At 56.0% G+C, this 57,671-nt stretch carries 50 protein-coding genes, 1 tRNA gene and 1 riboswitch (2 of these 52 running past the window's edge); of the genes, 27 read left to right on the forward strand and 24 right to left on the reverse strand.

Annotated elements, in window-relative coordinates:
* From bcsQ to LK04_RS18375, 11 genes are all read right to left on the reverse strand, one after another.
* Positions 1–341, reverse strand: partial view of a cellulose biosynthesis protein BcsQ gene (bcsQ, locus tag LK04_RS18320; RefSeq protein ID WP_039329151.1) — the beginning only. It extends 460 nt beyond the left edge of the window; 341 of the gene's 801 nt are visible here — the first part of the coding sequence; it begins with the start codon at positions 339–341; the stop codon falls past the left edge of the window.
* Complete coding sequence (gene bcsO, locus LK04_RS18325; protein ID WP_039329149.1) at positions 332–1,069, reverse strand: cellulose biosynthesis protein BcsO; 738 nt, start codon at positions 1,067–1,069, stop codon at positions 332–334. The genes bcsQ and bcsO overlap by 10 nt, the downstream gene beginning before the upstream one ends.
* A 474-nt stretch (positions 1,070–1,543) precedes the next feature.
* Positions 1,544–2,554 carry a dipeptide ABC transporter ATP-binding subunit DppF gene (gene dppF, locus LK04_RS18330; RefSeq protein WP_039329147.1) on the reverse strand — a complete coding sequence of 337 codons (1,011 nt, stop codon included), beginning with the start codon at positions 2,552–2,554 and terminating at the stop codon, positions 1,544–1,546.
* Positions 2,544–3,530 (reverse strand): dipeptide ABC transporter ATP-binding protein, encoded by a 987-nt coding sequence (gene dppD / locus LK04_RS18335; RefSeq protein WP_058972842.1) that lies wholly within the window; start codon positions 3,528–3,530, stop codon positions 2,544–2,546. The genes dppF and dppD overlap by 11 nt, the downstream gene beginning before the upstream one ends.
* A gap of 12 nt (positions 3,531–3,542) precedes the next feature.
* Positions 3,543–4,445: a dipeptide ABC transporter permease DppC gene (gene dppC / locus LK04_RS18340; RefSeq protein WP_058972841.1), complete on the reverse strand. Its 903-nt coding sequence runs from the start codon at positions 4,443–4,445 to the stop codon at positions 3,543–3,545.
* A 9-nt stretch (positions 4,446–4,454) separates the two neighbouring features.
* The gene (gene dppB, locus LK04_RS18345; RefSeq protein ID WP_039334996.1) at positions 4,455–5,474 is read right to left on the reverse strand and encodes a dipeptide ABC transporter permease DppB; all 1,020 of its coding nucleotides are present in this window, start codon (positions 5,472–5,474) and stop codon (positions 4,455–4,457) included.
* A gap of 322 nt (positions 5,475–5,796) precedes the next feature.
* The gene (gene dppA / locus LK04_RS18350) at positions 5,797–7,407 is read right to left on the reverse strand and encodes a dipeptide ABC transporter periplasmic-binding protein DppA (RefSeq protein WP_039335000.1); all 1,611 of its coding nucleotides are present in this window, start codon (positions 7,405–7,407) and stop codon (positions 5,797–5,799) included.
* 1,203 nt (positions 7,408–8,610) lie between these two features.
* Positions 8,611–8,687: transfer RNA gene (locus LK04_RS18360), tRNA-Pro, on the reverse strand.
* A 125-nt stretch (positions 8,688–8,812) separates the two neighbouring features.
* Positions 8,813–10,504 (reverse strand): kdo(2)-lipid A phosphoethanolamine 7''-transferase, encoded by a 1,692-nt coding sequence (gene eptB, locus LK04_RS18365; protein WP_039335003.1) that lies wholly within the window; start codon positions 10,502–10,504, stop codon positions 8,813–8,815.
* Positions 10,505–10,751: 247 nt separating this feature from the next.
* Positions 10,752–11,180 carry an organic hydroperoxide resistance protein gene (locus tag LK04_RS18370; protein WP_039335004.1) on the reverse strand — a complete coding sequence of 143 codons (429 nt, stop codon included), beginning with the start codon at positions 11,178–11,180 and terminating at the stop codon, positions 10,752–10,754.
* A gap of 97 nt (positions 11,181–11,277) precedes the next feature.
* Positions 11,278–11,742 (reverse strand): MarR family winged helix-turn-helix transcriptional regulator, encoded by a 465-nt coding sequence (locus LK04_RS18375; protein ID WP_039335005.1) that lies wholly within the window; start codon positions 11,740–11,742, stop codon positions 11,278–11,280.
* Between the two features lie 61 nt (positions 11,743–11,803).
* On the opposite strand from LK04_RS18375, the gene LK04_RS18380 reads away from it, so the two are divergent.
* Positions 11,804–12,397 (forward strand): HD domain-containing protein, encoded by a 594-nt coding sequence (locus LK04_RS18380; RefSeq protein WP_039335007.1) that lies wholly within the window; start codon positions 11,804–11,806, stop codon positions 12,395–12,397.
* 45 nt (positions 12,398–12,442) lie between these two features.
* Here the strand turns inward: LK04_RS18380 and LK04_RS18385 are convergent, their stop codons facing one another.
* The 7 genes from LK04_RS18385 to LK04_RS18415 form a co-directional block, all read right to left on the reverse strand.
* A complete protein-coding gene (locus tag LK04_RS18385; protein WP_039335009.1) occupies positions 12,443–12,739 on the reverse strand; it encodes an HTH-type transcriptional regulator in 297 nt (98 codons plus the stop codon).
* 184 nt (positions 12,740–12,923) lie between these two features.
* Positions 12,924–16,523: an urea carboxylase gene (gene uca / locus LK04_RS18390; RefSeq protein ID WP_039335011.1), complete on the reverse strand. Its 3,600-nt coding sequence runs from the start codon at positions 16,521–16,523 to the stop codon at positions 12,924–12,926.
* Positions 16,524–16,603: 80 nt separating this feature from the next.
* Entirely contained in the window at positions 16,604–17,239 is a 636-nt protein-coding gene (locus tag LK04_RS18395; RefSeq protein WP_039335013.1) for an urea amidolyase associated protein UAAP2, read from the reverse strand.
* A complete protein-coding gene (locus LK04_RS18400; RefSeq protein ID WP_039335014.1) occupies positions 17,239–17,946 on the reverse strand; it encodes an urea amidolyase associated protein UAAP1 in 708 nt (235 codons plus the stop codon). Before LK04_RS18400 ends, LK04_RS18395 begins: the two co-directional genes overlap by 1 nt.
* Positions 17,947–17,957: 11 nt before the next feature.
* Positions 17,958–18,719 carry an ABC transporter ATP-binding protein gene (locus tag LK04_RS18405; protein WP_039335015.1) on the reverse strand — a complete coding sequence of 254 codons (762 nt, stop codon included), beginning with the start codon at positions 18,717–18,719 and terminating at the stop codon, positions 17,958–17,960.
* 14 nt (positions 18,720–18,733) lie between these two features.
* Positions 18,734–19,546, reverse strand: coding sequence for an ABC transporter permease (locus tag LK04_RS18410; protein ID WP_039335016.1), 813 nt, complete (start codon positions 19,544–19,546; stop codon positions 18,734–18,736).
* Between the two features lie 14 nt (positions 19,547–19,560).
* Positions 19,561–20,619 (reverse strand): putative urea ABC transporter substrate-binding protein, encoded by a 1,059-nt coding sequence (locus tag LK04_RS18415; protein WP_039335017.1) that lies wholly within the window; start codon positions 20,617–20,619, stop codon positions 19,561–19,563.
* Between the two features lie 63 nt (positions 20,620–20,682).
* Positions 20,683–20,777, reverse strand: a riboswitch (guanidine-I (ykkC/yxkD leader).
* Positions 20,778–21,183: 406 nt separating this feature from the next.
* Between LK04_RS18415 and LK04_RS18420 the strand changes: the two genes are divergently transcribed.
* The 12 genes from LK04_RS18420 to LK04_RS18475 all read left to right on the forward strand — a co-directional run bounded on the left by LK04_RS18420 (position 21,184) and on the right by LK04_RS18475 (position 34,514).
* Positions 21,184–21,906: a FadR/GntR family transcriptional regulator gene (locus tag LK04_RS18420; protein ID WP_039335018.1), complete on the forward strand. Its 723-nt coding sequence runs from the start codon at positions 21,184–21,186 to the stop codon at positions 21,904–21,906.
* Positions 21,903–22,898 carry an ABC transporter ATP-binding protein gene (locus LK04_RS18425; protein WP_039335019.1) on the forward strand — a complete coding sequence of 332 codons (996 nt, stop codon included), beginning with the start codon at positions 21,903–21,905 and terminating at the stop codon, positions 22,896–22,898. The genes LK04_RS18420 and LK04_RS18425 overlap by 4 nt, the downstream gene beginning before the upstream one ends.
* Positions 22,895–23,956, forward strand: a complete 1,062-nt coding sequence (locus LK04_RS18430) for an ABC transporter ATP-binding protein (protein ID WP_039335020.1) — start codon at positions 22,895–22,897, stop codon at positions 23,954–23,956. The genes LK04_RS18425 and LK04_RS18430 overlap by 4 nt, the downstream gene beginning before the upstream one ends.
* Before the next feature lie 18 nt (positions 23,957–23,974).
* Positions 23,975–25,492: an ABC transporter substrate-binding protein gene (locus LK04_RS18435; RefSeq protein WP_052206195.1), complete on the forward strand. Its 1,518-nt coding sequence runs from the start codon at positions 23,975–23,977 to the stop codon at positions 25,490–25,492.
* Positions 25,493–25,509: 17 nt separating this feature from the next.
* Positions 25,510–26,451 carry an ABC transporter permease gene (locus LK04_RS18440; RefSeq protein WP_039335021.1) on the forward strand — a complete coding sequence of 314 codons (942 nt, stop codon included), beginning with the start codon at positions 25,510–25,512 and terminating at the stop codon, positions 26,449–26,451.
* Between the two features lie 2 nt (positions 26,452–26,453).
* The gene (locus LK04_RS18445) at positions 26,454–27,335 is read left to right on the forward strand and encodes an ABC transporter permease (protein WP_039335022.1); all 882 of its coding nucleotides are present in this window, start codon (positions 26,454–26,456) and stop codon (positions 27,333–27,335) included.
* 9 nt (positions 27,336–27,344) lie between these two features.
* Entirely contained in the window at positions 27,345–28,943 is a 1,599-nt protein-coding gene (locus tag LK04_RS18450; RefSeq protein WP_039335024.1) for a gamma-glutamyltransferase family protein, read from the forward strand.
* 159 nt (positions 28,944–29,102) lie between these two features.
* Entirely contained in the window at positions 29,103–29,816 is a 714-nt protein-coding gene (locus tag LK04_RS18455; protein WP_039335026.1) for a DUF3053 domain-containing protein, read from the forward strand.
* Positions 29,817–30,296: 480 nt separating this feature from the next.
* The gene (locus LK04_RS18460) at positions 30,297–32,222 is read left to right on the forward strand and encodes a PTS mannitol transporter subunit IICBA (RefSeq protein WP_039335028.1); all 1,926 of its coding nucleotides are present in this window, start codon (positions 30,297–30,299) and stop codon (positions 32,220–32,222) included.
* A 92-nt stretch (positions 32,223–32,314) separates the two neighbouring features.
* Positions 32,315–33,463 (forward strand): mannitol-1-phosphate 5-dehydrogenase, encoded by a 1,149-nt coding sequence (mtlD, locus tag LK04_RS18465; protein WP_039335031.1) that lies wholly within the window; start codon positions 32,315–32,317, stop codon positions 33,461–33,463.
* Between the two features lie 65 nt (positions 33,464–33,528).
* On the forward strand, positions 33,529–34,074 hold the full coding sequence (gene mtlR, locus LK04_RS18470; RefSeq protein WP_197063363.1) for a mannitol operon repressor MtlR: 546 nt from the start codon (positions 33,529–33,531) through the stop codon (positions 34,072–34,074).
* Between the two features lie 77 nt (positions 34,075–34,151).
* Positions 34,152–34,514 (forward strand): YibL family ribosome-associated protein, encoded by a 363-nt coding sequence (locus LK04_RS18475; protein ID WP_039335039.1) that lies wholly within the window; start codon positions 34,152–34,154, stop codon positions 34,512–34,514.
* Positions 34,515–34,521: 7 nt separating this feature from the next.
* Here LK04_RS18475 and LK04_RS18480 read toward each other — a convergent pair whose 3' ends face one another.
* The 3 genes from LK04_RS18480 to LK04_RS18490 form a co-directional block, all read right to left on the reverse strand.
* Positions 34,522–35,487 (reverse strand): VirK/YbjX family protein, encoded by a 966-nt coding sequence (locus LK04_RS18480; RefSeq protein ID WP_039335042.1) that lies wholly within the window; start codon positions 35,485–35,487, stop codon positions 34,522–34,524.
* Between the two features lie 182 nt (positions 35,488–35,669).
* Entirely contained in the window at positions 35,670–36,287 is a 618-nt protein-coding gene (gene sodA / locus LK04_RS18485; RefSeq protein ID WP_039335045.1) for a superoxide dismutase [Mn], read from the reverse strand.
* Positions 36,288–36,470: 183 nt separating this feature from the next.
* Entirely contained in the window at positions 36,471–37,811 is a 1,341-nt protein-coding gene (locus LK04_RS18490; protein WP_039335048.1) for an aspartate aminotransferase family protein, read from the reverse strand.
* A gap of 172 nt (positions 37,812–37,983) precedes the next feature.
* Here LK04_RS18490 and LK04_RS18495 point away from each other — a divergent pair, with 172 nt between their 5' ends.
* Entirely contained in the window at positions 37,984–38,760 is a 777-nt protein-coding gene (locus tag LK04_RS18495) for a DeoR/GlpR family DNA-binding transcription regulator (RefSeq protein WP_039335051.1), read from the forward strand.
* Positions 38,761–39,256: 496 nt separating this feature from the next.
* A protein-coding gene (locus LK04_RS20595; RefSeq protein WP_102136021.1) for an IS3 family transposase occupies positions 39,257–40,629 on the forward strand; the annotation gives its coding sequence in 2 pieces (ribosomal slippage) (positions 39,257–39,758 and positions 39,758–40,629; 1,374 coding nt in all).
* A 155-nt stretch (positions 40,630–40,784) separates the two neighbouring features.
* Here the strand turns inward: LK04_RS20595 and fdhD are convergent.
* A complete protein-coding gene (fdhD, locus tag LK04_RS18510) occupies positions 40,785–41,570 on the reverse strand; it encodes a formate dehydrogenase accessory sulfurtransferase FdhD (protein ID WP_418903654.1) in 786 nt (261 codons plus the stop codon).
* 183 nt (positions 41,571–41,753) lie between these two features.
* On the opposite strand from fdhD, the gene fdnG reads away from it, so the two are divergent.
* From fdnG to LK04_RS18560, 9 genes are all read left to right on the forward strand, one after another.
* Positions 41,754–44,801, forward strand: a complete 3,048-nt coding sequence (gene fdnG, locus LK04_RS18520; RefSeq protein WP_081998051.1) for a formate dehydrogenase-N subunit alpha — start codon at positions 41,754–41,756, stop codon at positions 44,799–44,801.
* Between the two features lie 10 nt (positions 44,802–44,811).
* Positions 44,812–45,711, forward strand: coding sequence for a formate dehydrogenase subunit beta (gene fdxH / locus LK04_RS18525; RefSeq protein ID WP_039328480.1), 900 nt, complete (start codon positions 44,812–44,814; stop codon positions 45,709–45,711).
* The gene (fdoI, locus tag LK04_RS18530; protein ID WP_039328479.1) at positions 45,711–46,352 is read left to right on the forward strand and encodes a formate dehydrogenase cytochrome b556 subunit; all 642 of its coding nucleotides are present in this window, start codon (positions 45,711–45,713) and stop codon (positions 46,350–46,352) included. Before fdxH ends, fdoI begins: the two co-directional genes overlap by 1 nt.
* On the forward strand, positions 46,352–47,278 hold the full coding sequence (fdhE, locus tag LK04_RS18535) for a formate dehydrogenase accessory protein FdhE (protein WP_039328478.1): 927 nt from the start codon (positions 46,352–46,354) through the stop codon (positions 47,276–47,278). The genes fdoI and fdhE overlap by 1 nt, the downstream gene beginning before the upstream one ends.
* Before the next feature lie 182 nt (positions 47,279–47,460).
* Positions 47,461–48,072: a glutathione S-transferase gene (locus LK04_RS18540; RefSeq protein WP_039328477.1), complete on the forward strand. Its 612-nt coding sequence runs from the start codon at positions 47,461–47,463 to the stop codon at positions 48,070–48,072.
* A gap of 8 nt (positions 48,073–48,080) precedes the next feature.
* Positions 48,081–49,460, forward strand: coding sequence for an L-seryl-tRNA(Sec) selenium transferase (gene selA, locus LK04_RS18545; protein WP_039328476.1), 1,380 nt, complete (start codon positions 48,081–48,083; stop codon positions 49,458–49,460).
* Positions 49,457–51,307, forward strand: coding sequence for a selenocysteine-specific translation elongation factor (selB, locus tag LK04_RS18550; protein ID WP_039328475.1), 1,851 nt, complete (start codon positions 49,457–49,459; stop codon positions 51,305–51,307). The genes selA and selB overlap by 4 nt, the downstream gene beginning before the upstream one ends.
* A gap of 108 nt (positions 51,308–51,415) precedes the next feature.
* Positions 51,416–51,703, forward strand: coding sequence for a type II toxin-antitoxin system ParD family antitoxin (locus tag LK04_RS18555; RefSeq protein ID WP_039328474.1), 288 nt, complete (start codon positions 51,416–51,418; stop codon positions 51,701–51,703).
* The gene (locus LK04_RS18560; RefSeq protein ID WP_039328473.1) at positions 51,666–51,974 is read left to right on the forward strand and encodes a type II toxin-antitoxin system RelE/ParE family toxin; all 309 of its coding nucleotides are present in this window, start codon (positions 51,666–51,668) and stop codon (positions 51,972–51,974) included. The genes LK04_RS18555 and LK04_RS18560 overlap by 38 nt, the downstream gene beginning before the upstream one ends.
* Positions 51,975–52,024: 50 nt before the next feature.
* Here LK04_RS18560 and glyS read toward each other — a convergent pair whose 3' ends face one another.
* Positions 52,025–54,094, reverse strand: a complete 2,070-nt coding sequence (gene glyS / locus LK04_RS18565) for a glycine--tRNA ligase subunit beta (RefSeq protein ID WP_039328472.1) — start codon at positions 54,092–54,094, stop codon at positions 52,025–52,027.
* Between the two features lie 9 nt (positions 54,095–54,103).
* Entirely contained in the window at positions 54,104–55,015 is a 912-nt protein-coding gene (gene glyQ / locus LK04_RS18570) for a glycine--tRNA ligase subunit alpha (RefSeq protein WP_007893431.1), read from the reverse strand.
* A gap of 347 nt (positions 55,016–55,362) precedes the next feature.
* On the opposite strand from glyQ, the gene LK04_RS18575 reads away from it, so the two are divergent.
* The 3 genes from LK04_RS18575 to LK04_RS18585 form a co-directional block, all read left to right on the forward strand.
* Entirely contained in the window at positions 55,363–55,755 is a 393-nt protein-coding gene (locus tag LK04_RS18575; protein WP_039328470.1) for a RidA family protein, read from the forward strand.
* Positions 55,755–56,726, forward strand: coding sequence for a D-2-hydroxyacid dehydrogenase (locus tag LK04_RS18580; protein ID WP_039328468.1), 972 nt, complete (start codon positions 55,755–55,757; stop codon positions 56,724–56,726). Before LK04_RS18575 ends, LK04_RS18580 begins: the two co-directional genes overlap by 1 nt.
* An 87-nt stretch (positions 56,727–56,813) precedes the next feature.
* Positions 56,814–57,671, forward strand: the 5' portion of a protein-coding gene (locus tag LK04_RS18585; RefSeq protein ID WP_039328467.1) for a transporter substrate-binding domain-containing protein. Its footprint extends 39 nt past the window's final position; the window shows 858 of its 897 coding nt (coding positions 1–858); its start codon is at positions 56,814–56,816; the stop codon falls past the right edge of the window.

Genomic DNA, 57,671 nt, shown 5'->3' on the forward strand with positions numbered 1-57,671 from the left:
AGCACGGTATCCAGACCGCGTTTAAGGAAATGTGGATCTTTAACCAGATTCTCTTCGAAACGCTCACGCTGATCTTCAGTGACGTCACCGTACGGCATAACAAAAATATTACCGCCGGTGGTGAGAATGGACTGGCTCCAGTCGGCCTGCTCTTCAGAGCGAGCAACAAAACCACGGCCGTCGTGCAGCGGTACACCAAAATGCAGACGCAATGCGTTCTGGACATCGAAATCGATTGCCAACACCTTGCTGCCGGCACGCGCCAGACTCCATGCAAGATTGGCCGCCATGGTGGTTTTCCCTACTCCCCCTTTAGGCGAGCACACACAAACTAACGGCATAGCGCGATTTTCTCCAGTAACGGTTTTAGTAGTGTTTCTTTAGAAATATTAGCAGGTTCCGCGGGGCGTGAACGGAACAGCGCACCAAAGCGAGACGGTGCAGCAGCAGCCGGCTGTGCCGGTGCGGCAAAAGTCGGTGATGGTGCAGGTGTCGCAACCGGGCCAGCGCTAACCACAGTGTGTGGGGCGGGCGCAGGTTTGGCCGCAATCGGTGCGGGTGCTGCCACGAGGGGCGCAGGTGCTGCGACAGGTTCAGCAACCGGTTTCGGCGGCGGCGGCGGAAACAGCGAAGTGGTCGCCTGGCGCTCAACCACGGTCGCTTTCGGCGCTTGCGCGATTGCTGAAGGTGCGGGTTTCACCGCTGGAGCCGGTGGGAATAAGGAAGAAACACCACTCAGCGGCGCAGCGGGCACGGATTCTAGCGGCGCCGTCGCGGCCAGGCTGTCGAGAATCGATCCGCGCGTAGTGCTGCCAGCGGCAGCGATTGGCGCCTGCAGAGGTGCAGGTTGCGCAGGTGCGGCAAACTCATCACCACGGATCGGTTGGGGTTGCGGCAGGTCAATGCGCTGACCGCTGCCTAATTCCGGCTCATTATCCGTCGCCAGCTGGCGAATAATGGCCCATTGGCTGTGATCCGCGTCCTGCGATTGCCCAGACATATCCTTAAAAGCGATATCAAGCGTGTGCGTTTTTTCTTTGAAACGCTGCAGATCGTCGTAATTCTTCATGATCAGAGCCTGTAAAAACGGGAGGGAATTTGCCTGGAATATAACACACACATTAAAAGACGGTGAGAGAAATCTGATTATTAAAACAACATATTCAATAAAAGAGTTTTATCTTGCTGATTGAAATTCTACATATGCAAATAGCATGCTGTTATTTATGGTCGGAGATTAATTAATATCGATTAACTGAAATAATAACGGGGTTAACATTAACCTAACTTACTGAAAAACCTTCAAAGTGGTTCAAGTTACGGATTTTACACCTGTGTGATAACACTCACACAATCCTGACATTATTCAGAATTTGCCTTAACGATTTATATCGTAATCAGGACCAATTTATTACTGATTCACTGGCGTAATACATTTCAGACCTCTTTTTTTTCTACGCACTCAGCCGTTAATTTTACTGAAGTATGAACCCGCAAAAAAGAAAGGCTCCCGAGGGAGCCTTTAGCTATTTTTGGCGGTAATTTACGGAACGCCCACTGGCTGATTCTCATCCTGATCAACCGCAAAGCAGGCGATTTGCTGTTCGCCATACTGTTTTAGCTTGGGCTGCAATTGTACACAGCTGCCAAAACGACGGCGGCAGCGCGCGTTAAAGGCACAGCCCGGCGGTGGATTAAGCGGGCTGGGCAACTCACCGGTAAGTTTGATGCGCTCACGGCGCTCATCTGGATTGAGTCGCGGCGTGGCAGACAGCAATGCCTGAGTATAAGGATGGCGAGGATTGCTGAAGATCGCCTCTTTGCTGCCTTTTTCAACGCAGCGGCCCAGATACATCACCATCACTTCGTCGGCTATGTGTTCAACCACGGACAGGTCGTGAGAAATGAACACATACGACAAACCCAAATCCTGCTGCAAATCCATCATCAGGTTGAGTACCTGCGCACGCACCGAAACATCCAGCGCCGAGACAGGTTCATCGGCAATCAAGACGTCTGGGTCGAGCATTAAACCACGCGCAATGGCGATACGCTGACGCTGCCCACCGGAGAACATATGCGGGTAGCGGTCGTAGTGTTCGGTTTTCAGACCGACCTTCGCCATCATCTCCAGGGTTTTTTCACGGCGTTCCGCTTTGCTCAGCGAGGTGTTGATCACCAGCGGCTCTTCAAGAATCTGGCTGATTTTTTTGCGCGGATTCAGCGAGCCATACGGGTTCTGGAAGATAATCTGAATTTTCTGGCGACGCAGCTTCTGCGCCTGCGGATCGTGCTTTAGCAAATCCTGACCATGCCAATAGAGCTGCCCTTCGGTTGGCGTTTCAATCATGGTTAACAGGCGACCCAGCGTGGATTTACCACAGCCAGACTCCCCCACCACCGCCAGCGTTTTGCCACGCTCAAGGTTAAACGAGACGCCATCCAGCGCTTTGACCAGGCGCTCCTGGCCAAACAGCCCTTTCTTCACCGGGTAGTGTTTTTTCAGGTCAATCGCCTGCAGCAGGTAATCCTGCTCAGTGTTATTAAGACTCATAAGTCGGTCTCCCGGCATCATCCAGTGGGAAATGGCATTTAGACTGGCGGCCCGGAATGTCGCGCAGTTCAGGTTCTTCACGGCGGCAGCGGTCGGTCACGTACGGACAGCGTGGGTTGAGCAGACAGCCGGTTGGGCGGTCATATTTGCCCGGCACCACACCTGGCAGCGAAGCCAGACGCGCTTTATCAGCGGCAAACTCCGGCAGCGCACGCAGCAGCGCCTGGGTGTACGGATGACGCGGCGCTTTGAAGATATCCACCGCTTTTCCGCTTTCCACCACCTGGCCTGCATACATCACGATGATGTGCTGCGCGGCTTCCGCCACCAGCGCCAGATCGTGGGTAATCAGGATCAACGCCATGTTTTCTTGCTTCTGCAAATCCAACAGCAGTTCGATAATCTGTGCCTGAATGGTGACGTCCAGCGCGGTGGTCGGCTCATCTGCAATCAACAGCTTCGGTTTGCAGGCAATCGCCATGGCGATCATCACACGCTGGCTCATACCGCCCGACAGCTGGTGCGGATAGACATCCAGTCGCGAAGCCGGGTCGGGAATGCCCACCTGCTCCAGCAGATCGATAGCACGCTGACGACGGGTGCTTTTGCTGCCACCCTGATGCACTTTCAGCGCTTCCATAATCTGGAAACCGACGCTGTAGCACGGGTTAAGGCTGGTCATCGGGTCCTGGAAGATCATCGCCACTTCAGCGCCTACCAGCTGGCGGCGCTCTTTTTCGGAGATGCGTTGCAGGTCACGCTGGTTGAACTCCAGTTTTTCGGCCATCACACGGCCGGGGTAATCAATCAGCCCCATGATCGCCAGTGAACTGACAGATTTACCCGAGCCGGATTCACCGACAATCCCCACCACCTGGCCTTGTTCAACCTGGTAGCTGATGCGGTCTACGGCGCGGAACGGTGTTTTTTCGTCGCCGAAATGCACCGATAATTTTTCTACATTTAATAATGCCATCTCGGTGCCTCTTTACTGCTTGAGTTTCGGGTCGAGTGCGTCACGCAGACCATCGCCCATGAGGTTGAATGCCAGTACAGTGAGCAGGATGACGACACCAGGGAACGTCACCACCCACCAGGCACTTTGCGCATACTGCAACACGTCTGAGAGCATGGTGCCCCACTCTGGTGTTGGCGGCTGCGCCCCCATTCCGAGAAAGCCCAACGCCGCCATATCGAGGATGGCATTGGAGAAACCTAATGACGCCTGCACAATCAGCGGTGCCAGGCAGTTAGGCAGAATATTGACGAACATCTGGCGCAGGGTACCGGCCCCCGCCACGCTAGAGGCGGTGACGTAGTCGCGGTTGACTTCCACCAGCACCGCAGCACGGGTCAGACGGATATAGTGCGGCAAGGCGACGAAAGTGATCGCCAGCGAGGCGTTGACAATCGACGGGCCGAAGATCGCCACCAGCACCAGTGCCAACAGCAAGCTTGGCAGCGCCAGCATGATGTCGACCAGACGCATGATCACGGCATCCACCACTCCGCCGAGGTAACCGGCCATCAGGCCAAATATCACCCCGAGCACCAGTGACAGCACCACCACCAGGCAACCCACCAGCAGAGACAAGCGCGCACCGAACATCAGACGCGAAAGGACATCGCGGCCAACGTCATCGGTGCCGAGAATAAATTTCCAGCTACCGCCTTCCTGCCACACCGGCGGGTGCAGCAGCGCATCGCGGAACTGTTCAGCAGGCGCGTGTGGCGCCAGCACATTGGCGAACAGCGCGATTAGCAGCATCAGAATGATGTAAACCAGGCCAATCACCGCGCCTTTGTTACGTTTGAAGTAGTGCCAGAATTCCTGAATGGGGGTCATCGGCTTGGGTGCAGCGGTCACGCTTGCGGGATCAACAGTAGACATGATTCCCCCTTATTTCTTATGTCGAATGCGCGGATTAACCACGCCGTACAGCAGATCAACCAGCAGGTTGACCACAATAATCAGAATCGCCACCAGCAGCACGCCACCTTGCACCACCGGATAGTCACGGCGCTGCAGCGCTTCAATGAGCCAGCGACCGAGTCCCGGCCATGAGAAGATGGTTTCGGTCAGAATCGCACCGGCCAATAAGGTGCCAACCTGTAAACCGATAACGGTGACCACCGGCAGCATGGCGTTACGCAGTGCATGCACCACAATCACGCGCATGCGCGTTAAGCCTTTAGCGCGCGCGGTGCGGATGTAGTCTTCACCCAGCACTTCCAGCATCGAGGATCGCGTCATACGCACAATCACCGCCAGAGGAATGGTGCCGAGTACGATGGCCGGCAGAATCATGTGCATCACGGCATCTTTGAAGTCACCCGGTTCGCCCCAGATCAGCGTATCAATCAGCATGAATCCGGTCAGAGGATGGCTATCATCAAGGAAGATGGTGTCACTGACACGCCCAGAGACCGGCGTGAGGTTCCATTGGACCGACACCAGCATGATCAGCATGATGCCCCACCAGAAAATCGGCATCGAGTAACCGGTCAGTGAGATACCCACCGCAGTGTGATCGAATACGGAACCGCGCTTCACCGCCGCCAGAACCCCCACAGGAATCCCCACGGCCACGGCAAAGATCATGGCGCAGATACCGAGTTCCAGCGTGGCTTTGAAACGGGGAACGAATTCATCCCAGACTGGAATGCGGCTTTTCAGCGAGATACCGAGATCGCCATGCAGCACACCATTGATGTAGGTGATGTACTGTTTCCACATCGGCTGGTCGAGACCAAACTGGGCCATCAGTTGGGCATGACGTTCAGGAGAGATACCGCGCTCGCCCGCCATGATCAGCACCGGGTCACCGGGGATCAAATGGACAAACGCAAAGGTCAGTAAGGTAATACCGATAAACGTTGGGATGACAAGGCCCAGACGTCGGAGTATGAATTGCAGCATAAGCCGGGTTCTCAGTCTTTTCCCGTGGCGTTGCCGCCAGGGTCTACATTGCTCACAACACGCAGCCGGCATGGCCGGACGCGACGCAAGAAGCGCTTCAAATACCCGTCAACCTTCACGCTGCAACTGCGTTGGCTTCATTCGCTCACCCCAGTCACTTACTTGAGTAAGCTCCTGAGGATTCACCAATTCGCCGCCTTGCTGCAGAGTGAATTATTTAGGGTATGCATTAATTTAGCCGGAAAAAAAGTGCGGAGTTCGGGCGACGAAGGGGCCGCCCGAGGGCCAGCAGCGCTGGCCCTACCCGCGATAATCCGAAAGGTTATTCCTGGATATCGACGTTTTCGAAGTGATGTTTGCCTAATGGATCAACCACATAACCGGTCACTTTCTTACTCACTGGCTCATAGACGGTTGAGTGAGCGATGATCAGCGCTGGCGCCTGGTCATGCATCACTACCTGAGCCTGCTTGTACAGTTCAATACGTTTGTTGTGATCGGCTTCAGCACGTGCAGGCTGAATCAGGTCTTCAAACGGCTTGTAGCACCAGCGAGAGTAGTTAGAACCGTCTTTCGCCGCTGCACAGCTGAACAGCGTGGCGAAGAAGTTATCTGGGTCCCCATTATCACCGGTCCAGCCCATCATGACGGTCTGGTGTTCACCGGCTTTAGCACGCTTGAGGTATTCGCCCCATTCGAAGGTGACGATTTTGGCTTTGACGCCAATTTTCGCCCAGTCAGCCTGAACCATTTCGGCCATACGGCGCGCGTTCGGGTTGTAAGGACGCTGTACCGGCATTGCCCACAGGTCGATGGAGAAGCCATCTGGCATGCCTGCTTCTTTCAGCAGTTCTTTCGCTTTAGCAGGGTCGTAAGCGTAGTCTTTGACAGCATCGTTGTAGCCCCACATGGTCGGTGGGATCAGGTTTTTCGCGGCCTGACCAGCGCCCTGATAAACCGCATCAATGATGGCTTGTTTGTTGACCGCCATGGTCAGTGCCTGACGCACTTTGACGTTATCCAGCGGTTTTTTCTCGGTGTTGAATGACAGGTAACCGACGTTCAGACCAGGCTGTTCCATCAGGTTGATTTTGTCATCTTTTTTCATGCTGGCGATGTCAGCCGGGTTGGGATACGGCATGACCTGGCACTCACCTTTCTGCAGTTTGGCGTAACGCACAGACGCATCCGGGGTGATGGAGAAGACCAGGCGATCAATCTTCGGCTTGGTGCCCCAGAAGTCTGGGTTCGCTTTATACAGAATGCGCGAGTCTTTCTGGTATTGCTGCAGCACGAACGGACCGGTGCCCACTGGGTTGAGGTCCAGTTTTTCTGGCGTGCCGGCTTTGAGCATGTTGTCCGCATACTCTTTAGACAGGATTGAGGCGAAGTCCATGCCAAGGTCAGCAATGAACGGCGCTTCAGGACGGGTCAGGGTGAAGCGTACGGTGTAGTCGTCAACTTTGTCGATTTTGGCGATCAGCTTAGGCATGTCCATGCCTTCGAAGTATTCGTAGCTGCCGCCAGAAACACCGTGATATTTGTTGTTTTTGTCGAGCTGGCGCTCGAAGGAGAACACGACGTCATCGGCGTTGAATTCACGGGTTGGCTTGAAGTCTTTGGTGGTTTGCCACTTCACGCCTTTACGCAGGTGGAAGGTATAAGTTTTACCGTCCGCGCTGACGTCCCATTTTTCTGCCAGGCCCGGCTGCAGCTCAGTGGTACCGGTTTTGAACTCAACCAGGCGGTTGTAGATCGGTACGGAGCTGGCATCGTAAGTGGTACCCGATGTGAAGAGCTGTGGGTTGAAGCCTTCCGGCGAACCTTCTGAACAGTAAACGAGGGTTTTCGCCTGGACACCCGCGGCAACAGTCATAGCAATCAGGCTAAGACCGACCTTCAGCATCCTGGATTTAGCCAGGGAGTTGATCATGTTTTGCTCCATTGTGATGTGATGTTGTGTGCGTCGCCCGACCTCTGAATTTTTTTATGCGGTTCGGGCAGCATGCGAGTGGTTTATTTTCTCCGACAGAAGAACGCTGTCAGGATCGCCCTACTCTGCATGTTATTGACGCATCAATTTGTCAACAGTTGCAAAGAAGGTCAATACAAGGTGGGGTTATTTACACAGAGTGTGAGTAAGTGCAAGCAACGATAAAAAACAGCCTTCTCGCGCTGAGCCAAAATTAAAAAAGGTGATAAAGCGCGCAATGCCGCGTGATTATCTGGCTATGTAGCCAGATGACAGTGATTATCACCGCTAAAAAACGCACAAAACTTGTTGGTAAATGTCGATTATCTGAACGATTCCCCGTGCGTTATGACGTTCAGGCAGCGAAATATGCTGGGTTAATGGCATAAGAAATCAGCAAAAAGCAAAAAGCGGTCATAAGAAGAATGTGTCGCGAATTAAGGGAGCAGGGTCGATTGGATAAGGGCTTGAGTATCGAGATAGGGATAAATAGCATGAAATTGGAAGTTTTGATGTGAAAAGGGAGATTATCAACCTTTGTTAAACCTAAGTGCTTTGAGTTTTGCGTATGGCTCAGAGAAGGGGGCTCGATCGCAAAGACGGCGTAAATACATCCCTGTAGCCTCTACCGCCGGAGTATTCGCCCCATCCATGGGGCTCACCCGCAAGCGGGCAACGCTTCGCGTTGTGCAAAATTGCTCCCGGCAATTTTGTCCATGCGGCGGACGCTTTGCTAACCGAGCCCCCTTCCCATCGCTAATTGGCAGCAGTTTCGCTTTTCTAAAAGCACGCAGGGAGTTGGGCAAAGGAGGGAATGCGGGGTCCGGAGTAAAGCGTCACACGCCAGGGATGGCGTGTGCCGAGCGATCAGGGACGAGACAGCGTCTTTACGGAGTGGCCCCGTATTTCATCCTGACAGGTACGTTTTTGAATGGCTTCTATATCGCTGCCCAACACAACGCAGCGGAGTTGAGCAAAGGAGGGAATGCGGGGTCCGGAGTAAAGCGTCACACGCCAGGGATGGCGTGTGCCGAGCGATCAGGGATGAGACAGCGTCTTTACGGAGTGGCCCCGTATTTCATCCTGACAGGTACGTTTTTGAATGTAAGCAGCCTGATCTACAGACGAAAAAAAACCCGCTTTTACAAGCAGGTTTCTTAAATATGGTCGGCGAGAGAGGATTCGAACCTCCGACCCACTGGTCCCAAACCAGTTGCGCTACCAAGCTGCGCTACTCGCCGATGGGGGCGAATATTACTGCTCCCACTTTAGAGCGTCAATCCCTTTTCCATTTTTTCCAGCCGATCGCCTGAAAAGCAAGCAGTGGGGCAAAAAACCCCACCGCTCAATGGTTTCACAGCAAAGCTTACAGCGTTTTAGCTGGGGTCGCGGCAGGCGCCTGACACCAGTTATTCGCTGGGTTAATTCCGCCATCCGGCGAACTGTAGCCCAGACAGCCTAAAATCGTATCAAACAACTCCACATGACGATGGGTCTTACCCACGCGCTGCTGGGCCTGTAAACGATCGAAGTTACTGCGATTGGTCGGGTCAGCCAAATACTTATCGGAAGCCCACACCATCATCGGCACACGGAACTGCTCTGGCGGGGCCATCTCACGCGGTGTGCCGTGCAAATGCATATTCTCGCTGATCGACTCACCGTGATCGGCGGCATAAAACACGATGGCTTTCTTATCACGCAACTGATCGAGCACGCTATCCAACATAGTATCGACATACAGAATCGAATTGTCATAAGCGTTAATCAACTGCGCTTTACTGCAGGTCTCATCCACGCCCATACACTCGGGCTGATAACGGGCGAAACTGCGCGGATAACGCTGTGAATAAAGGTAATGTGAACCCTTAGTATGCAACACCACCAAATGCTTACCTTTCGGGAAACGCTCCAGTGAAGCCTGCAACTCCGGCACCAACAACATGTCATCGACGGCTTTACCCTGGTTACGCTTCTCTGAACCGATTTGCTCGCGGAATGAGAAATTATTCACATCGGCATTATCGTAAAACCACACTTCGCTCTGCATCGCGAACAGCTCGGATGTGAAGCCCAACTCCTTCATCACCGCAAACACATTCTGCTCTTTCAGCGTGCGCCCTGGGTTATCCATGGTGCCGCCTTCGCGCACAAACATACAGCGCAATGACAGCTTGGTTGCGGTATCGCAAGACTCACCACGGAACGCCACCAAATTCTTTTCTTTCGACAGCTTCGGCGTGGTATCTCGGTCATAACCCAACAGGCCCATATGATCCCAGCGCGTGGTCTCGCCAATCACAAACACCACATAGGTATCATCAAGCCCTGCTGGCGCAACGTAAGTAAACTTCTTCGCCGGGTCCAGCAACTCCGCGCCATCCATCTCCTCATCGACCTTGGTCCAGGCAAACAAACCTAACGCCGCAATCCAGTTAGAAGGCAAATAAGAGTGCGCCACCACACCGCCGTAGCTCGGCAAATCAATATTGGTGATCTCTTCATTCACCTTTTGCAGCTTGTCGAAATAACGAATCGGCAGCCACACCAGTGCCACGCTCAGCAGCAACACCAGGGTCGGCTTCAAACGCTGCCCTGGCGTCTTTAACTGCTCAAACAGTGTCTGGCTCAGATTATTACGCCAAATCAACAGCAGCGGCAGGGCGCTCACCAGCACCATCCACACCACAAAATGCAGGCCAATCACTTCTTTTGAAAGATCGACATCGGTGGTCATCACCGACGCGACAATGCCGTAGCCAATCACCACGTTGAAGAAGGTCATGTAATAGGCAGCAGCGACCGAAATCACTACGCACAGGGTGGCGAGAATGCGATAGGCCCACTTTCCACCGAGCGACAACAACCGCATCAGGAAGAAGGTCAGCAACACCGCGGCCAGCACTTCTGCCCCAGCAGACAGCCAATCAGTAAGGGTGGATTTCGTTAAGAAGCCGTCAAAACGGCGATAAAAAATCGGCAAATTCAACAAGATGCCGAGATACAACGCAAGCAGCAGCGACAGCTTTTGCTGCGTTAAACTCTTAATATAATTCATCTATTTTTCAATTCCTGACCCGGTGTCAATAAACCAACCTTAAATGTGACTATTTAAAGTCAATAGAGTTCGTCCGTGAGAGAGAAAAGCGCAAGCAACGAGCAGGAACGGGACGAATCTGAACCGGAACGGCATTGAGGGCGCATGCAGCGCAGCAGTAGAACATTTAACCAATGGTTAGACCAGCGAATTGTATTTCGATCCCATTAAAGGTGAAAAAGGCCCCTCTCGGAGCCTTCACACAGCATCAGTTAATAATATTCAGCGTCACATCAATATTGCCGCGTGTCGCATTGGAATACGGGCAAACGATGTGTGCCGCATCTACCAGCTTCTGCGCTTCTGCTGCATCCATCGCTGGCAGGTGAATGTTCAGTTTGGCTTCGATACCAAAGCCGGTTGGGATTGGGCCAATACCCACTTCACCTTCAATCCACGCGTCTTTTGGCATGGCGATCTTGTCACGGCCAGCGACAAACTTCATTGCACCAAGGAAACAGGCTGAATAACCCGCCGCAAACAGCTGCTCTGGGTTGGTCACTTCGCCGCCTGCACCGCCCATCTCTTTTGGCACACCCAGCTTCACATCCAGCACGTTATCAGAGGATGTCGCACGTCCATCACGACCACCAGTGGCTTTGGCTTTTGCGGTATAAACAACTTTATCTAAAGACATGATAACCTCACTATTCACTATATAATCGCGCACGACTTATCAATGCGCAGTTTTTACCTTGATATAAAGAATGCCGCCGCAGCGGCATCCACCCTTTTTATCTGGCGCGATTCAGATTATCGCGCAAATCATCCAGCTGGTTTTTCAGCGCCGTCATGGCTTCATTATCACAGGCTGTGGCGCACTGTACCGCTTCGGGAATGGTTTGCGCTTTCTCACGCAGCGCACGACCTTCATCGGTTAACGTCACCACCACCTGACGCTCATCCTGGCGCGAACGCTGACGGCGCAATAATCCGGCGGCCTCCAGACGTTTCAGCAACGGCGTCAGCGTGGCGGAATCGAGGAACAGCTGCTCGCCAATCTCCGATACTGTCACGTCATCTTGATTCCACAACACCAACATCACCAAATATTGCGGATAGGTAATCTCCAGCCCGGCCAACAGTTGACGGTAGACTTTATGCATCGCGAGATTCGCCGAATACAGGGCGAAACAGAGGTGTTGATCAACCTGGAGTGGCATCTGCTTCACTTTTTTGTCATCTTGTTTACTGTTCATGCGATTCAATATAGATAGCGCGCTAGACAATTGCAAGCAACTTTATTCCGGAGCGTGAAAGATGCGTGATTCACTGGAAGAGCAAGCGCGCCGTTATGCCACGCAAGCACATGCTGCTGCGGGACAGCGTCGCAAATACACCGATGAACCCTATATTGTGCATCCAGCCGCAGTAGTCGAACTGGTGCGTAGCGTCACCGATGATGAACAGATGATTGCCGCCGCCTGGCTGCATGACACGGTAGAAGACACCCCCAGCACCTTACAGGACATCGAAAGTCACTTTGGCCCGCGCGTGGCAAAGCTGGTCGATATGCTGACAGACAGCGCCCAACCCAGTGCGAAAAATCGTGCCGCTCGTAAACTGGCGCACTTTCGTCATACCGCGGAAGCCTCACCCGACGCGCAAACCATCAAGCTGGCGGACATCATTGATAACACCCGCGCCATCGTGCAGTTTGATCCCCACTTTGCCCGCATCTATCTGGTGGAAAAACAGATTCAAATTCAGCTATTAAATGAAGGCGATAAACAACTGTGGAAGCAGGCCGAGCAGATTATTCAGCACGGAATCGGCCAACTGGCGCAACCGCCACACAGCGTGCCGGAGAGTTGGTTTGTGAAACAGGCGGCGAAATACGGTGGATTGAGCTGAAAAAAAACCCGCCGTGCAGGCGGGTCAGAGAACCGATAATCGATCTTAATCCAGCAGTTGTCGCCCCAGATACGGGTTTGCTTGCAACAACTTCATCAATTTACGTGCCGTAGCGGATGGGCGCGTACGTTGCGCCTCCCAGCTTTTTACTGACGAAACGCTCACCCCCATCACGCGGGCGAACTCATCCACCTGCATGCCGGTCATTTCGCGTAAACGCTGTGGCTCGGGAACTGATAATTCATTGAGGGAGATTTCTGATACGGCGTGCTGCGCGTCACGTGTCAAAACAATCTGCTCAAGGCTACTAAGCAACTCGACCATTGGATCTTTTATTTCCATAGAGAACTCCTTAAAACTCACTATGAAGCACGTGAAAGTAGAGAGGTAAGCGCCAGTTGGCGCTGAAACCGACGTGTTGCACACTGCGAAAGATGTCAAAACGATGCAACAAATAGCCGGGACTCTTAGTATGGGTCAGATCCCCGGCTTTGCTGCCTGATTGCTGATTATTTTTTATTCTTACTTATGTCACAGCGGGATCGATCACCATAAGTAACTGACCCGCCTGCACTTGCTGCCCGGCCTGGCGATACAGCGTATGGATTTTTCCACTCACCGGCGCCACGATCGGGATTTCCATCTTCATCGATTCGAGAATGCCTACCGTGGCTCCCGCTTTAATGTCACTGCCTTCGTCAACCAACCATTGCCACACGCTACCCGCCACCTGGCTCTCTACCGGGCGACAACCCGCAGGCACCGCGATCTCTTCTGAACTCTGTTCCTGCAACTGACTGTCAAACGTAAACTGACCTTCCGCACGCCAGCGCGCCAGTTCGCTGTCGAATGCCTGCTGGCGCTGCTGCTGGAAGTGTTCAATCTCTGCGGCCTGTTCCGTCAGCATCGACTGATAATCTGCGAGGCGGAATTCGCCCTCCTCCACGCGCAGCGGGTAATCCCCCCACGGGAAGCGTTCGCGGATCGTCAGTAACTCCTCGGCGCTGACCGGATAAAATCGGATTTGATCAAAGAATCGCAGCAACCACGGCTGGGTAAAGGCTGCGGTCTGTCGATCGCGGTTCCACATCTGCATAGTGCGGCCAACAAACTGGTAGCCCCCCGGCCCTTCCATGCCGTACACGCACAGATATGCACCGCCAATGCCCACCGAGTTTTCCGCTGTCCAGGTGCGAGCAGGATTGTACTTGGTGGTGACCAACCGATGGCGCGGATCGAGCGGCGTCGCCACCGGCGCACCGAGATAGACATCGCCCAGCCCCATCACTAAATAAGCGGCGCTGAACACAATCTCTTTCACCGCATCAACACTCTCAAGGCCATTGATGCGACGGATAAATTCGATATTACTGGGGCACCAGGGCGCATTGGGGCGCACCGACTGGTCATAACGGGTGATGGCTTCACGGCAAGCGGCATCGTCCCAGCTGAGTGGCAACCACACCGTGCGTGACGGCACGGCCGCATCAGACAAGTCGCCCAGTCGCTGATCAGCGTGCAATATTTGCGCCAACAGCTCACTTCTTGCGCAGGCCTGCGCATCGTAATGCACCTGCAGTGAACGGATGCCGGGGGTTAACTCTTGCTGACCCGCCAGTGGATGCGCTTCCAGCCACTGCATCAACGCGTGCACGCGAAAACGCAGTGCGATATCCAGCATCAGATCGCCATATTCCACCAGCAGGAAACGGTCGCCCGCTGCACGCACGCTGAGCGAAGGACGCCCATTCGATGCCGCATGATGGTGCAACACGGGATCAATCAGGGGCAGTGCAGCATTCACTGTAAGCGGTGCTGATTGCAGTTTGATGATCTCTTCACCTTGCGCCTGCGCCAGACGATCGGCGGTAGTCAGATCGATCGGCAGAAAGCGCACACGATCCCCGGCTTTCATCTGACCCAGCTTCCACAGGTCGGCTTCGACAACCGTGGCCGGGCAAACAAAGCCACCCAGCGAGGGGCCATCGGGGCCGAGGATCACCGGCATGTCACCGGTGAAATCCACGGTGCCGAACGCATAGGCGTTGTCGTGGATGTTGGAGGGATGCATACCCGCTTCGCCACCATCGCTGCGCGCCCAGGTGGGTTTGGGGCCGATCAGACGAATACCGGTGCGGCTGGAGTTGTAGTGCACCTGCCACTCCGCAGCAAAAAACTCCACCATATCCTCATCGGTGAAAAAGGTCGGCGCACCGTGCGGGCCATACACCACCCGCAGCTGCCACTCCCCGTTGAGCGCGGGCACTAAAGACGCAGGAAGTGTCGCCTCTGGCAACAGCTTAGGCGAGGCCAGATGCAGTACGTCACCGGCACGCAGTGCGCGTCCCGCGTGTCCACCAAATTTACCCAGCGTAAACGTACTGCGGCTACCGAGGTAATGCGGCGTATCCAGCCCGCCCGCCAGCAACAAATAACTGCGGCTGCCCGCACTGACCTCACCGAGCGTCAGGGTTTGCCCCGCTTGCGCACGGATAATCTGGTGCATCGCCAGCGATTGCTGATCCAAATCGGCGGCAATCGGCGCGCCGGTAAGCACAAAGCTGCACGCCTGATTAAAACGCAGGGTCGGGCCATGCAGCGTGATCTCCAGCCCGGCGGCTTGGGCATCATTCCCCAACAGGCGGTTGCCCAGTTGGAATGATCGGCTGTCGAACGGACCGGAAGGTGGCACGCCAACGTGCCAGTAGCCCACGCGCCCCGGCACATCTTGCACCGTGGTTAAGGTGCCACCGCTGAGAATGTCCAGCGTTGGGGGCTGCCACTGGACGCCGCCCAACGTGGCGGTAATGACACGCCCTTGCTGCACTTCCGGCAGTGCGCAGAGATGGCGCAGCCAGAGCAAATTGGTTTCGATACCGTAAAGCGCAGTTGCATTCAGCGCCTGCGCCAGGCTATTGAGCGCCAGATCGCGATTGGCGGCGTGCACAATCACTTTTGCCAGCATCGGATCGTAGAAGGGCGACACCTCCATACCGCTCTCGACACTGCTGTCGATACGCAGCGTGGCCTGATCGATTTCGGCCGGGAACTGCACATGGCTGAGTAAACCGGCGCTCGGCTGAAACTGCTTAGCAGGATCTTCGGCGTAAAGCCGCACCTGAATGGCGTGGCCGTGCGCCACGGGTTGAAGAGAGGCAAGAGGCGGCAAGGTTTGTTGCGCCAGCTCCACCATCCAGTGCACCAAATCGACGCCGTAGACCATTTCCGTCACGCCATGCTCAACCTGCAAACGGGTATTCACTTCAAGGAACCAGAACTGCTGGCTGGCATCGTCATAGACATACTCTACCGTTCCCGCGCTGCGATAGTTCACAGCACACGCCAGCCGCACCGCCGTGGCCTGTAACTCGGCGCGCACTGCTTCGCTCAATCCCGGTGCCGGCGTTTCCTCCATCACTTTCTGATTACGGCGCTGCGCCGAGCAGTCACGCTCGCCCAAGGCAATCACGTTGCCCGCGCCATCGCCAAAGATCTGCACTTCAATGTGGCGAGCGCGCGCGATAAATTTCTCTAAAAACACGCCATCATCGGCGAAATTATTGCCTGCCAGGCGTTTCACACGGGTAAAAGCCGCTTCCAGCTGTGATGCATCATCACAGCGCTGCATGCCAATACCGCCCCCGCCCGCAGTGCTTTTAAGCATCACCGGGAAACCAATCTCATTGGCCATCACCTGCGCTTCTGCCAGCGAGGTGAGCAGGCCACTGCCCGGCAGCAACGGCACCTGGTTTTCCTGCGCTAATGCACGCGCGCGATGCTTGAGGCCAAATGCCGCCATCTGCTCAGCGCTCGGGCCGAGAAACTGCACGCCAGCCGCGACACAGCGGGTGACAAACTCCGGGTTTTCACTGAGAAATCCGTAACCTGGATGCACCGCCTGCGCGCCGCTTTGTGCGGCAATCTCCAGTAATTTGTCTTGGTTAAGGTAAGTGTCTCGTACCTGCCCATCGCCCAACGACCAGGCTTCGTCCGCCAGACGCACATGGCGGGCATGGCGATCGGCTTCGGCGTACACCGCAATCGCCCGGATATTCATTGCTTGCAGGGTACGGATAATACGCACGGCAATCGCGCCACGGTTGGCAATCAATACGCGATCAATCATGAGTGAACTCTCTTATTACGGCAGGTCGTCCTGCGCGGACCGTGACGGCTAAAAACGGGTCGTCCCGTTGCGTCAAAGGATCACCACACGCTGACTAAAATGGGCGTTGGGTTGTAACCGTTGCAAGGGTTGTTGAGCTGCGGGCAGTTGGAGATCAGCACCAGGATGTTCATCTCCGCCACCATCTCGACATATTTGCCCGGTGCCGAGATGCCGTCGGCAAAGGTCAATCCGCCTTCATTCGTCACCGGCACATTCATAAAGAAGTTGATGTTGTGGGTGATGTCGCGGCGCGTCAGGCCGAATGCTGGATTCTCTGCCACCGCCAGCATCCAGCTATCGCGACAGGAGTGCATATGCCGTTTTTCCAGATCGTAACGCACGGTATTGCTCTCGCAGGAGCAGGCTCCGCCCAGCGTATCATGGCGACCACAGGTATCGGCGGTGATAGTCAGCATCGGGCGATCGGCATTGGACCGCAGCACGCTACCGGCGCTGAGGAACACATTCTTCTGCCCACGCAGCGTATCGCTCATGCTGTAGCGCTCGGCGGTGTCGTCAGCATTAAAGAACAGGGTATCGGCCGCCTGATTGCCTTCCAGATCGGTAATCCGCAACGTCTGGCCCGCTTCAATGCGCTGTAACCAGTAATCCCCGGCATTGACCTGCTGCTGGAATTGCGCATCGACGAGGTTGAGCACACTTTCATTGATCATCACTCTTCTCCTTGCAGCTGATACAGCGTGTTATTGCGCAGGCCGCGCTGGTTTTCACTGCGTTGCAGGCAGATGTCTGGCAGCGGCGCGCGTTGGGCATCGAGTTCGATCTGCACCGGCTGGCGCGGATAGTCGCTGGCCGTACTCAATGGATGGGGGCAGGTGTGCAGAATGACTAAAGTGTCCATGGCAAAGCGCAGACGCACGGAGGCACCCGGCGCGCCCTGTTTCTCCAGTTTCAACGTGCCGTTATCATCGGCGCGCACCTGGGCAAACAGGTTGAGGCAAGCTGCCATATCACGCTGGCCCAACCCATACTTCGCCAGTTCGGTGAGGAAACTGTCGTAACCGTTTTGATGGCGCAGATTGCGCGCTTCCTGATAATCACTGACGCCGAAGCGCGCGGCGGTTTGCTGCGCGTTCAGCGTGCCGCACACCGTTTCGTGCCAGCCAAAACTGTCTTGTTCGATGCCGCAAAAAATGCGCCCCATATCGGAGTAGAGGCAGTGCCCCGCCGTCAGGCGGAAGGTGTGTTGGCACTTCAGCGTGTCGGGCGCGTTGTAGCGCTCCAGCAGATTTTCCGGGTTATAAAACAGCAGGCCCACATTGGCACCGCCTTCGATATCGGTCAGCGTCAGCGCAGTGCCGCTGCGCATCACCAGTGACCAGTGTGAACCCGCCGGTAACAGCGTTTGATAAGCATTCATGCTTCTCTCCTTTAAGCCACCTGCGGCTCAGACGGCAAGCCAGCCGTAGGCTGATCGCGGTCGAGTGGCAGGTCATAAGTGATAGTGGCGCCCCAGGCTTCTGGCGCATGCGGGTCGTGACGCAGTTTGTCGAACACCAGCAGGCGCGAAGCCAGGCTGAAGCCCTCCTTCAGGTCATGGGTGATCATAAAAATGGTCAGGTTGTGCTGTTGCCACAGGCGGGTAATCAGCTGGTGCATCTCGCTGCGAATGCCGGGGTCGAGGGCGCCAAACGGCTCGTCGAGCAACAGAATGCGCGGTTGCTTCATCAGTGCCTGTGCCAGTGCCAGGCGCTGCTGCATGCCGCCAGAGAGTTGGTGCGGATATTTGCTCTGCGCATGTTCCAGCCCCACCTGCGCCAGCATCGCCTGCGCTCGCTGGCGAATCTCCAGCCGTTTCTTCCCCCACACGCGCCCCAGCCAGCGTGCGGTGCTGAACTCTTCCGCCAGCATCACGTTGCCCAGCACCGTCAGATGGGGAAAGACCGAGTAACGCTGAAACACCACGCCACGCTGGGCATCCGGTTCGTCCGGAATCGGTTCGCCATCGAGCAGCAGTTGCCCTTTGGTCGGCGATTCGGTGCCGAGCAACATGTTGAGAAAGGTGGTTTTGCCGCAGCCGGATGCACCGACAATGGCCACAAACTCGCCCTCTTCCACGTCGATATTGAGTCGCTCCAGCACCACTTGATCGCCGTAATGCTTTTGCAGATTTTTCAGTTGCAGTAATGGCATCGCTCGCCCCTTGGTTATTTCGCGTGATACCACGGCCAGCAACGACGGCTAATTAGCCGCAGCAGCAGGTCGAGCATAAAGGCCAGTAGGGCAATCCATGCTACGTAAGGCAGGATCACATCCATCGCCAGATAGCGACGCATCAGGAAGATGCGATAGCCCAGCCCTTCGGTGGCCGCAATGGCTTCTGCGGCGATCAGGAACAGCCAGGCGGATGCCAGCGACAGGCGCACCGCATCAAACAGGCGCGGCATCAGTTGCGGCAGGATCACGCGCCACAACACCTGGGCACTGTGGCCGCCCAGCGTCTGCGCTTTCACCAGCTGTTCACGCGGAATTTTCTGCACCTGTAGCTGCAAATCACGCGCAATCAGCGGGGTGATGCCAATGACAATCAGCACCACCTTTGACACTTCACCTAAGCCGAAACAGATAAACAGAATCGGCAGAATCGCCAGCGGTGGCACCAGCGCCACTACCGTCACCAGCGGTGCCAGCACCGCACGCACCACCGGTAATGCCCCGGTGAACAGGCCCAGCGCCAGCGCCAGCAGGGCGCTGATCACTACGCCACTGAGCAGGCGCATCAGACTGGCGGCAGTATCGGTCCACAGCAGGTATTCACCGGTGCGCGGGCTGGGTTCAAACGCCATACGGCTGATGGCCTCGCCCATGGCATTAAATCCCGGCAACAGTTTGTCTGCGGCGTTCAGGCTAAGACGCGCATCCGACGCGAACAGATAGACCAGTAGCAGCGCCAGCAGTGGCAAGATGCCAAGCAGCAGGCGGCCGAGCGGCAGCGGTTGGTAGTTGATCAATTTACGCATCGGCTTCGCCTCGCTTACAGCTGCCCAGCGGCCGCCAGTTTGGTGTATTCATCGGTGAAGCGCAGTTTCAGGTTATTGGCATCCCCCCAGTTACCGGCTGGCGTTTCTACCCCCACCACATCGGCACTCGGTGCGCCTTCACCTAGCAAGCCGTGTTTGAAGGAGAACTCGGCGACCAGTTGCATGGTGGCTTTAAGCTGCGGGCTATCGACAAAATCGAGGGTGGTTTTGGCATCGCTGAACAGGTGTGTTGCCGCCAGTTGCTGATCAAATCCCGCCAGATCGGTGCCTGATGCCTGCGCCATTTGCGTGCGTGCTGCTTTCGCGCTTTCGCTCTGGCCCGACATGGTTTTCAACGTTTCATACCAGGCACCGGTCAGCGCTTTGCCAAGCTGCGGGTACTTTTTCAGGGTTGCGGTGTTCACCACCAGCAAATCGAGGATTTCGCCCGGGATCTGAGCAGAGGAGAAGACTAAGTGACTGTCCGGCTGCTTTTCCGCTTCGGCCAGCAGCGGGTTCCAGGTCACGATGGAGTGCACATCCTGAGTGCCAAACGCGGCCACCAGATCGGCATCAGCGGTATTAACCACTTTGACATCCTTCTCGCTCATGCCGGATTTCTCCAGCGCACGCGCCAGCAGATAGTGGGACACCGAGAGTTCCACCAGATTGATCGGCTTGCCTTTAAGCGAGGCGATATTGCCTTTGCCTTTCAACAGGATGCCGTCATTGCCGTTGGAGTAGTCGCCGACTATCAGCGCGGTGCTGTCCACGCCACCGGTGGCCGGAATGGTCAGCGCATCCATGTTGGTCATGGTGCAGCCGTCAAAACCACCGGCGGTGTACTGGTTCACCGATTCGATGTAGTCGTTAACCTGAACAAACTGGATATCAATGCCGTATTTATCGGCCCATTTTTTAACGATGCCGCTTTGTTGGGCAAAGTCCCATGGCATCCATCCTGCGTAAATGGACCAGCAAATCTTGAAGGAGGGTTTATCGGCGGCCAGCGTGTTGACGCTGAACAGCACGGCAGTGCAAAGCAACAGCAGGCGAAGGCAGGCTTTGATCATGAGGATTCCTCTGACGTTAACGGGCTGAAATAAAGCAGGAGGCGGCGAGCAACGATCTCGCTTTCCTCCCGGGCTTTTATCCCGCCGTGTAACCGTCAGAGGACGGTCGGTCACTCTCGGACCAGCATCTTTCGATCGGAACCCTAGTGACCCATTGCAAATTGTCTGGCGACGTCGGTTGCCCGCTATCGCTCCTGCATCTGATTAATGACATTCAAAAAAAGTGCCAATATTTATCTCATTGAAAAAAAGAAGAATTATTAAATTCACCGCCGGATGATGACCGATCACTGCACAGCCATGCAGCAGCTGCGCACCAACATGTCGCAAGCTGCGTAAACCTGAATTTGATACAGCTCGCAATTTTTGACTGGCACTGAAAAAACTTTTACTGACTGTTCAAAGGGTTATTCCTTTCATCGCACCGCCACAGCCGAACCAATTCAACATTGGTTCACTTCTTGCCTAAGCTGAGAAAGCCCATTGCTCAGCGTTTCATCAATAAAACTGCTGGATAAGCCGGAATACCGATCTTTTTCTGATGTTTAAACAGGCGAACCAATCATGAATCATTCGTCAGAGAGCGCCCGAAACTCCAGTTCTGCCCTGGAGCAATTGCGTCAACTGATCCAGCAACACGAGCAGCAACCGGATCGCGCCCTGCCGACGGAACGTGAATTGGCGGAACGCTTTAATGTCGGTCGTCGCGAAATCCGCCGCGCGCTGGATGTGCTGGAAGAAGAAGGACGCATCTGGCGTAAACAGGGCAAAGGCACCTTTGTGGGCCCAGCGGCCCCGGTTCAACCTCTGGCGCTGCACGATCTGCCACAGCAATCCAATCTGCTGGAAGTGATGGAAGCGCGTTTACAGCTGGAGCCAGGGCTGGCAAGACTTGCCGCCCTGCGCGCCAGCAAAGAGCAAATTGCCCTGATGCAGCGCCTGCTGGAGCGTATGCACGGTATCACTGCGCCTGAAGATGGCGATCAGCATGAACTGTGGGACAGCGCCTTTCATCGCGCCATTGCGGAAGCGGCCGGTAACCGCCTGATGCTGGGTCTGTTTGATGCGTTGGATGCCGTGCGCCGCGACCCCGGCTGGCAACATTTGCGCGTGCAGGCACGCACTCCGGCCCGTCTCGATACCTACGACAGCCATCATCAGCGCCTGGTCAATCACATTGCGCAGCGCCAGCCGCACGAAGCCGCCGCCGCGATGCGTGAGCATTTGCTGGCACTACAACAGGCGCTGCTGGAAGCGCTCTACTCTCACCAAGAGGAGTCGCCATGAGCGGTCACCCGGTTTTAGCGGTACGCAATCTGCGCGTCAAATTTCGCGGTTCTCCCGTCACGGTGCTGGATGATATTTCCCTGACGCTGCATGCCGGGGAAACCCTGGCGCTGGTCGGTGAATCCGGCTGCGGCAAGAGCATCACCTCATTAACCTTAATGGGACTACAGCCCAACAGCGCCGAGATTATGCAAGGCGAGATGACCTTTGATGGGCGCGACCTGCGGAATCTCAGCGCCAGCGACTATGCCGATTTGCGAGGCAATCAGCTGGCGATGATTTTCCAGGAGCCGATGACCTCGCTCAATCCCGCCTTTACCCTCGGCGACCAGCTCAGTGAAGCGGTAATGCGCCACCGTAACGTCAACCGCCGCACCGCATGGGAAGCCGCTCTCAGCATCCTGCAAAAAGTGCAGATACCCGCACCGGAGATGCGCCTCAAAGCCTATCCGCACCAGCTCTCTGGCGGCATGCGTCAACGCGTGATGATCGCCATGGCGCTGATTAACCAGCCGAAACTGCTGATTGCCGACGAACCGACCACCGCGCTGGACGTCACCATTCAGGCGCAGATTCTGGCGCTGCTGAATACCCTGAAGCAGGAAACCGGCACCGCCGTGCTGATGATCACCCATGACCTGGGCGTGGTCGCCGAAGTCGCCCAGCGTGTGGCGGTGATGTACGCCGGACAGGTGGTGGAAAGCGGCAGCGTAGAGGAAATTTTCAACGACCCCCAGCACCCTTACACCATTGGCCTGATGGGATCGATTCCCAGCCTGAGCGGCCGCAGCGGCGCGCTGGCGACCATTCCCGGTCAGGTGCCGCTGCCGGAAAACATGCCGGCAGGTTGCCGATTCGCCAACCGCTGCCCGTTTGCCGAAACGCGCTGCCAGCACAATCGCCCGGCGCTGCGGGCGCTGGCCCCCGATCATCAGGTGGCGTGTTTCCGCGCACCGCTGGAACAGTACGTTGCGCTGGGAGAGATCGCATGAACCCGATTTTAGAGTGCCGTGATTTAAGCAAAACCTTCGCTGGGCCCACCCGCCTGTTTCAACGCAACCGTGGCGTCACGGCGGTGGACCGCGTGTCGTTACAGGTGATGCCGGGCGAAACGTTGGCGATTGTCGGTGAATCCGGCTCCGGTAAATCGACGCTGGGCCGCTTGCTGTTGCGCCTGCTGGCAGCCAGTGCGGGCGAAGTGTTGTACCAGGGCGAAAGCATTACCGATGCCAGCGGTGCGCGCCTGAACCAACTGCGCCGCGAGCTACAAATCATCTTTCAGGACCCTTTCGCCTCACTGAATCCGCGTATGACGGTGCAACAGATTGTCGGCGAACCGCTGTGGCTGCATGAAAAGCTGAGCCGCGAAGATCGTCACGCGCGCGTGGCCGAGTTGCTGCGCACCGTGGGTTTACCCGCCGCCTGGGCTGAGCGCTATCCGCACGAGTTCTCCGGCGGTCAGCGTCAGCGTATCGGCATTGCCCGTGCGCTTGCCTCTCAGCCCAAACTGCTGCTGGGCGATGAGCCGGTTTCGGCGCTGGACGTTTCTGTGCAGGCACAGGTAGTAAACCTGTTGGAGAGCCTGAAACAGCAGTTCGGCCTGACCATGATCATCGTCGCCCACGGTCTGGCGGTGATCCGCCATATGAGCGATCGCGTGGCGGTGATGTACCTCGGGCAGATCGTGGAAGTCGCCAGCGTGGACGAGATTTTTGATGCCCCGCTGCACCCTTACACCCAGGCACTGATCGCCTCTGCCCCGCAGATGCAGCCGGGGGCCAGCCGTCAGATTCCGATGCTGCAGGGCGATCTGCCTAATCCGGCCAATCCACCGTCCGGCTGCCGCTTTCACACCCGCTGCCCTTGGGCCACCTCGGATTGCCGTCAGTTTGAACCGATCAATCAGGTATTGAGCGGTGGACGCCAGATTGCCTGTCATCGCTGGCAGGAGATTAACCGCGATCGCAGCGTCATCACCATCGCACCGCCTTCCGCTGCCTTTTTACGACGCCGCGCGCTGTTTGAGCAGGCCGTCAAACAACAAGCTTAACCCTCTGGAGATTCGCCTGTGAACAAAGCTCGTCATACGTTATTCACCGCCTTAAGCGGCTTGTTACTGCTCGGTGCCAGTGCCCACAGCCAGGCTGAAAGCGTTATTCGCATTGGTCTGGGGGCCGATCCGGACATGCTCGATCCCCATCTGGCGCGCACCTATTACGGTCGCTTTGTCTTTGCCGCGATGTGTGACCGTCTGGCGGATGTGGATGAAAATCTGAAGGTGGTGCCAGGACTGGCAACCGACTGGGCATGGAGCGATGAGGGCAAAACGCTGACCATGAACCTGCGCAGTGGCGTGACCTTCCAGGATGGCGAAAAATTCGATGCCAACGCGGTGAAGTTCAATATTGAGCGCGCGTTAACGCTACCGGGATCGCTGCGTAAAAGCGAAATCTCCTCGATTGACAGCGTCGAAGTGAGCGGCCCAATGCAGGTGAAATTCCACCTGAAAAAACCCGATGCGGCGCTACTCAGCCAGTTAACCGACCGCGCGGGTGCCATGCTGGCCCCGGAAGCGGCGAAAAAACCGGATTTCGCCACGCATCCGGTCTGCTCCGGCCCGTATCAGTTTGTCAGCCGCGTGCAGCAGGACCGCATTGTGCTGCAGCGTTATAACAACTACTGGAATAAAGACGCCTACCACTTCGATAAAGTGATCTTCCTGCCGATTCCAGATGCCTCAGTGCGTCTCGCTAACCTGCGCGCAGGCGATCTCGACCTCACTGAAGGCGTGGCCGCCAGCGATGTGAAAACCGTTGAAGCTGACAGCAAGCTGGCGTTAGCCAAGGTCACGGGCCTCGGTTATCAGGGCATTACCTTCAACATCAATAACGGCAAAGTCGATGCCAATAGCCCATTGAAAGATGCGCGCGTGCGTGAAGCCTTCTCGCTGGCGATCGATCGCGATGCCCTGAATCAGGTGGCATTTGAAGGGCTGTATACACCAGCTAATCAGGCGTTTTCTCCGGTAAGCCCTTATCACGTCAACAAGCCTATCGCCGCACGCGACGTGGAGAAAGCCAAGGCGCTGTTGAAAGCCGCTGGCGTCACCACACCACTGAATCTGACACTGATGGTGACCAACAACCCCACAGCACAGCAGGTCGGTCAGGTGATTCAGGCGATGGTGGGCGAGGCAGGCTTTAACCTCAATTTACAGATGAGCGAGTTCGCCACCTTACTGGATCGCCAGCAGCGCGGCGATTACCAGCTCAGTTTGTCAGGCTGGTCAGGTCGTCCCGATCCGGATGGCAGCATCTACTCCTTTATCAACAGTAAAGGCACGCTGAATGACGGGCGCTACAGCAGTACGCAAGTCGATGAGTGGCTGAACGCTGCCCGCCTCACCAATGACCAGGCACAACGCCAGGCGCTCTACGGCAAGGTGGTGAACCAACTGCAAACCGATATGCCTATCGCCTATCTCTACTTTGAGCCGCGTATTTTTGGCATGACGAAAAAGTTGCAGGGCTTTAAAGCCTGGCCGGATGGTTTAGTCCGTCTGGCCGGTGTGAGCCTGGCGCAGTAAACCGCTGAGGAGCGATGATGCTGGAACTGATTGTTAAACGCCTGCTGCTGGCCATTCCGACGCTGCTGCTGGTGAGCATTATGGTGTTCGCCTTGCAAAAACTGCTGCCGGGCGATCCGGTGCTGGCGATGGCCGGAGAAGAGCGCGATCCGGCGGTGATTGCGCAGCTGCGTGCCGAGTATCACCTTGATGATCCGATTTCTACCCAGTATTTCTCGTGGGTGGGGAGTGCGCTGCAAGGCGATCTTGGCATGTCACTGCGCACCAAAGAGCCCGTCACCGCACTGATCGCCAGCAAACTGCCGGTGACGCTGGAGCTGTCGCTGTTGGCGATGATCATTGCGCTTTCGATTGGCATCAGCATGGGCATCATCGCGGCGGTGCGTAAAGACAGTTGGGTCGATCACACCACCAACTTTGTCGCGCTATCCGGCATTTCGGTGCCGCATTTTTGGTTGGGTATCCTGCTGATCCTGCTGTTTTCCGTGCATCTGCAATGGTTGCCCGCCTCCGGGTTTGTGCCGATCAGCGAAGATGTGGTGCAGAACCTGAAAACCTTGTTGCTGCCTGCGCTGGTATTAGGCACCGGCCTGGCGGCGACGCTGATGCGGCATACCCGCGCCTCAATGATCGGCGTGCTGAAAGCCGATTACATCCGCACCGCACGCGCCAAAGGGTTGCTGGCACCAAAAGTGGTGTTGAAGCATGCCTTCCGCAACGCGTTAATGCCGATCGTCACACTCACCACGCTGCTGTTTGGTGAACTGCTGGGCGGTGCGGTGCTGACTGAGCAGGTTTTCACCCTGCCTGGTTTCGGCAAGATGATTGTTGATGCGGTCTTCAACCGTGATTACGCCGTGGTGCAAGGCGTGGTGCTGGTGGTAGCGATCGGCTTTCTGCTGCTGAATCTGCTGGCGGATGTGCTCTATCTGTTAATCAACCCGAAAATGCGAGGCTAGCCATGAGCGAGGTTTTAACAGCGGGCGCAGTGCCCGTAGTCACACGCCCTAAGCGCCGGGTACTGAATAAATTTCTGCGCAACAAAAGCGCCATGATAGGTGCAGTAATCGTTGTGCTGTTTGTCGCCGTGGCGCTGCTGGCGCCCTGGCTGGCCCCCGCCGATCCGATCAAGGCTAACTTCCTGGCGGTGCGCAAAGCCCCTTCGGCACTCTTCTGGTTTGGTACTGACGAACTGGGCCGCGATATTCTGTCACGCCTGATTTGGGGTGCCCGCACCTCACTGCTGGCGGGCTGTATCTCGGTGATGATCGCCATTTTGATTGGCGTGCCGCTAGGCTTGATTGCCGGCTACTGGCAAGGATGGTGCGACGGCATTATTTCGCGCTTTATCGAAGCCCTGCTGGCCTGCCCGTTTTTGATTCTGGCCATCGCCTTGGGTGCCTTCCTGGGACCGAGCCTCTCGAATGCGATGATCGCGATTGGCCTGTCGGCGATGCCGATTTTTGCCCGCCTGACGCGAGGCCAGGTGATCGCCATCCGCCATGAAGAGTATATCGACGGCGCACGTGCCATTGGCTTGCCGGATCGCTGGATCATCCTGCGCTATGTGCTGCCCAACGTGATGTCTCCGATTCTGGTGCAGGCCACCCTGGCAATTGCCTCCGCCATTATCACCGAAGCCAGCTTGTCCTTCCTCGGCCTGGGTCAGCAGCCACCTTCTCCTTCCTGGGGAGCGATGCTGAATACCGCCAAAGGCTATCTGGAGCAGGCACCCTGGATGTCGATTTTCCCAGGTCTGGCTATTTTTCTTACCGTGCAGGGCTTCAATCTATTGGGTGACGGACTGCGCGATGCGCTTGATCCGCGCAATGACTCACACTAAGGAACCGTTATGAGTGATTTGGATTTCAACGTTAGCTACGCCTCACACCGTGCCCCGATGATGGGACGCAATGCAGTGGCAACCTCACAGCCGTTGGCGGCACAAGCAGGCATGCGCATGTTGCAGCAAGGCGGCAATGCGGTGGATGCCGCGATTGCCACCGCCATGGCGCTCACCGTGCTGGAACCCACTGGCAACGGCATTGGCAGCGATGCGTTTGCGATTATCTGGGATGGCAAACAGCTGCACGGCTTGAATGCTTCCGGTCGCTCCCCCGCCACCTGGAGTGCGGATCGCTTTGCCGGGCACAGCACCATGCCGGAAATCGGCTGGGAAGCAGTGACCGTACCCGGTGCGGTTTCCGCCTGGGTTGCGCTGGCCGAGCGCTTCGCCACCCTGCCGCTTACCACACTGGCGCAACCGGCCATCGAATATGCCCGTGATGGTTTCCCGGTTTCGCCGTTGATTGCCCACTTGTGGCAGCGCGGTTACAACAAACTGAAAGCCCAACCGGGCTTTACCGCGTGCTTTGCACCGGATGGCCAGCCCCCGCGCGCGGGTGAACTGTTCCGTAACCCGGCGCAGGCTGCGACGTTGCAGAAAATCGCCGAAACGCGCGGCGAAGCGTTTTATCGCGGGGAACTGGCGGAGAAAATCGTGGCCTTTGCCGAGCAGCATGGCGCAGCGCTCAGTATGGCCGACCTCAACAACCACCGTGCTGACTGGGTCGATTTGCTGTCACGCCCCTTTGCCGGTGGATCGGTGCAGGAACTGCCGCCGAATGGTCAGGGCATCGCCACGCTGATTGCATTGGGTATTCTGGAGCAGTGGGATATTGGCCGTTATCAGCCTGATTCGGTGCCGTGGCTGCACCTGTCGATTGAGGCAATGAAGCTGGCACTGGTGGATCTGGATCGCTACGTCACGGATTACGATCATCTGGAATTCCCGGCAGAGCTGTTACTGAGCGACCATTATTTGCAGCAGCGTGCGCAACTGATCAATCCTGACCAGGCCGGTGATTTTACCTTCGGTTCACCGCAGCAAAGCGGCACCGTCTACCTCTCAACCGCCGATGCCAGCGGTATGATGGTGTCGTTCATCCAGTCCAACTATATGGGCTTTGGCTCTGGTGTTGTGGTACCGGATACCGGCATCAGCCTGCAAAACCGTGGCTGCGGCTTCTCACTCGATCCACAGCATCCCAACGTGGTGGCAGGCGGGAAACGCCCTTTCCACACCATTATCCCGGCATTTGCTCTGGATGCCGCAGGCCAGCCATTGATGTCATTCGGCGTGATGGGCGGACCGATGCAGGCGCAGGGGCATTTGCAGCTGGCGTTGCGCATCATGCAGCATAAACAGAACCCGCAGGCGGCGATTGATGCCCCACGCTGGCGTGTCGAGCAAGGCCGCGCAGTGGTGGTGGAACCAGGGATTGATCGTAACGTGCTGGCGAAGCTGCGTGAGATGGGGCACCAGATTACGGTGGAAGATCCGCTGCAAAGCTACAATTTCGGCGGTGCGCAGGCGATTGTGCGCGATTCGCAAGGCTTCTACATTGCCGCCACCGAAAGCCGCAAAGATGGGCAGGCACTGGTGTTTTAATATCGGTGGGCATTAATGCGCACCCTACGAAAAATTGCATCCAACTTTGTGAGGTCGCCATTTATGGCGACCGCCAGCCGTTGTGCACGCCAGGCCATTGCACTATTCTTTAGGACCATTCCCACTGAATCGTATATATAGCCATAACAGGAGTTCAACATGGCGTCAGGATTATCCCGCATCTGGATGCGTACCGGCATGCTTATGGTCAGCGCACTGGTAGTGCTGCAACTTACCGCCTGTGGCGATAAAGAAGGCGATCAACGTAAAGCCTTCACCGATTTCCTGCAGAACACCGCCATGCGTAGCGGTGAACATCTGCCCAGCCTGAGCGAAAACCAGAAGCAAACCTTCGGTAACTACGCCAGCGACTACGCCATCCTGTATGGCTTCTCTCAGCAGGCCAACCAGGCGGTTGAACAAGGCATGCGTCCCGTGGTGGATGAGCTGGCGGCAATCCGTGTACCGCAAGATTATCTGACCCGCCGTGATTCTCTGCGCCAGGCGAGCGGCAACCTGAGTGTGCTGTCGCAACAGATTCAAAGCGCCAAAATGCAGGCCGACAGCAGCAAAGCCACGCTAAAGCAGCCCGACGATCTGAAAAAAGTGTATGACAACGTGTATGCCAAAGTGGTGACGCAGCCTGCCAGTACCCTGATTCCCCTGCTGCCTCAGCTGCAGGCATTGAGCCAGGCGGCGGTGCAAACCGGTGACTATCTGCAATCACAGGGCACTCGCGTGAGCTTTAACGACGGCGGCGTGCAGTTCCCAACTCAGGATCAAGCCACGCAGTACAACACGCTAATGAGCAACCTCTCCAGCAATGCACAAGCACTGACCCAAGCGCAAAATGCCGTGCAGGGTGGTTTGTAACCGCGCGATGTAACCTGATGCCGGGCGGCCAGACGGTCGCCCCTACAGTCGTTATCCCTCCGTCCTTCTTTTCAGATTTTTCGTCACTTCCTTACAACTGACTTTTCTGCGTAGACAGAGTGTGATCTGGCGCATTTTCGACCAAAAAATGTTTGTGATCCAAATCACATTTACGAGACAAACCTCATCCTTGCAAAGGTGACTTAAGTCACATTTATCACCTTGTTTTGCTTAATATTTCGCCACCGTACTTTTCTTACACCTCAATAGTGTGATCTACGTCACCTTATAGCACCCCAACCACCCCAATATTGCGTGATCTGCATCACACTTATCCCGAATGCTACGCAGCGTAATAAACTAGTGCTAGAGTCCGCGTGCATACAGTGATGCCACGGCCCGCGCCGGAATGGCTCAATAAAAGTCTTAACAAAAACAACCGCGCTCTTATTGCAGCGCGTCTCAATAAGGGGTGGGTTTATGTCCTCATCAGCGAAGGTCAAGGTCCAGAGCTTTGGTCGCTTTCTGAGTAACATGGTGATGCCAAACATCGGTGCGTTTATCGCCTGGGGTATCATCACAGCACTGTTCATCCCAACCGGATGGATTCCTAACGCAACGCTGGCGAAACTCGTCGGCCCAATGATCACTTACCTGCTGCCACTGTTGATCGGTTTCACCGGTGGACGTCTGGTGGGCGGCGATCGCGGCGGCGTGGTCGGTGCTATCACCACCATGGGCGTGATTGTCGGTGCAGATATGCCGATGTTCCTCGGCGCGATGATTGCCGGTCCACTGGGCGGCTGGGCGATCAAAACCTTTGACCGTATGGTTGATGGTAAGATCAAAAGCGGCTTCGAGATGCTGGTTAACAACTTCTCAGCCGGTATCATCGGTATGCTGTTGGCGCTGCTGGCGTTCATCGGCATCGGTCCGTTGGTAGAAGGTTTGTCGCACATCCTTGCGGCGGGCGTAAACCTGATGGTGCAGAACAACCTGCTGCCATTGACCTCGATCTTTGTTGAGCCAGCGAAAATCCTGTTCCTCAACAACGCCATCAACCACGGCATCTTCTCTCCTCTGGGCATCCAGCAGGCGAGCGAAGCCGGTAAATCTATCTTCTTCCTGATTGAAGCTAACCCAGGCCCGGGTATGGGCGTGCTGGTTGCTTACATGATTTTTGGTCGCGGTAGCGCCAAACAGTCTGCAGGCGGTGCGGCGATCATCCACTTCCTCGGTGGTATCCACGAAATTTACTTCCCGTATGTGCTGATGGCACCGCGTCTGCTGCTTGCAGTTATCCTCGGTGGTATGACCGGTGTGTTCACCCTGACCGTGCTGAACGGCGGCCTGGTGTCTCCTGCTTCTCCAGGTTCAATCCTGGCTGTGCTGGCGATGACACCAAAAGGGGCTTACTTCGCTAACATCGCTGCCATCATCGCCGCGTTTGCTGTCTCCTTCGTGGTCTCTTCTATCCTGCTGAAAACCAGCAAAGTGAAAGAAGATGACGATATCGAAGCCGCGACCCAGCGCATGCGTGATATGAAAGCGCAGTCAAAAGGCCAGACCGTTGCGGGTTCGCCAGTGATTGCCGATGCCAACAGCGTTGACGTCAGCCACGTGCGTAAAATCATCGTCGCTTGTGATGCCGGTATGGGTTCCAGCGCCATGGGTGCAGGTGTGCTGCGTAAGAAAGTGCAGGATGCCGGTCTGAGCAATATTTCGGTGACCAACAGCGCGATCAACTCGCTGCCGGGGGATGTTGACCTGGTGATCACCCACCGCGATCTGACCGAACGTGCGATGCGCCAGGCGCCGCAAGCGCAGCATATTTCGCTGAACAACTTCCTCGACAGCGCGCTGTACAGCAACCTGACCGAGCGTCTGGTGGCCGCCAACCGCAGCGAAGCACATCGTGAGACGGTGCAGACCACGCTGGCAGACAGCTATGACGACGGCAGTGCCAATCTGTTCAAACTCGGTGCAAACAACGTGTTCCTCGGCCTGACCGCCAGCAACAAAGAGCAGGCGATTCGCTTTGCCGGTGAGCAGTTGGTGAAAGGCGGTTACGTCCAGCCGGAATACGTCGAAGCGATGCTGGAGCGTGAGAAGCTGACCCCGACTTACCTGGGTGAGTCTATCGCCGTACCGCACGGTACCGTGGAAGCCAAAGATCGCGTGCTGAAAACCGGTATCGTGTTCTGCCAGTATCCCGCCGGTGTGCTGTTTGGTGAAGAAGCGGATGACGTTGCGCGCCTGGTGATCGGTATCGCGGCACGCAACAACGAACACATCCAGGTGATTACCAGCCTGACCAACGCGCTGGATGATGACAGCGTGATTGAGAAGCTGGCGAACACCACCAGCGTTGAAGAAGTGCTGGCGTTGTTGTCGCCTAAAGCGTAAACCACGTTTTAACTCCCTGGGGCGGGCAAGCCCGTCCCACATTTCCGGGGCGGATTTGCCCGCCCTTTCGTCATTTGATATGGGTCAAATTTATGAAAGCGTTACATTTTGGAGCAGGTAACATCGGCCGCGGTTTCATCGGTAAGTTACTGGCTGATGCCGGTATTGAACTGGTGTTCGCGGATGTCAATCAGGTGGTTCTTGATGCCCTTAACGCCCGTCATGAGTATCCGGTTCATGTGGTTGGCGAGCAGGCAAAAGTTGAAATGGTGACCGGCGTCAGCGCCGTTAATAGCACTAGCGACGATATCGTGACGCTGATTGCTGAGGTTGATATCGTTACCACGGCGGTTGGTCCGCAGATTCTGGAGCGCATCGCAGGTGGTGTCGCGAAGGGGCTGGCCAAACGCAGCGATAACGGTAATGTCCGTCCGCTGAACATCATCGCGTGTGAAAACATGGTGCGCGGCACCAGCCAGCTGAAACAGCACGTGTTGAAAGCATTGCCAGAGCAGTATCACGCGTGGGTAGAAGCTAACGTCGGCTTCGTCGACTCCGCTGTGGACCGCATCGTGCCGCCATCTGAAGCCGGCAGCAACGATCCGCTGGAAGTCACCGTGGAAACCTTTAGCGAGTGGATCGTTGACAAAACCCAGTTCAAAGGTGCACTGCCGAACATTCCGGGCATGGAACTCACCGATAACCTGATGGCGTTTGTGGAACGCAAGCTGTTCACCCTGAACACCGGCCATGCCATTACCGCTTATCTTGGTCAGTTGGCCGGCCACGCCACCATTCGTGATGCGATTCTCGATGAGAAAGTGCGTGCCGTGGTTCAGGGTGCGATGCAGGAAAGCGGCGCGGTGCTGATCAAGCGTTACGGTTTTGACGCCGATAAGCACGCGGCCTATATCCAGAAAATCCTCACCCGCTTTGAAAACCCGTACCTGAAAGACGATGTTGAGCGTGTTGGCCGCCAGCCGCTGCGTAAGCTGAGCGCCGGTGACCGTCTGATCAAGCCAACGCTGGGCACGCTGGAGTACAGCTTGCCGCACGCCAGTCTGGTGCAGGGCATTGCCGCCGCCATGCATTATCGCAGCGAAGCCGATCCCCAGGCGCAGGAACTCGCTGCGCTGCTGGCAGAGAAAGGCCCACAGGCCACGCTGGCGGAGATCTCTGGACTGGACGCCAATAGCGAAGTGGTCACCTCTGTGGTGAGTGCTTACAACGCTATGGCATAATGCGCGCCCTTTAATAGCTCATTCGGGCACGGTGGCCAACCGTGCCCGTCGGCGGTATCTGAACGATGCAGGCAATAATGGAAGAGAAGCAAGCTTTTGAAAACCGGGTGCTAGAGCGCCTGAACGCCGGTCGATCGGTGAGAAGCTTCCTGATCGCCGCCGTTGAGTTACTCGCCGAAGCGGTGAACCTGCTGGTCTTGCAGGTGTTTCGCAAAGACGATTATGCCGTTAAGTATGCGGTGGAACCCTTGCTGCTGGGTGATGGCCCGCTGGGGGAACTCTCCGTGCGCCTGAAGCTAATCTACGGCCTGGGCGTGATCAATCGCCACGAATATGAAGATTGTGAACTGTTGCTGGCGCTGCGTGAGGAGTTGAATCACGACACCAGCGATTACCGCTTCACCGACGATGAAATTCTGGGTCCGTTTGGCGAACTGCATTGCGTCGTGGCCTGGCCACCGCAGCCCGACTTCACCCGTGAAGACGATGCACTGCGCAGTATGCAGCAGCAACGCTATTTGCAGATGGTGCGTTCCACCATGGTGCTGTCGTTGACGGAGCTGATTTCCCGCATATCGCATAAGCAGGCGTTTAAGAAACCTGCGGTTTAGGCAAATCCCCGCTTTGCTGCAAATTCACCCCAATTTGATGTATCCTTTGCCTGTTTTCCTTAACGAGTTTCCCCCTGATGAAAGAACAAGAAAAAGCCGAGATCAAACGCCTCAGTGACCAGTTAGACGCGTTGAATCGCAAAGAACCGCAGCTGCTGGAAGCGGGCGATGCCGAAAAGCTCGGCGAGCTGTTGAAAGAGAAAGAGACGCTGGTGCAGGAAATTGAGCGTCTGCGTAATGTGCGTGATGAAAAACTGAGCAAAGAAGCGCAGCAGTTGCAGAAGCTGGGCTTCAGCCGTGAAATCACCAAGAAAGAACAGGCTAACATGGGCGCATTAAAGAAAAGCGTGCGCGGCCTGGTGGTGGTGCACCCGATGACCGCGCTGGGGCGTGAGATGGGGCTGAAAGTGATGACCGGCTACGCGAAGCAGCCGTTCTGATAGGTGATTACGCGGCGTGTGACACGTCGCGTTCTACGCCGCCCGCGGCCAGCAGCACTTGCTCATTGAGCGTATCCAGCATGGCGTAACGGCGGCGATACTCGGCGCGTTTCTTGCTGGCAATCTCTTCAAGATCCTTCCGCTCCATACGCAGTGGCAGCGTAAACATTTCATCCTGACGCATTTCCCCGCCCAGTGAGCGCCAAAACTCGCTGTAGCTGGCAAAGAATTTGTCGCCCTTGCTGTGACGATAGCGCAAACTGCGGAACACATGAGTGGTATCCCCCACCGCCGTGATAGCTTGTACGCCGCACTGCTGCGCTAAAATAAACACCGCTTCCATCAGTAAACGTTTCGGGAAGACACCCTGCGCGGCTTTTGTCGCATCACGGATGACATCGTTAGAAATGTGTTTCCGCGGCCCCTGTAATCCACCAATCAATAATGTTCGCGTGTTTTTTTCCTGAATGATGGAAAACGAGAGTGAAGCAATATTCATGTTTTGATAATGCAGCGTCAGGGTTATTTCACCTTCACGATCAAAATGTCCCGGACAGCAGTGAATAACAAACGCCTCATCATTTTTTCCTGTAAAGGCAGCAATCACGTTTTTTGCCGGGCTTAACATCAGTTGACGCAGGCTGGCATTATCCAGCTTATTCATCAACTGGTAATGGTCCAGCAATGCTTGTGCGCGCTGTGCCACACTGAAACCGGCACACAGATAAGGGCGATGCGGTTTGGCAGGCAGTAAACCCTGCATACACAATAGCTGTGGCAGAAACGGCAGCTGCGCCAGTTCGTTGAGATAATTAAAGGTGGTAATTGGGAATACCAGAGAGCGTAACGCATATTTAAAGCGGAACATTTTACTGTTCCATAATTTATCCGGTGTGACTTTGCCACTGATTAACGGCAAAAACAGCGCGGTCGACGAATGATTATCCGTCACAGAGGTTGTGATAGTAGACATAGTTATTTTAGCTTCGCGAGATCGACTGCGGCTACTGTATGCCCCAAATTATCAACGACGCGTTAATAACGACCACAAGGGAATTATCAGTGAGGGAAATATCGGAGTGGTTGAAGAAGTGTTTAGATTTCGTAAGGAAGAAACCGGTGAAACAGGTTCACCGGTTGAGCACGATGGCAGAATTACTTAGCAGCAGCGAAACGTGCAGCCGCTTCGTCCCAGTTCACTACGTTCCAGAACGCTTTGATGTAGTCAGGACGTTTGTTCTGATACTTCAGGTAGTAAGCGTGTTCCCACACATCCAGACCGATGATTGGAGTACCTGATGCGCCAGAGATGGCTTCACCCATCAGTGGGCTGTCCTGGTTAGCGGTTGAAACCACAGCCAGTTTGTCGCCCTTTTTCACCAGCCACGCCCAGCCTGAACCGAAACGGGTGGTAGCGGCTTTCTCAAACTCAGCCTGGAAAGCTTCAACGCTGCCGAAATCTTTTTCGATAGCCGCTTTCAGTTCGCCCTGCAGCGAGGTGCCCAGCTTCAGGCCTTTCCAGAAGAAGCTGTGGTTAGCGTGGCCGCCCGCGTTGTTGCGCAGTGGGCCTTTTTTATCTACTGGCAGCTGATCCAGTTTAGCGATCAGTTCTTCAACCGGCAGGTTAGCGAATTCGGTCCCTTCCAGCGCTGCATTGGCGTTGTTAACGTAAGCCTGGTGGTGTTTAGAGTGATGGATTTCCATCGTCTGCTTGTCGAAGTGCGGTTCCAGTGCATCGTATGCGTAAGGCAGGGATGGCAGTGAATAACTCATGTTCTTCCTCTCCATTTAATGTTTTGCAGCATCACCTTCGCAGTGTGCCGCGTAAGCAGTCGGATCATTATAGTTAAAATCATGATCTGGAAAAGGGTTATCAATGCCTTAGAAATGATAAGGATTTGATGATTCTGGAAAAAGGTGCGCACAGACCGCTACACACCTTCTTATGGGGAGTGATTAACGGCCTAATTCGGTCAGAGATTTGTCCAACGCACCGACCAGCCAGTCGATATCCGCTTCCTGGAACGCCAACGGTGGACGCAGCTTCAGCACGTTACCGTATGGCCCTGCCACCGAGGTCAGCACGTGGTGATCGCGCAGCTTCTCGGTAAGATCCAGCGCCAGCGCTTTATCTGGGGTTTTGCTCTCGCGGTCCTGTACCAACTCGAAGCCGATAAACAAGCCCGCACCACGCACATCCCCGATGCTGTCATGGCGATCCATCAACTTCTGCAATTCGGTCAACAGTTTGGCACCCACCACGCGGCTATGCTCCTGCAAACCTTCTTCTTTAATCACGGTGAGCACCGCCTGCGCGGCGGCCATCGCCACCGGGTTACCGCCAAAGGTATTGAAGTAAGGGATGTCGTCACTGAACGCCGCCAGCACATCACTCTTCGCCAGCAGTCCAGAAACCGGAATGCCGTTGCCCATCGGTTTGCCAGTGGTCACCACATCCGGCACCACGCCGTGACGGGCGAAGCCCCAGAACGCATCACCGGTACGACCAAAGCCGGGCTGCACTTCATCAGCAATGAAGATACCGCCGTTGGCATGTACCACATCCACCGCTTTCTGCAGGAAGCCCGCTGGATTCGGCAGCACACCATCGGATGAGAAGATGGAGTCGGCGAGGAAGCCCGCAAATTTAATGCCGTGGGCCTTCATGTCGTCGATTTGCTTCTGAATTTCATTGGCAAACCATGCCCCCAGATCCGGTGCATTTACGCGGTAAGCATCCGGCGGTGACACTAAGCGCGTGGTTGCCGCCAGTGGTTGGCCGCTGCCCAACGCAGGAGAGACGCCTGAGGTGAGGTCGCTGGTGCCATGGTAGGCTTCCTGCGACACGATAATCCCAGTACCGCCACTGAAAGCACGCGCGATACGAATCGCCAGATCATTCGCTTCAGAACCGGTACACATATACATGGCGCGGTCGATGGCATCCGGTGTGGTGGCCAGCAGCTCATCGGTGTAATCCAGAATACGCTCATGCAGATAGCGCGTGTGGGTGTTCAGCATTTTCATCTGCTGATTGACGGCTTCAATCACCGCCGGATGGCAGTGCCCAATGCTCGCCACGTTGTTGTAGACGTCGAGGTATTTGTTACCTGCGGCATCCCACAGATACTGGCCTTCACCGCGCACCAGATGCACCGGCTTACGATAGAACAGGCGATATGACTCGCCCAACACTTTGCTGCGCTTGTCTGTCAGCTTGCGGGTTGCCGCATCCAGACCGTCGGCGTGCTCAGCACGAAAACTGTTGGTGTCCATGATGGTGGAACGTGTAGCCATGGTAACTCCCGTTGCGAAGGTGAAGGGGTGCATGATGAATAACCGTTTGCAGACATCATGCCTGCTTTACTGAGAAATGCAACTAAATACACAAATACAACCAAATACACATGACGCCGTGATGACACTCAGGTAAGCTTAGGCTCAGATCATTAGGCTACAGGGAAATGTCATGCTGCAGGAAACCCGCTTACACCGCATTCGCGCCCTTCTGACCACGCAACATCAGGTCAGTACGGAACGCATTATTAAAGAATTGGGCATTTCGCGGGAAACGGCACGGCGCGACATTATTGAACTGGAAGCGCAAGGGTTAGCCCGCCGCGTACACGGGGGGTTGGTGGCGATGGACAGCCAGCCGGAACCACCGTTACAGGTGCGCCGCAATGCGCAGGCAAAAGAGAAGCGCGCTATCGCCGTGGCGGCTGCACAGCATTTACAGCCGGGCCAGACGCTGTTTCTCGACGCAGGCACCACCACCACCATGCTGGCAGAAGCGCTGCGCACCATGTCAGGCCTGACGATTATCACCAACAGTTTGCAAGCCGCCCTGGCGTTGAGCGCTGCTGAAGAGCATGAGACGTTGAATAATCAGGTGATTTTGCTCGGCGGTATGATGATGGCGGGCGCACAGCAGACGCGTGGTGAGATGACAGTGGGTGAGATTTACCGCTATCGCGCCGATGTGGCGCTGCTTTCGCCGGTGGGTATTGATGCCAAAAACGGGGCCAGCAGTTTTCATCCGCACGAAGCTGCCATTGCCCGCGCCATGGTGCAGCAGGCCAGTCGCACTATCCTATTAGCCGACCACAGCAAACTCGGTGTGATAAGCCGGACGGTGTACGCGCCCATCAATGAGGTGGATCTGCTGATCTGCGATGGCGGCCCGACAAAAGCAGGCGCACTGGCAGCATTACAAAAAGCGCTGCCGGACGTGCAGGTGGTTTAACGCCATTTGCGGCGTGATGCTCGTCAGTTAAGAACTCAGGCCGCTGATGAATGAGTGGCCTGTCTTTTCAGTGCGGGCTCTGCCGCCACTACTGCCCCCTCTGGGCCGTCCTCGCACCGCTAAAGCGGTACCTTCGACTTCCACGTCGTGCCGGACGGACCGTTCGCGGATGACCATCCATGGTCGGCCGCGAACTGCCCCACGCCTCCCCGCGTGGGTCTCCTGGCCCAACGTAAAAGTCTCAGCGCTGCGGATAGCCCTGAGGGTGCAGCAGAGGCGTCAGAGCTTCAGACTGTGTGCCCTTTTTGACAAGTCGCACTGAAGCTCATGAGCTGGCTGGGGCCGCACCGGGGCAGGCATTCCGCAGCGCTGAGCTGAGCGAGAATGCCAGGAGAGCCCGCAGGACGCGGGCGAAAGGTGGCGCTGGAACATGGATGTTCCATCGTGGACTGAACCCATAATGTTGGACTGTAAAACGACATAATGGGGATAAATCATGAAGCCCAAATATTCCACTCAATTCAAGTTAAAGGTCGTGCGTTACTTTCTCGACGGTCATGCCGGTCAGGGCGGGACAGCACAACATTTCGGGGTTTCGAGGACGCATGCTATCCGCTGGATACAGCTTTATCTTCACCACGGTGAGGAGGCACTGCGTCCCCGTTCCCGCTCCCGCTCTCAGATGTATTCACCGGAGTTCAAACGAGAGGTTGTCACCTATGCCATCAACCATCCTGAGACATCGGCAAGGCTCGCGGCCCGATTTGGTATTGCTTCCCATACCACTGTTGATAACTGGCTCAAACGGTTCAGACTAAAGGGGTACAGTGCCTTTTGTCCGACACAACCGGAGCGGAGCGTATCTATGCCAGTTAATCCAGACAAGCCTCGTAAAGCAGATGATAAAATGCCTGAAGAACTGCTGAAGGAGCTCGAATATCTCCGGGCGGAAAATGACTATCTGAAGACGCTGCAGGGGATACTCCTTGAAAAAAAGCGGCTGGAGTCGCTGAAAAAGCAGCGGCGGTAAACCTGTTGCGTACGCAACATCGCCTGTCGGTGCTGCTGAAAGCGGCTCAACTGGCCCGGAGCACCTTCTTTTATCATCTGGCTCGCCTTCAGATACCGGATAAATATGCTGAGGTTAAGGTGCTGATGCTCCGGTTGTTCAGTGAACACAGAAGCCTGTATGGCTACCGGCGGCTTAACGAGCTTCTCAGACAATGTGGCTACAGTCACAGTGGTAAAACTATCCTTAAGCTGATGAAAGCTCTGTCGCTGGAGTGTCCGGTAAGGCGGAAGAAATATTGTTCCTACCGGGGAGGCGTGAATCCGACAGTGGCTAACCTGCTACAAAGAAACTTCGTTGCTTCAGCGCCTGAAGAGAAATGGGTAACAGACGTGACGGAGTTCCGAGTGGGAGAGGATAAATATTACCTGTCAGCCATAATGGACCTGTACAACGATGAAATCGTGGCCTGGGAAGGCTCACAGAAGGCAACGGCATCATTGATAGATGGCATGCTGAAAAAGGCGTTCAGTCACCTGAGTAGCCTGAGCCGCGTGTTGTTGCACAGTGATCAGGGGTGGCATTACCAGCGGCCATATTACCGGCGTCAACTCGCAGAGAGAGGAATACAGCAAAGTATGTCCAGGAAAGGCAACTGTCTGGACAATGCGATGATAGAGAACTTCTTTGGGCATCTTAAAACAGAGATGTTTTATCTGAAGACGTTCCGAAGTGTGAGCGAACTGAGTGCTGCGATCGGTGAGTACATAGACTTCTGGAACGACAAGCGGATAAAGATGGGACTGGGCGGACTGAGTCCGGTGGAGTACCGGACTCATAATCAAATTAAGCTGACTTAAAGAGTCCAGGTTAAGGGGTTCAGTTCATCGGCACCGGTCCGTTAAGGCAGACGAGTGAAGTGAAGGTACCGCGTAGCGGCGCGAGGACCGCCAGCCCCGGTGCGGCCCCAGACGGCGTTATCGTCAGTCGTTTAACTAGCCATAAATGGCGACCATCAGGGCAGCAAACGCTGCGGATGGCTATAAACCGTGGCGCGTCCCGGCTTGCTGAACCCCACCAGCGTCAAATTGCATCTTTCGGCAACCTCAACCGCCAGCTGAGTGGCAGCAGAAACCGCAAATAAAATCTCCACGCCACACATTGCCGACTTCTGCACCATCTCATAGCTGGCGCGGCTGGAGACCAGCACCGCGCCCTGCTGCCATGGCTGCTGGCTGCGATGGCCGAGCAGTTTATCCAGCGCCACGTGACGCCCAACATCTTCACAGCCACCCTGCAATTCCCCCTGCGGCGACATCCACGCGGCGGCATGTGTGCAACCGGTGAGATTGCCAATCGGCTGGTAGTTACGCAGTTGCGCCAGACCGATATCCAGACTGGCTAAATCAAAGGTTTGGGTAAACGGCAACGGTTGCAGCGGTTTGCCAATCTGATCGAGTTGCTCCACACCGCATACGCCGCAGCCAGTGCGCCCCGCCATCGCGCGGCGCTGCTCTTTCAGCGCCATAAAACGGCGGCTTGAAAGCTCAATCTGCACTTCGATGCCGTTGCAGCCCGGCACCACATCCATACCGAAAATCTCTTCGGGCTTATCAATAATTCCCTCGGACAGCGAGAAACCCAGCGCAAACGCCTCCAAATCATTGGGCGTTGCCATCATCACCACATGAGAAATGCCGTTGTACACCAGCGCGATCGGCACCTCTTCTGCCAGCCAGTCGGTTTCGACGCAGGCAATATCGCGTCGTTGTCGCACCGATGCCTGCACGGCGCCTTTGATCTCACTCACACTCTGGTGACTTTCTTGTGCTTTTGCTTTCACTTTGCTCGCCTCGTGCAACAACCACATAAATGCAGTGGTATTATTTCGCTGCTATTCTCTCACTGTTAGTTGGGTCATTGTCAGCCTCGATCCAACGCTCAGAAAAAATAAAAATGTGTAGCCATGTCGAAAGGATATTCCATGAACGTCAGCCGAAGAAGCTTCTTCAAGATTTGCGCTGGCGGTATGGCAGGGACAACGGCAGCACTGCTCGGCTTCACACCCGAAGTAGCGCTGGCGGAAACGCGACAGTACAAACTGCTGCGTGCCCGCGAAACTCGTAACACCTGCACTTACTGCTCAGTGGGCTGTGGCTTATTAATGTACAGCCTCGGTGACGGCGCGAAAAACGCCAAAGAGACCATTTTCCACATCGAAGGGGACCCGGATCATCCGGTAAGCCGTGGCGCATTGTGCCCGAAAGGCGCAGGCCTGCTCGATTTTGTTCACAGTGACAGCCGCCTGCACTTCCCTGAATATCGTGCGCCTGGTTCGGACAAGTGGCAGCGCATCAGCTGGGATGACGCCTTTGACCGTATCGCCAAACTGCTGAAAGCAGACCGCGATGCCAACTTTATCGCGCAGAACGCGGCGGGCGTCACCGTTAACCGCTGGCTCTCTTCAGGCATGCTGTGTGCGTCCGCTTCCAGTAATGAAACCGGCTACTTAACCCAGAAATTTACCCGATCGCTCGGCATGTTAGCGGTCGACAACCAGGCACGCGTCTGACACGGACCAACGGTAGCAAGTCTTGCTCCAACATTTGGTCGCGGTGCGATGACCAACCACTGGGTCGACATCCGTAATGCCAACCTGATCGTAGTGATGGGCGGTAACGCCGCTGAAGCGCATCCCGTTGGGTTCCGCTGGGCGATGGAAGCCAAGATTCACAACAAAGCGAAATTAATTGTTATCGATCCACGCTTCACGCGCACGGCATCGGTGGCAGACTTTTACACGCCGATTCGTTCCGGTACCGACATCACCTTCCTGTCGGGCGTCCTGCTGTGGCTGATACAAAATGACAAAATCCAGCATGAGTATGTGCAGGCGTACACCAACGCCAGCCTGATCGTGCGTGAGGATTATCATTTTGAGGATGGCCTGTTCAGCGGTTACGACGAAGCCAACCGGAAATACGACAAAACCAGCTGGAACTATGAACTGGGTGACGACGGCTTTGCCAAACGCGACGACAGCCTGCAACATCCACGCTGTGTATGGAACCTGCTGAAGCAACACGTCAGCCGCTACACGCCGGAGATGGTTGAGCGCATTTGTGGCACGCCTAAGAATGACTTCCTGCACGTCTGTGAACTGATCGGCGAGACCAGCGCACGCGACCGTACCACCTCATTCCTGTATGCGCTGGGCTGGACGCAGCACTCGGTGGGCGCGCAGAACATCCGCACCATGGCGATGATCCAGCTGCTGCTCGGTAACATGGGCATGGCGGGTGGCGGGGTCAATGCCCTGCGCGGTCACTCCAATATTCAGGGTCTCACCGATCTCGGCCTGCTGTCGCAAAGCTTGCCGGGTTATATGACGCTGCCCTCGGAGAAACAGACCGATCTGCAAACCTATCTCGCGGCAAACACCCCGAAACCGACGCTGCCGGGTCAGGTGAACTACTGGGGGAACTACCCGAAATTCTTCGTCAGCATGATGAAAGCCTTCTTCGGCGACAAAGCCCAGGCCGAGAACAGCTGGGGCTTTGACTGGCTGCCCAAGTGGGATAAGGGTTACGACGTCCTGCAGTACTTCGAGATGATGTCGCAAGGCAAGGTGAACGGCTACTTGTGCCAGGGCTTTAACCCGGTGGCATCGTTCCCCAATAAACGCAAAGTGATCGATTCCCTGTCGAAGCTGAAGTTCCTGGTCACCATCGACCCGCTCAACACCGAAACCTCGACCTTCTGGCAAAACCACGGCGAGTTTAACGATGTCGATCCGGCGAAGATTCAGACCGAGGTGTTCCGTTTACCATCAACCTGCTTCGCGGAGGAGAATGGCTCTATCGTCAACTCCGGGCGCTGGCTGCAGTGGCACTTCAAAGGCCAGGATGCGCCGGGTGAAGCGTTGAATGACGGTGAAATCCTTTCCGGCATCTACCTGCGTCTGCGTGAAATGTACGCGCGCGAAGGCGGTGCGCTGCCGGAACAGGTGCTGAACATGACGTGGCACTACCAGACGCCGGATAACCCGGCATCGGAAGAAGTGGCGATGGAGAGCAACGGCAAGGCGCTGGCAGACGTGTTGGATGACAAAGGCACAGTGCTGGTGAAAAAAGGCCAGCAGCTCAGCAGCTTTGCGCAGTTGAAAGATGACGGCAGCACCAGCAGCGGTTGCTGGATCTTCGCGGGCAGCTGGACGCCAGACGGCAACCAGATGGCGCGGCGCGACAACACCGACCCGAGCGGGCTGGGTAACACGCTGAACTGGAGCTGGGCTTGGCCGCTCAACCGCCGCATCCTCTACAACCGCGCGTCTGCCGATCCGCAGGGCAATCCGTGGGACCCGAAACGGCAAATCCTCAAGTGGGATGGCAGCAAATGGGGCGGCATGGATATTCCGGACTACAGCGCCGCCGCACCGGGCAGCAACGTCGGGCCGTTTATCATGCAGCCGGAGGGCATGGGCCGCCTGTTTGCACTCGACAAAATGGCCGAAGGTCCGTTCCCGGAACACTACGAGCCGTTTGAAACGCCGCTGGGCACCAACCCGTTACACCCGAACGTCATCTCGAACCCGGCCGCGCGCGTGTTCAAGGACGATCTGGCGGCGATGGGTCAAGCCGAGCAGTTCCCGTATGTCGGCACCACCTATCGTCTCACCGAGCATTTCCACTACTGGACCAAACACGCACTGCTCAATGCCATCGCGCAGCCGGAGCAGTTCGTGGAGATTGGCGAGAAGCTGGCGAACAAACTCGGCATCGTGCAGGGCGATACGGTGAAAGTGAGTTCCAATCGCGGCTATATCAAAGCCAAGGCGGTGGTGACGAAACGTCTCCGTCCGCTGAATGTCGATGGCAAAGTGATCGATACCATTGGCATTCCGATTCACTGGGGCTATCAGGGTGTGGCGAAAAAAGGCTTTATCGCCAATACCCTGACGCCGTTTGTCGGTGATGCCAACACGCAAACGCCTGAGTTTAAGGCGTTCCTGGTTAACGTTGAGAAGGTGTAGGAGTTCGTAGATGGCTTATCAATCACAAGACATTATCCGCCGCTCCGCCACCAATGGTTTCACGCCTGCCCCGCAGGCGCGTAATCATCAGCAGGAAGTGGCCAAGCTGATCGACGTCACCACCTGTATTGGCTGCAAAGCCTGTCAGGTGGCGTGTTCGGAGTGGAATGACATTCGCGATGAGGTCGGTCACAACGTCGGGGTGTATGACAACCCGGCGGATTTGACCGCCAAATCCTGGACGGTGATGCGCTTCTCAGAAGTGGAGGAGAACGGCAAGTTAGAGTGGCTTATACGTAAAGATGGCTGCATGCACTGCGCCGATCCCGGCTGCCTGAAAGCCTGTCCCTCGGAAGGGGCGATTATTCAGTATGCCAACGGCATCGTCGATTTTCAGTCAGAACAGTGCATTGGCTGCGGCTACTGCATTGCTGGCTGCCCGTTTGACGTGCCGCGCCTGAATAAAGACGACAACCGCGTGTATAAATGCACGCTGTGCGTCGATCGTGTCACTGTCGGTCAGGAACCGGCATGCGTGAAAACCTGCCCGACCGGCGCCATTCATTTCGGCAGCAAAACCGACATGCAGGCACTTGCGGCAGAACGCGTGGCGGAGTTGAATACGCGCGGCTATGACAATGCAGGCCTGTACGATCCGGAAGGCGTGGGCGGTACACACGTGATGTACGTGCTGCACCACGCCAACAAACCGCAGCTGTATCACGGCTTGCCGGAAAACCCGAGCATCAGCCCTGCCGTCACCTTCTGGAAAGGCATCTGGAAACCGCTGGCCGCCATCGGGTTTGCCGCCACCTTCGCGGCCTCGGTGTTCCACTACGTCGGCGTTGGGCCGAACCGCGTGGAGGAAGATGAGGATGAGAACCTGCACGAAAAAGAGGAGCGCGAATAATGAAAAAGCGCGATCGTCTGGTGCGTTACAGCGCACCGGAACGCATCAATCACTGGATTGTGGCGTTCTGTTTTGTCCTTGCCGCCTTGAGTGGGCTGGGTTTCTTCTTCCCGTCGTTTAACTGGCTGATGCACATTTTGGGTACGCCACAACTGGCGCGGATTCTGCATCCGTTTGTCGGTGTGGTGATGTTTGCCGCTTTTATCATCATGTTCCTGCGCTACTGGAAGCATAATCTGATCACGCGTGATGACCTGGTGTGGGCGAAAAACATCCACAAAATCGTCCGTAATGAAGAGGTGGGTGATACCGGCAAATACAACTTCGGGCAGAAGTGTGTGTTCTGGGCTGCTATCATCAGCTTAATCATGCTGCTGGTGAGCGGAATTATTATCTGGCGTCCTTATTTCGCAGGCGCCTTTGCCATTCCGCTGATTCGCGCCGCTCTGGTGGTGCATTCGGTCTCAGCTGTGGCACTGATCGTGGTGATTATGGTGCATATCTACGCGGCCCTGTGGGTCAAAGGCACCATTACCGCCATGGTTGAGGGCTGGGTTCCCGCTGCGTGGGCGAAGAAACATCATCCACGCTGGTATCGCGAGCAGCGCCAACGCCAAACACAACAGGAAAAACGTCCCTGATGAGTATTCGCATCATCCCACAGGATCAGTTGGAGAAAGGCGAAAAAAGCATGGCGGAGCAGGTTCCGCCGCTGCTTTTTCCTCGGCTTAAGAATCTGTATAGCCGCCGTGCGGCGCGTTTGCGTGAACTGGCAGCGAAGAACCCACTGGGCGACTATCTACGCTTTGCCGCGGTGATCGCCCAGGCGCAGGAAATCGTGCTGTATGACCATCCTTTGCAGGTCGATCTGCACGCACGTTTAGCCCAAAGCGCCGAACAGGGTAAACCCCCGCTCGATATCCATACTTATCCGCGTGATGCGCACTGGCAGCGTTTGCTGCATTCGCTGATCGCCGAACTCAAACCAGAGATGAGCGGTCAGGCCCTGGCGGTGCTGGAAAATCTGGAAAAAGCCTCCTCCTCCGAGCTGGAAGGGTTAGCCAGTGCGCTGCTGGCGGGCGAGTTTGCGCAAGTCAGCAGTGATAAATCGCCGTTTATTTGGGCCGCGTTGTCTGTCTACTGGGCGCAGATGGCGGCTCTGATCCCTGGAAAAGCGCGAGCAGAATACGGTGAGCATCGTCAGTTTTGCCCGGTGTGCGCCAGCGTGCCCGTCGCCAGCGTGGTACATATGGATGTCGGTCAACAGGGGCTACGTTATCTACACTGTAATCTGTGCGAAAGTGAATGGTATGTGGTGCGCAGTAAGTGCTCCAACTGCGAACAGACGCGTGATTTGCACTACTGGTCGCTCGACAGCGAAAAAGCGGCCGTGAAAGCGGAGAGCTGTGGCGACTGCGGAACCTACCTGAAGATGCTCTATCAGGAGAAGGATCCCGCGGTTGAACCGGTGGCGGATGATTTGGCATCACTGGTGCTGGATGCGCGTATGGAGCAGGAAGGGTTCGCGCGCAGCAGTTTGAATCCGTTTATGTTTCCCGGGGATTAATGCGATGAATGCCCGGTGCGCATAAATGCGCACCCTACGAAACCGTAGGGTTACCGGGCAACCGTAGGGTCGCCATTTATGGCGACCGTCAACCAGGCAATTGAAATGTCATCGTTACGGCGAGCATCAACCAGGCGACCGTCATCAATGCCGTACACCACCCTTTAACACGGAGGCGTTCAATGAAACTGATTGGCAGCTACACCAGCCCCTTTGTCCGTAAAATTTCAGTGATGCTGTTGGAAAAAGGTTTGGTGTTCGAATTCGTCAACCAGTCGCCTTGGGTTGAGGACAGTCACGTGCCGCAATACAACCCGCTGGGTAAAGTCCCGGCACTGGTTGACGACAACCATCACACCTGGTTTGACTCCTCGATCATCGCCCAAGTGATTGAACTGCGCGGTGATGCGCCAGCCATGTTACCGGATGACCCGCTGCTCTCCTTGCAGATCCGCCAACTGGAAAAACTGGCGGATGGCATCAACGATGCCGCCGTGATGATCGTGCGTGAACAGATGCGCCCCGGCGCTCAGCAATCGGAAGAGGTGTTGCTGCGTAACCGCGAGAAGATTCTGCGCGGTCTGGATGCCCTGGAAACTGCGGCAGCACAGGGCGAACTGATCAATAACGGCACGCTGAATCTGGCGGATATCGCCACCGGCTGCATGATTGGTTATCTCAACTTCCGCCGCGTGCTGCCCAACTGGTGCGTCAATCGCCCCGCATTGGTGAAAATGGCAGAGATGCTGTTTCAACGGGAAAGTTTTGCCCGCACCGTTCCGCCTTCCAGCTAAGTTGCCCGATGAAAACCCTCTACACCCAACTGCCTGCCATTGACAGCCTGCTGCGCGATCCCGCGTTGCAGCCGCTGATAATGCACTCTGGCACCGCTTTTACCACCCGCCAGTTGCGCGACATGCAGCAAGAAGCGCGCGATCACATTCAACAACATCAAATGCTGCCTGACTGGCATGCGAACTGGCCTGAAGAAGCACAGCGCCGTGTGCGAGAGCAGCAACAGAGTGCGCTGCGACCCGTCTTCAACCTGACCGGTACCGTTCTTCACACCAACCTTGGCCGCGCCCAGTTAAGCGAAAGCGCCATTGAGGCGGTGACCGCCAGCCTGCGCCAGCCGGTGACGCTGGAGTATGCGCTGGATGACGCCGCACGCGGCCATCGCGACCGCGCGGTGAGCGCCCTGTTATGCGAACTCACCGGTGCGGAAGCGGCCTGTATCGTGAATAACAACGCCGCTGCGGTGCTGCTGATGCTGGCCACACTGGCACCCGGCCGGGAAGTGATTGTCTCGCGCGGGGAGCTGGTGGAGATCGGCGGTGCCTTTCGTATTCCCGATGTCATGCGCCAGGCAGGTTGTCAGCTGGTCGAAGTGGGCACCACCAACCGCACGCATTTGAAGGATTACCGTGCCGCCATCCGCGAAAACAGCGGTCTGTTGATGAAGGTACACACCAGCAACTACCAGATTCAGGGGTTCACCCATGCCGTTGCCGAAGCTGAACTGGTGGCCCTGGCCGCCGAGCATCAGCTGCCGGTGATCACCGATTTGGGCAGTGGCTCATTGATCGATATGACCACGTTGGGTCTGCCCGCTGAGCCGATGCCACAGCAGCTGATTGCGGCCGGCGTCGATGTGGTGAGTTTCTCTGGCGACAAGCTGTTGGGGGGGCCACAAGCCGGCATTATCGTCGGTAAAAAACGCTGGATTGATCAGCTGCAGCAGCATCCGCTGAAGCGCGCTCTGCGCGTGGACAAAATGACACTCGCGGCGCTGGAAGCCACCCTGCAACTCTATCGCCAACCGGAAAGTCTGTGTGATGCACTGCCGACCCTGCGTTTGTTGATTCGTACATCGCACGACATTTTACAGCAAGCCGAACGGCTGATGCCCGCGCTAGAGCAGTCTTATGGCTCGGAGTATACGCTGGCGATCGCCGCCTGTTCGTCGCAAATCGGCAGTGGATCGCTACCCGTTGAGCGCTTACCGAGCTTTGCCATCACCTTTAGCCCACGCGCCCCGCATGGCAGCAGCCTTGATGCACTCGCCCAACGCTGGCGTACGCTGCCCCGACCAGTCATCGGCCGTATTCAGGACGGCAAACTGTGGCTGGATTTACGCTGCCTTGAGCAGGAAGCCGCGCTGATTGAGGCGCTAACATCATGATTATCGCCACGGCAGGACACGTCGATCACGGCAAAACGGCGCTGCTGCAAGCCTTGACGGGGGTCGATGCCGATCGTCTGCCGGAAGAGAAACGGCGCGGCATGACCATTGATCTCGGCTATGCCTACTGGCCGCAGCCGGACGGTCGGGTGATAGGCTTTATCGATGTTCCCGGGCACGAGAAATTTCTCGCTAATATGCTGGCGGGTATTGGCGGTATTCATCACGCCCTGCTGGTGGTGGCCGGTGATGATGGCGTGATGCCGCAAACGCGTGAACACCTGCAACTGCTGGCTCTGGCAGGGCTTCCGCCGCTCAGCGTGGCGTTGACCAAAGCCGATCGCGTTGACGCTACGCGCATCGCCGAAGTGCAACATCAGGTGGCAGAGCTGACACAGCAGTTGGGCTGGTCAGCGGCACCGCAGTTTATCACCAGCAGTAGCACCCAACTGGGCATTGAGGCGTTACGTCAGCACTTGAGTGAGCTGCCTGAACCCGCTTTCGATGCGCACCGCCGTTTTCGTCTCGCTATCGACCGGGCTTTTACCCTGAAAGGCAGCGGATTAGTGGTCACCGGAACGGCATTAGCGGGCGAGGTGAGCGTGGGCGACACGCTGTGGCTCAGTGGCCTCAATCTGCCGGTGCGTGTGCGCTCCTTGCATGCGCAGAACCAGTCGGTGACGCGCGCACAAGCAGGTGAGCGTATCGCGCTGAATATCGTGGGTGAGGTGGAAAAAGCCCAGATCGCGCGCGGTGACTGGCTGCTGGCACAGCCGCAACCCCAAGGCACCCAGCGTCTCATCGTGGCGCTGCGCCTGCTGCAACCGCTTAAACATGCCTCCCAGCCCGTGCATATCCATCATGCAGCCAGCCACGTGATGGGCCGACTGACGCTGCTTGAAGATGATCTGGCAGAGCTGGTGCTCAATGAACCGCTATGGCTGGCGGAAAACGATCGGCTGATCATTCGCGACAGCAATGCGCAGCAATCCTTGGGGGGTGGCCGCGTCGTGCTGCTTAACAGCAAAAAACGGGGCAAACGACAGCCAGAGTATCTCGGTTGGCTGCAACAATTGGCTGCCGCAGAGCGTGATGATTCCAGCCTGCAAGCGCACTTCTCTCTCCATCCTGTGGAATATGCCGATCTCGGCTGGTCACGCCAGCTTCACCCCGCTGCGCTGGATGCGCTGCTGGCGAACCTCGATGCGTTGCGGCTCGGCAACACCTTGTTAGCAGCCGAACAAGCGGGGGTATGGCAGCAGCGCCTGCTGGCGTCGTTGTCGGCGTTTCATTTGCAGCATCCTGAAGTACCGGGCATCGGGCGCGATCGTCTGCGCCGTGTGGCGCTGCCGCATCAGCCACCTGAACCGGTCATCGCGTTGATTGATCAACTCCTGGCACAAGGTCACTTGCAGCATCAGCAGGGCTGGCTGCATTTACCGGATTTCAAACCGCGCTTTAATCCGCAGGAAGAGATGTTGTGGCAGCAGATCGGCCCACTTTTCAATGACCAACCGCTGTGGGTGCGTGATATTGCGGTAACCACACAGCTAGAGGAAGAGACCGTGCGTAGCCTGTTGCTCACCGCCGCTCGTCTCGGTCACATTACGGCGATCGTGCGCGATCGCTACTACCACAGCGACCAGATCCAGATCTTCGCCGATCTGATTCGCCAGCGTGACGCCGACGGTGGCAGCACCAGCGCCGCCGACTTCCGTAACCAACTCGGCACCGGACGCAAAATTGCCGTGCAGATTCTGGAGTTCTTTGACCGCAGCGGTTTCACCCGTCGCCGGGGTAACGACCACCTGCTGCGCGACGCCCGCCTGTTCGAAACCCGCGCCTGATCTTGGCGTTGCCTCGCAGTTATCACTGTAACTGCGCTGCAACGCGCATTCCTCGTTGAACAAAAATGTGCCAGGATGTAAGAACTATTCTTACATTGGAACACGACGATGGCACGTACCATGACAATCGATTTAGGCGATGAACTGCGCGAATTTGTGGAATCTTTAGTGGCGTCCGGCGACTACCGTACGCAAAGCGAAGTAGTGCGCGATTCACTGCGTTTACTGCGTGAGAGGCAAGCGGCATCGAAGCTGGAGAATTTAAAAAGTCTCATTCAGGAGGGTATGGACAGTGGAGAACCCATTCCCTGGGATGTAGATGAATTTTTACGGAAAGCCAAAGCCAGGGTCGGCATTTATGAAAAAAGAAATAGTGATAACACCGAGTGCGAATGAAGATTTACTGACTATCTGGCTCTATGGATGCTGGAATTTCGGTGAGATGCAGGCTGATCGTTATGCCATGAATATAAACAAATTATTTTCCAATCTCATGGTGAATAATTTTGGAGGCCGCCGCACAGATTATGGCCGAAATTTTTACTCCGTAATTCATAGTGAACATATCGTGATTTACCGCGTTGAACCGGAGCAGATCATCATTGCACGTATTCTCCATCAATCCCAGGATGCACCATCACATATCACTTGGGATACTTCGTTTTAAAAACAAAAAGGGACGATCGCTCGTCCCTTTAGTGCACTTCACTCTGTTACTTACTGCAGCAGAGAAATATCCGCGACCTGCAAGAACAGCGCACGCAGTTGCGCCAGCAGCGTCAGGCGGTTGATACGCACTTCGGCTTCATCGGCGTTAACCATCACGTTGTCGAAGAAGTTATCGACCGCTTCACGCAGTTGTGCCAGTTCCACCAGCGCATCCTGATAACGGCCTTCCGCGAAGTACGGCTGCAGTTTGTCACCCAGCGCCGTCACAAAGGTCGCCAGCTGGATCTCGGCGTTCTCTTTCAGCAGCGAAGCCTGCACGCTGTCGTTCAGGGTTTCGGTGGATTTAGCCAGGATGTTGGAAACACGTTTGTTGGCCGCAGCCAGCGCAGACGCCGCTTCCAGCGAACGGAAGTGCGATACCGCTTTCATGCGTGCATCAAAATCGGCAGGACGGGTTGGACGACGCGCCAGCACGGCCTGGATGGTGTCTACGCTGTGGCCCTCTTCCTGATACCAGGTACGGAAACGACCCAGCATGAAGTCGATCACCTCATCTACCACCTTGCCGTTACTCAGCTTGCTGCCGTACAGGCGCACCGCTTCTTCGGTCAGGGTTTGCAGATCCAGCGGCAGGTTCTTCTCAACGATAATACGCAGCACGCCCAGCGCCGCACGACGCAGTGCGAACGGGTCTTTATCGCCTTTCGGATGTTGACCAATACCGAAGATGCCCGCGAGGGTATCCATCTTGTCAGCGATCGCCACTGCACAAGCCACGAGGTTGGATGGCAGCGCATCACCGGCAAAGCGCGGCTGATACTGCTCATTCAACGCCACGGCAACGTCTTCGGCTTCGCCGTCATGACGCGCATAGTGCATGCCCATCACGCCCTGCGTATCGGTGAACTCGAACACCATGTTGGTCATCAGGTCACACTTCGACAGCAGGCCTGCGCGCGTCGCATGATTCACATCGGCACCAATCTGCGCGGCAATCCAACCCGCCAGCGCCTGAATGCGATCTGTTTTGTCACGCAGCGTACCCAGCTCTTTCTGGAACAGCACCGTCTCCAGACGTGGCAGGTTATCTTCAAGACGCTTTTTACGGTCAGTGTTGAAGAAGAACTCCGCATCCGCCAGACGTGGGCGCACTACCTTCTCATTACCGGAGATGATTTGCTGCGGATCTTTCGATTCGATGTTCGTGACGAAGATGAAGTTTGGCAGCAATTTGCCGTCCGCGGCATACACCGGGAAGTACTTCTGGTCACCTTTCATGGTGTAAACCAGCGCTTCAGAAGGCACCGCGAGGAATTTCTCTTCAAACTTCGCCGTCAGCACCACTGGCCATTCCACCAGCGAAGCCACTTCTTCCAGCAGGCTGTCGCTCAGGTCAGCGATGCCGCCTAATTGCTGTGCTGCGGCTTCGGCATCGGCTTTGATTTTGGCTTTACGCGCCGCGAAGTCAGCAACGACTTTACCACGCTCCAGCAGTTGTTGCGGATACTGATCGGCGTTGTCGAGGGTGAATTCCGGCTCGCCCATAAAGCGATGGCCGCGAATCACACGGTCGGACTGAATGCCAAGGATGGTAGCCGGGATCAGTTCATCGCCCAGCAGCAGCGTCACGGTATGCACCGGACGGACAAACTGCACGTCACTCGCACCCCAGCGCATTAACTTAGGAATCGGCAACTTGCTCAGTGCCGTGGCGACCATTGCCGGCAACAGCGCCTGTGCGCTTTCACCGGTAACGGATGCGCGATGCACCAGCCATTCGCCTTTATCGGTGCTCAGACGTTCAGCCTGCGCCACCGTAATACCGTTACCGCGCGCCCAACCTTCAGCCGCTTTGGTGGCATTGCCATCCGCATCAAACGCGGCAGCAATCGCTGGACCGCGTTTTTCGACTTCACGATCCGGCTGTGCGGCGGCCATATGGGCCACTTTCAGCGCCAGACGACGCGGCGCAGCAAACCAGCTGACGTCGCCGTGCACCAGACCAGCGCTGTCCAGTTCTGCGGTAAAGTGCGCAGCAAAGGCTTCAGCCAGGCTACGCAACGCTTTCGGAGGCAACTCTTCGGTGCCAATTTCCACCAGGAAAGTTTTATCGGTCATGGCTGCCTCTTACTTGTTTTTATTGCACAGGGGGAAGCCAAGCGCCTCGCGGGACGCATAATAGGCTTCAGCCACGGCTTTCGTCAGGGTACGAATACGCAGGATATAGCGCTGACGTTCGGTAACCGAAATCGCCTTGCGTGCATCCAGCAGGTTAAAGCTGTGTGCCGCTTTCAAAATGCGCTCATAAGCAGGCAGCGGCAGTGGTTTTTCCAGTGCCAGCAGCTGTTGGGCTTCTTTCTCATACTGCTCAAAGCAGGTGAAGAGGAAGTCCACGTCGGCGTATTCAAAGTTGTAAGTCGACTGTTCCACTTCGTTCTGATGGAACACTTCGCCGTAGGTGGTTTTACCAAACGGGCCGTCGCTCCACACCAGATCGTACACGCTGTCCACGCCCTGGATATACATCGCCAGACGCTCCAGGCCGTAGGTGATCTCACCGGTGACCGGCTTACACTCCAAGCCGCCAACCTGCTGGAAGTAGGTGAACTGCGTCACTTCCATGCCGTTGAGCCACACTTCCCAGCCCAATCCCCAGGCACCCAGCGTAGGGTTTTCCCAGTTATCTTCCACGAAGCGAATGTCGTGAATTGTCGGGTCCATACCTAGCTCTTTCAGTGAGCCCAGGTAAAGTTCCTGCAGGTTGTCTGGGTTTGGCTTAATCACCACCTGGAACTGGTAGTAATGCTGCAAACGGTTCGGGTTTTCACCGTAACGACCATCGGTTGGTCGGCGTGAAGGCTGCACGTACGCGGTCGCCATTGGCTCTGGGCCTAATGCACGCAGGCAAGTCATGGGATGTGAGGTGCCAGCGCCGACTTCCATGTCCAGTGGTTGAACAATGGTGCAGCCTTGGCGCGCCCAGTAATCCTGCAAGGTCAGGATCAGGCCCTGAAAGGTCTTGGTATCAAACTTTTGCATGTTGAATTCGCACGCGATACGGATCGGTTAAAAAAAGAGTGCGCCAGTATACCCTTTGACCGCGGATTGTGCAGCCGGAAATCCTGGCGCGTCATGAGGTGAAACGGGTGCAGTTTTACCGCTAAGAACCGAACAATAAGAAAATCGTATACGATTCAAAAAGGGAACGACAAACAGACGAAAAACTCATCACTATCCATTAATTTTCAATGTGATAAACAAAAAACCTCCAAACCTCATTGCGTGACTCAAATCACCTTTTCGACCTGTTGGTCAAAAATCGCACATTGACACCTGTATAATCGTATACGAAATTGCGGTGAAACAGTTTTGTTGGGAATTTCACCATGAAGACCGCAATCGCTTACCCAGGAATGAATGCCAGCGACCGCCCGATGGGCCCGGCACCGCTGTCCGCCGCTGTACTGCACGAACCGATGTTGTTTATCTCAGGGCAAGTCGCCATCGACCCTTACAACGGGCAGATCGTCGGCAAGGACATCGCCAGCCAGACGCGCCAGGTGTTGAAAAATGTCGGCGACCTGCTGAGTGAAGCGCAGATGACCTTCGATAACGTGGTACGGGTGACGATTTACCTCACCGACCTCAGCACCTTCAGCGAAATGAACGCCGCCTATAGCGAGTTTTTCCAGTTCCCGTTCCCGGCGCGTGCCACCGTTGGTATTCAACTTAACCATCCTGACCTGCTGGTCGAGATGGAAGTCACGGCGATGCGCTAATGCATATTCATATTGAAAACGATGCCAGTGGCCCGCTTGCTCTGCACCTGTCACGGGAAAGACTGCAACAGCAGTTGGATGCGCATCCGAAACTGCGCAGCCACTTCACGCTGACAGAAAACAGCGATCCGGCGCAAACCGCCCCCTTCCTCGCTAACTGCGATCTGCTGTGGAGCGGTCGCAAGCTGGCGTTAGATGCATTCAGCACCCCGCGCCTGCGTTGGGTGCAGGTGATGTCGGCTGGCGTTGAGCAGTGGCTGGCGCATTTGCCCAAGGGCGTAACGCTGACCAACGCGTCCGGCGTCCACGGCGATAAAGGCGCGGAATTCATTCTGATGGCGGCGTTGATGTTCAACTTCGGCATTCCGGGATTTTTGCAGGATCAGGCTCAGCGCTTATGGCGCCCGACCTACGGTGGCTGTGCGCGCGGCAAAACCGTGCTGCTGCTCGGCGTCGGTGGCATCGGCGCGGCAGCGGCCAAGCTGTTAACCGCGCAAGGCTATCGCGTGATTGGCGTCACGCGCAGCGGGCAGTGTGATGCCGACGTGGCGCGCTGCATTCGCATTGATGCCATCGACGACGTGTTACCGCAGGTGGACGTGTTGGTCTCAACACTGCCGCTGACGCCACAAACGGAGATGCTGTTTGATCGCCGCCGCCTCGATCTGCTGCCCGCCCGTGCAGGCATCGTGATTGTTGGCCGTGCTGCGGTATTTGACTACGCCGCCATGCGCGAAAATCTGTGTGCCGGAGAGTTGGCAGGCGCGGTGCTGGATGTCTATCCGCAGGAGCCTTTGCCCGCTGACGACGCACTGTGGAACACGCCCGGTGTGGTGATGACGCCGCACTGCAGCCTCGACGATCACAGTGCCTACCTTGAGGGCTGCCTTGAGGTGTTTATCGACAATCTGGTGCGTTATCGCAGTGGTGACCCGCTGCGCAACCAGGTTGATGTTGAAAGAGGGTATTGAAGTAGTTGCACCAATAAAAGCCGTAAAGACGTTCATAAAACACAAGGTCATCGCTTACACATTCACCAGCACCAGGGGAACCTTATTATGAAATTTGCACGCATCGCAGTACTTATCTCTGGCATCACCGGCACCTTGCTGGCTGGACTCTCCAGCGCGCACGCCGCCAGCACCGATCCGATCAAACCCGCCGCCAGTGACTTCGCGGCAATGGCGCAGTGTAAAGCGCTGCAAACCAAATATCCGTCACTGAAAGGCAAAGATCTGGTGGTTGGCCTCGGTGGATACACCAAAGGCTTTGAAGCCCCTTCGGAGAAAGACCCGAGCATTATCGAAGGTCTTGATCCTTCGCTGTTTGAGCGTATCAGCAGCTGCCTCGGCGCAAAACACAGCTATCAGAGTGGCTCGTTCAACGTACTGCTGACCTCGATCTCCAACGGTCGTGCAGATATCGGCCCCATGCTGTATGTCACCGATGAACGCCTGAAGCAGATCGCCTTTGTCGCCTCAATGCAGGTGCAGGATGGCTCGATTCTGGCAAAAGGTAACCCGAAGAAAATCAACACGGTGGATGACCTGTGCGGCAAAACCGTGGCTGCGGCGGCGGGCTCATATGAAGCCAACAAGCTGGTGCCTGAGCAGAGCGCCAAATGCAGCGCCGCTGGTAAGCCGGAAGTCAGCATGTTGATGGTGCAGAACACCGACAACAGCATTCAGGCAGTGAAAAGCGGCCGTGCTGACGTCTACCTGACCGAAGCCGGTTCGGCCATCGCCATTGCTAAAGCCGACAAAACGCTGGAAAGCGGCTTCACCGTTGACTTGCCAATTATGGTTGGCTTCCCGATCGCCAAAGACAACGCCACCCTGCGCAGTGCCGTGCTGGATGCGATGAAGGTGATTCAGGAGAGCGGTGCACAGAAGAAATTGCTGGATTACTGGGGTCAG

This window comes from Pantoea vagans, assembly GCF_001506165.1.
In the GTDB taxonomy this organism is placed as follows: Bacteria; Pseudomonadota; Gammaproteobacteria; order Enterobacterales; family Enterobacteriaceae; genus Pantoea; species Pantoea vagans_C.

Excerpts from the sequence above, each read along its gene's own strand:
- bcsO (WP_039329149.1), bottom strand. The coding sequence starts at position 1,069 with ATGAAGAATTACGACGATCTGCAGCGTTTCAAAGAAAAAACGCACACG.
- dppF (WP_039329147.1), bottom strand. The coding sequence starts at position 2,554 with ATGAGTCTTAATAACACTGAGCAGGATTACCTGCTGCAGGCGATTGAC.
- dppD (WP_058972842.1), bottom strand. The coding sequence starts at position 3,530 with ATGGCATTATTAAATGTAGAAAAATTATCGGTGCATTTCGGCGACGAA.
- dppC (WP_058972841.1), bottom strand. The coding sequence starts at position 4,445 with ATGTCTACTGTTGATCCCGCAAGCGTGACCGCTGCACCCAAGCCGATG.
- dppB (WP_039334996.1), bottom strand. The coding sequence starts at position 5,474 with ATGCTGCAATTCATACTCCGACGTCTGGGCCTTGTCATCCCAACGTTT.
- dppA (WP_039335000.1), bottom strand. The coding sequence starts at position 7,407 with ATGATCAACTCCCTGGCTAAATCCAGGATGCTGAAGGTCGGTCTTAGC.
- eptB (WP_039335003.1), bottom strand. The coding sequence starts at position 10,504 with ATGAATTATATTAAGAGTTTAACGCAGCAAAAGCTGTCGCTGCTGCTT.
- LK04_RS18370 (WP_039335004.1), bottom strand. The coding sequence starts at position 11,180 with ATGTCTTTAGATAAAGTTGTTTATACCGCAAAAGCCAAAGCCACTGGT.
- LK04_RS18375 (WP_039335005.1), bottom strand. The coding sequence starts at position 11,742 with ATGAACAGTAAACAAGATGACAAAAAAGTGAAGCAGATGCCACTCCAG.
- LK04_RS18380 (WP_039335007.1), top strand. The coding sequence starts at position 11,804 with ATGCGTGATTCACTGGAAGAGCAAGCGCGCCGTTATGCCACGCAAGCA.
- LK04_RS18385 (WP_039335009.1), bottom strand. The coding sequence starts at position 12,739 with ATGGAAATAAAAGATCCAATGGTCGAGTTGCTTAGTAGCCTTGAGCAG.
- uca (WP_039335011.1), bottom strand. The coding sequence starts at position 16,523 with ATGATTGATCGCGTATTGATTGCCAACCGTGGCGCGATTGCCGTGCGT.
- LK04_RS18395 (WP_039335013.1), bottom strand. The coding sequence starts at position 17,239 with ATGATCAATGAAAGTGTGCTCAACCTCGTCGATGCGCAATTCCAGCAG.
- LK04_RS18400 (WP_039335014.1), bottom strand. The coding sequence starts at position 17,946 with ATGAATGCTTATCAAACGCTGTTACCGGCGGGTTCACACTGGTCACTG.
- LK04_RS18405 (WP_039335015.1), bottom strand. The coding sequence starts at position 18,719 with ATGCCATTACTGCAACTGAAAAATCTGCAAAAGCATTACGGCGATCAA.
- LK04_RS18410 (WP_039335016.1), bottom strand. The coding sequence starts at position 19,546 with ATGCGTAAATTGATCAACTACCAACCGCTGCCGCTCGGCCGCCTGCTG.
- LK04_RS18415 (WP_039335017.1), bottom strand. The coding sequence starts at position 20,619 with ATGATCAAAGCCTGCCTTCGCCTGCTGTTGCTTTGCACTGCCGTGCTG.
- LK04_RS18420 (WP_039335018.1), top strand. The coding sequence starts at position 21,184 with ATGAATCATTCGTCAGAGAGCGCCCGAAACTCCAGTTCTGCCCTGGAG.
- LK04_RS18425 (WP_039335019.1), top strand. The coding sequence starts at position 21,903 with ATGAGCGGTCACCCGGTTTTAGCGGTACGCAATCTGCGCGTCAAATTT.
- LK04_RS18430 (WP_039335020.1), top strand. The coding sequence starts at position 22,895 with ATGAACCCGATTTTAGAGTGCCGTGATTTAAGCAAAACCTTCGCTGGG.
- LK04_RS18440 (WP_039335021.1), top strand. The coding sequence starts at position 25,510 with ATGCTGGAACTGATTGTTAAACGCCTGCTGCTGGCCATTCCGACGCTG.
- LK04_RS18445 (WP_039335022.1), top strand. The coding sequence starts at position 26,454 with ATGAGCGAGGTTTTAACAGCGGGCGCAGTGCCCGTAGTCACACGCCCT.
- LK04_RS18450 (WP_039335024.1), top strand. The coding sequence starts at position 27,345 with ATGAGTGATTTGGATTTCAACGTTAGCTACGCCTCACACCGTGCCCCG.
- LK04_RS18455 (WP_039335026.1), top strand. The coding sequence starts at position 29,103 with ATGGCGTCAGGATTATCCCGCATCTGGATGCGTACCGGCATGCTTATG.
- LK04_RS18460 (WP_039335028.1), top strand. The coding sequence starts at position 30,297 with ATGTCCTCATCAGCGAAGGTCAAGGTCCAGAGCTTTGGTCGCTTTCTG.
- mtlD (WP_039335031.1), top strand. The coding sequence starts at position 32,315 with ATGAAAGCGTTACATTTTGGAGCAGGTAACATCGGCCGCGGTTTCATC.
- mtlR (WP_197063363.1), top strand. The coding sequence starts at position 33,529 with ATGCAGGCAATAATGGAAGAGAAGCAAGCTTTTGAAAACCGGGTGCTA.
- LK04_RS18475 (WP_039335039.1), top strand. The coding sequence starts at position 34,152 with ATGAAAGAACAAGAAAAAGCCGAGATCAAACGCCTCAGTGACCAGTTA.
- LK04_RS18480 (WP_039335042.1), bottom strand. The coding sequence starts at position 35,487 with ATGTCTACTATCACAACCTCTGTGACGGATAATCATTCGTCGACCGCG.
- sodA (WP_039335045.1), bottom strand. The coding sequence starts at position 36,287 with ATGAGTTATTCACTGCCATCCCTGCCTTACGCATACGATGCACTGGAA.
- LK04_RS18490 (WP_039335048.1), bottom strand. The coding sequence starts at position 37,811 with ATGGCTACACGTTCCACCATCATGGACACCAACAGTTTTCGTGCTGAG.
- LK04_RS18495 (WP_039335051.1), top strand. The coding sequence starts at position 37,984 with ATGCTGCAGGAAACCCGCTTACACCGCATTCGCGCCCTTCTGACCACG.
- fdxH (WP_039328480.1), top strand. The coding sequence starts at position 44,812 with ATGGCTTATCAATCACAAGACATTATCCGCCGCTCCGCCACCAATGGT.
- fdoI (WP_039328479.1), top strand. The coding sequence starts at position 45,711 with ATGAAAAAGCGCGATCGTCTGGTGCGTTACAGCGCACCGGAACGCATC.
- fdhE (WP_039328478.1), top strand. The coding sequence starts at position 46,352 with ATGAGTATTCGCATCATCCCACAGGATCAGTTGGAGAAAGGCGAAAAA.
- LK04_RS18540 (WP_039328477.1), top strand. The coding sequence starts at position 47,461 with ATGAAACTGATTGGCAGCTACACCAGCCCCTTTGTCCGTAAAATTTCA.
- selA (WP_039328476.1), top strand. The coding sequence starts at position 48,081 with ATGAAAACCCTCTACACCCAACTGCCTGCCATTGACAGCCTGCTGCGC.
- selB (WP_039328475.1), top strand. The coding sequence starts at position 49,457 with ATGATTATCGCCACGGCAGGACACGTCGATCACGGCAAAACGGCGCTG.
- LK04_RS18555 (WP_039328474.1), top strand. The coding sequence starts at position 51,416 with ATGGCACGTACCATGACAATCGATTTAGGCGATGAACTGCGCGAATTT.
- LK04_RS18560 (WP_039328473.1), top strand. The coding sequence starts at position 51,666 with ATGAAAAAAGAAATAGTGATAACACCGAGTGCGAATGAAGATTTACTG.
- glyS (WP_039328472.1), bottom strand. The coding sequence starts at position 54,094 with ATGACCGATAAAACTTTCCTGGTGGAAATTGGCACCGAAGAGTTGCCT.
- glyQ (WP_007893431.1), bottom strand. The coding sequence starts at position 55,015 with ATGCAAAAGTTTGATACCAAGACCTTTCAGGGCCTGATCCTGACCTTG.
- LK04_RS18575 (WP_039328470.1), top strand. The coding sequence starts at position 55,363 with ATGAAGACCGCAATCGCTTACCCAGGAATGAATGCCAGCGACCGCCCG.
- LK04_RS18580 (WP_039328468.1), top strand. The coding sequence starts at position 55,755 with ATGCATATTCATATTGAAAACGATGCCAGTGGCCCGCTTGCTCTGCAC.